50 protein-coding genes, 1 tRNA gene and 2 pseudogenes (1 of these 53 cut by a window edge) are annotated in these 55,517 nt (G+C 72.6%); 14 read left to right on the top strand and 39 right to left on the bottom strand.

The features are described 5' to 3' along the window. Nucleotides 1–25: 25 nt before the first annotated feature. Nucleotides 26–1,159 carry a zinc-dependent metalloprotease gene (locus tag AC4OXY_RS28050; RefSeq protein WP_356029240.1) on the bottom strand — a complete coding sequence of 378 codons (1,134 nt, stop codon included), beginning with the start codon at nt 1,157–1,159 and terminating at the stop codon, nt 26–28. Nucleotides 1,160–1,226: 67 nt separating this feature from the next. Further along, nucleotides 1,227–2,783, bottom strand: a complete 1,557-nt coding sequence (gene dacB / locus AC4OXY_RS28045) for a D-alanyl-D-alanine carboxypeptidase/D-alanyl-D-alanine endopeptidase (protein WP_362821671.1) — start codon at nt 2,781–2,783, stop codon at nt 1,227–1,229. Nucleotides 2,784–2,907: 124 nt separating this feature from the next. Here dacB and AC4OXY_RS28040 point away from each other — a divergent pair, with 124 nt between their 5' ends. Further along, nucleotides 2,908–3,399 carry an inorganic diphosphatase gene (locus tag AC4OXY_RS28040; RefSeq protein WP_018547987.1) on the top strand — a complete coding sequence of 164 codons (492 nt, stop codon included), beginning with the start codon at nt 2,908–2,910 and terminating at the stop codon, nt 3,397–3,399. A gap of 121 nt (nt 3,400–3,520) precedes the next feature. Next, on the top strand, nt 3,521–5,170 hold the full coding sequence (locus AC4OXY_RS28035; RefSeq protein ID WP_362821672.1) for a threonine/serine exporter family protein: 1,650 nt from the start codon (nt 3,521–3,523) through the stop codon (nt 5,168–5,170). A gap of 5 nt (nt 5,171–5,175) precedes the next feature. On the opposite strand, the gene AC4OXY_RS28030 is transcribed toward AC4OXY_RS28035, so the two are convergent. Then, nucleotides 5,176–6,156 (bottom strand): DedA family protein, encoded by a 981-nt coding sequence (locus AC4OXY_RS28030; RefSeq protein WP_491994652.1) that lies wholly within the window; start codon nt 6,154–6,156, stop codon nt 5,176–5,178. 160 nt (nt 6,157–6,316) lie between these two features. On the opposite strand from AC4OXY_RS28030, the gene AC4OXY_RS28025 reads away from it, so the two are divergent. Beyond that, nucleotides 6,317–6,682: a YbjQ family protein gene (locus AC4OXY_RS28025; RefSeq protein WP_356029250.1), complete on the top strand. Its 366-nt coding sequence runs from the start codon at nt 6,317–6,319 to the stop codon at nt 6,680–6,682. Between the two features lie 69 nt (nt 6,683–6,751). On the opposite strand, the gene AC4OXY_RS28020 is transcribed toward AC4OXY_RS28025, so the two are convergent. Continuing rightward, nucleotides 6,752–7,513, bottom strand: coding sequence for a MerR family transcriptional regulator (locus tag AC4OXY_RS28020; RefSeq protein ID WP_356029251.1), 762 nt, complete (start codon nt 7,511–7,513; stop codon nt 6,752–6,754). A 150-nt stretch (nt 7,514–7,663) separates the two neighbouring features. Between AC4OXY_RS28020 and AC4OXY_RS28015 the strand changes: the two genes are divergently transcribed. Both AC4OXY_RS28015 and gad read left to right on the top strand, forming a co-directional pair. Further along, complete coding sequence (locus tag AC4OXY_RS28015; RefSeq protein WP_491991283.1) at nt 7,664–8,950, top strand: ion channel protein; 1,287 nt, start codon at nt 7,664–7,666, stop codon at nt 8,948–8,950. Nucleotides 8,951–8,989: 39 nt separating this feature from the next. Further along, on the top strand, nt 8,990–10,396 hold the full coding sequence (gene gad, locus AC4OXY_RS28010) for a glutamate decarboxylase (RefSeq protein WP_376293741.1): 1,407 nt from the start codon (nt 8,990–8,992) through the stop codon (nt 10,394–10,396). 131 nt (nt 10,397–10,527) lie between these two features. On the opposite strand, the gene AC4OXY_RS28005 is transcribed toward gad, so the two are convergent. The 5 genes from AC4OXY_RS28005 to AC4OXY_RS27985 all read right to left on the bottom strand — a co-directional run bounded on the left by AC4OXY_RS28005 (nt 10,528) and on the right by AC4OXY_RS27985 (nt 14,469). Further along, nucleotides 10,528–10,710, bottom strand: a complete 183-nt coding sequence (locus AC4OXY_RS28005) for a DUF397 domain-containing protein (protein ID WP_362821675.1) — start codon at nt 10,708–10,710, stop codon at nt 10,528–10,530. Nucleotides 10,711–10,748: 38 nt separating this feature from the next. Then, nucleotides 10,749–11,390 (bottom strand): PadR family transcriptional regulator, encoded by a 642-nt coding sequence (locus AC4OXY_RS28000; RefSeq protein WP_491991282.1) that lies wholly within the window; start codon nt 11,388–11,390, stop codon nt 10,749–10,751. Between the two features lie 39 nt (nt 11,391–11,429). Beyond that, a complete protein-coding gene (locus tag AC4OXY_RS27995) occupies nt 11,430–11,978 on the bottom strand; it encodes a DinB family protein (RefSeq protein WP_362821676.1) in 549 nt (182 codons plus the stop codon). 119 nt (nt 11,979–12,097) lie between these two features. After that, nucleotides 12,098–13,558, bottom strand: coding sequence for an aldehyde dehydrogenase family protein (locus tag AC4OXY_RS27990; RefSeq protein ID WP_356029266.1), 1,461 nt, complete (start codon nt 13,556–13,558; stop codon nt 12,098–12,100). 68 nt (nt 13,559–13,626) lie between these two features. Further along, entirely contained in the window at nt 13,627–14,469 is an 843-nt protein-coding gene (locus AC4OXY_RS27985; RefSeq protein WP_491994651.1) for a Sco1979 family transcriptional regulator, read from the bottom strand. Between the two features lie 353 nt (nt 14,470–14,822). Here AC4OXY_RS27985 and AC4OXY_RS27980 point away from each other — a divergent pair, with 353 nt between their 5' ends. Next, a complete protein-coding gene (locus AC4OXY_RS27980) occupies nt 14,823–15,299 on the top strand; it encodes an ATP-binding protein (RefSeq protein WP_356029269.1) in 477 nt (158 codons plus the stop codon). A 103-nt stretch (nt 15,300–15,402) separates the two neighbouring features. Here AC4OXY_RS27980 and AC4OXY_RS27975 read toward each other — a convergent pair whose 3' ends face one another. The 8 genes from AC4OXY_RS27975 to rpmG all read right to left on the bottom strand — a co-directional run bounded on the left by AC4OXY_RS27975 (nt 15,403) and on the right by rpmG (nt 19,063). After that, nucleotides 15,403–15,681 carry a DUF397 domain-containing protein gene (locus AC4OXY_RS27975; protein ID WP_071373266.1) on the bottom strand — a complete coding sequence of 93 codons (279 nt, stop codon included), beginning with the start codon at nt 15,679–15,681 and terminating at the stop codon, nt 15,403–15,405. Between the two features lie 170 nt (nt 15,682–15,851). Then, entirely contained in the window at nt 15,852–16,316 is a 465-nt protein-coding gene (locus tag AC4OXY_RS27970; RefSeq protein ID WP_491991281.1) for an SRPBCC family protein, read from the bottom strand. Beyond that, a complete protein-coding gene (locus tag AC4OXY_RS27965) occupies nt 16,313–16,660 on the bottom strand; it encodes an ArsR/SmtB family transcription factor (protein WP_356029273.1) in 348 nt (115 codons plus the stop codon). Before AC4OXY_RS27965 ends, AC4OXY_RS27970 begins: the two co-directional genes overlap by 4 nt. Nucleotides 16,661–16,667: 7 nt before the next feature. Beyond that, nucleotides 16,668–17,042 carry a VOC family protein gene (locus AC4OXY_RS27960; RefSeq protein ID WP_356029276.1) on the bottom strand — a complete coding sequence of 125 codons (375 nt, stop codon included), beginning with the start codon at nt 17,040–17,042 and terminating at the stop codon, nt 16,668–16,670. 76 nt (nt 17,043–17,118) lie between these two features. After that, a complete protein-coding gene (gene rpsR / locus AC4OXY_RS27955; protein ID WP_356029279.1) occupies nt 17,119–17,349 on the bottom strand; it encodes a 30S ribosomal protein S18 in 231 nt (76 codons plus the stop codon). Beyond that, complete coding sequence (locus AC4OXY_RS27950) at nt 17,349–18,629, bottom strand: GTP-binding protein (RefSeq protein WP_491991280.1); 1,281 nt, start codon at nt 18,627–18,629, stop codon at nt 17,349–17,351. The genes rpsR and AC4OXY_RS27950 overlap by 1 nt, the downstream gene beginning before the upstream one ends. Further along, the gene (locus AC4OXY_RS27945) at nt 18,626–18,889 is read right to left on the bottom strand and encodes a type B 50S ribosomal protein L31 (RefSeq protein ID WP_356029284.1); all 264 of its coding nucleotides are present in this window, start codon (nt 18,887–18,889) and stop codon (nt 18,626–18,628) included. The genes AC4OXY_RS27950 and AC4OXY_RS27945 overlap by 4 nt, the downstream gene beginning before the upstream one ends. A 9-nt stretch (nt 18,890–18,898) precedes the next feature. Continuing rightward, nucleotides 18,899–19,063, bottom strand: coding sequence for a 50S ribosomal protein L33 (gene rpmG / locus AC4OXY_RS27940; RefSeq protein WP_020141033.1), 165 nt, complete (start codon nt 19,061–19,063; stop codon nt 18,899–18,901). Nucleotides 19,064–19,124: 61 nt separating this feature from the next. Here rpmG and rpmB point away from each other — a divergent pair, with 61 nt between their 5' ends. The 4 genes from rpmB to AC4OXY_RS27920 all read left to right on the top strand — a co-directional run bounded on the left by rpmB (nt 19,125) and on the right by AC4OXY_RS27920 (nt 20,973). Then, a complete protein-coding gene (rpmB, locus tag AC4OXY_RS27935; protein ID WP_362821680.1) occupies nt 19,125–19,361 on the top strand; it encodes a 50S ribosomal protein L28 in 237 nt (78 codons plus the stop codon). Beyond that, entirely contained in the window at nt 19,361–19,666 is a 306-nt protein-coding gene (gene rpsN / locus AC4OXY_RS27930; RefSeq protein ID WP_491991279.1) for a 30S ribosomal protein S14, read from the top strand. The genes rpmB and rpsN overlap by 1 nt, the downstream gene beginning before the upstream one ends. Nucleotides 19,667–19,812: 146 nt before the next feature. Then, nucleotides 19,813–20,280 carry a hypothetical protein gene (locus tag AC4OXY_RS27925; protein WP_491991278.1) on the top strand — a complete coding sequence of 156 codons (468 nt, stop codon included), beginning with the start codon at nt 19,813–19,815 and terminating at the stop codon, nt 20,278–20,280. Nucleotides 20,281–20,445: 165 nt separating this feature from the next. Further along, nucleotides 20,446–20,973, top strand: coding sequence for a DUF4232 domain-containing protein (locus AC4OXY_RS27920; protein ID WP_362821683.1), 528 nt, complete (start codon nt 20,446–20,448; stop codon nt 20,971–20,973). 42 nt (nt 20,974–21,015) lie between these two features. On the opposite strand, the gene AC4OXY_RS27915 is transcribed toward AC4OXY_RS27920, so the two are convergent. Continuing rightward, nucleotides 21,016–22,167, bottom strand: a complete 1,152-nt coding sequence (locus AC4OXY_RS27915) for a DUF2786 domain-containing protein (protein WP_491991277.1) — start codon at nt 22,165–22,167, stop codon at nt 21,016–21,018. Between the two features lie 270 nt (nt 22,168–22,437). On the opposite strand from AC4OXY_RS27915, the gene AC4OXY_RS27910 reads away from it, so the two are divergent. Both AC4OXY_RS27910 and AC4OXY_RS27905 read left to right on the top strand, forming a co-directional pair. Continuing rightward, nucleotides 22,438–23,208 carry a Clp protease N-terminal domain-containing protein gene (locus AC4OXY_RS27910; protein ID WP_356029299.1) on the top strand — a complete coding sequence of 257 codons (771 nt, stop codon included), beginning with the start codon at nt 22,438–22,440 and terminating at the stop codon, nt 23,206–23,208. Between the two features lie 133 nt (nt 23,209–23,341). Further along, nucleotides 23,342–25,042, top strand: a complete 1,701-nt coding sequence (locus AC4OXY_RS27905; protein WP_362821684.1) for a bifunctional 3'-5' exonuclease/DNA polymerase — start codon at nt 23,342–23,344, stop codon at nt 25,040–25,042. Between the two features lie 49 nt (nt 25,043–25,091). Here AC4OXY_RS27905 and AC4OXY_RS27900 read toward each other — a convergent pair whose 3' ends face one another. The 3 genes from AC4OXY_RS27900 to AC4OXY_RS27890 all read right to left on the bottom strand — a co-directional run bounded on the left by AC4OXY_RS27900 (nt 25,092) and on the right by AC4OXY_RS27890 (nt 30,616). Beyond that, nucleotides 25,092–28,373 carry an AfsR/SARP family transcriptional regulator gene (locus tag AC4OXY_RS27900; protein WP_491994650.1) on the bottom strand — a complete coding sequence of 1,094 codons (3,282 nt, stop codon included), beginning with the start codon at nt 28,371–28,373 and terminating at the stop codon, nt 25,092–25,094. A 442-nt stretch (nt 28,374–28,815) separates the two neighbouring features. Then, a complete protein-coding gene (locus AC4OXY_RS27895) occupies nt 28,816–29,709 on the bottom strand; it encodes a glycosyltransferase family 2 protein (protein WP_491991276.1) in 894 nt (297 codons plus the stop codon). Nucleotides 29,710–30,016: 307 nt separating this feature from the next. Continuing rightward, nucleotides 30,017–30,616, bottom strand: coding sequence for a hypothetical protein (locus tag AC4OXY_RS27890; protein WP_491991275.1), 600 nt, complete (start codon nt 30,614–30,616; stop codon nt 30,017–30,019). 696 nt (nt 30,617–31,312) lie between these two features. Here AC4OXY_RS27890 and AC4OXY_RS27885 point away from each other — a divergent pair. Then, nucleotides 31,313–31,447 (top strand): annotated as a pseudogene (locus tag AC4OXY_RS27885) (tyrosine-type recombinase/integrase); the annotation flags it as partial. Between the two features lie 143 nt (nt 31,448–31,590). On the opposite strand, the gene AC4OXY_RS27880 reads toward AC4OXY_RS27885, so the two are convergent. The 11 genes from AC4OXY_RS27880 to bldG all read right to left on the bottom strand — a co-directional run bounded on the left by AC4OXY_RS27880 (nt 31,591) and on the right by bldG (nt 47,927). After that, nucleotides 31,591–31,664, bottom strand: a tRNA-Thr gene (locus AC4OXY_RS27880). A 130-nt stretch (nt 31,665–31,794) separates the two neighbouring features. Continuing rightward, a complete protein-coding gene (locus tag AC4OXY_RS27875) occupies nt 31,795–33,399 on the bottom strand; it encodes an alpha/beta hydrolase (RefSeq protein WP_356029311.1) in 1,605 nt (534 codons plus the stop codon). A 163-nt stretch (nt 33,400–33,562) separates the two neighbouring features. Further along, entirely contained in the window at nt 33,563–34,768 is a 1,206-nt protein-coding gene (locus AC4OXY_RS27870) for a DNA polymerase III subunit delta' (RefSeq protein WP_356029314.1), read from the bottom strand. Nucleotides 34,769–34,942: 174 nt separating this feature from the next. Next, nucleotides 34,943–38,122: a dTMP kinase gene (gene tmk / locus AC4OXY_RS27865; RefSeq protein ID WP_491991274.1), complete on the bottom strand. Its 3,180-nt coding sequence runs from the start codon at nt 38,120–38,122 to the stop codon at nt 34,943–34,945. Between the two features lie 155 nt (nt 38,123–38,277). Then, a complete protein-coding gene (topA, locus tag AC4OXY_RS27860; protein WP_376293777.1) occupies nt 38,278–41,136 on the bottom strand; it encodes a type I DNA topoisomerase in 2,859 nt (952 codons plus the stop codon). Between the two features lie 267 nt (nt 41,137–41,403). Continuing rightward, nucleotides 41,404–41,601, bottom strand: coding sequence for a hypothetical protein (locus AC4OXY_RS27855; protein ID WP_491991273.1), 198 nt, complete (start codon nt 41,599–41,601; stop codon nt 41,404–41,406). Nucleotides 41,602–41,876: 275 nt separating this feature from the next. Further along, a complete protein-coding gene (locus AC4OXY_RS27850) occupies nt 41,877–43,406 on the bottom strand; it encodes a DUF7059 domain-containing protein (protein ID WP_491991272.1) in 1,530 nt (509 codons plus the stop codon). A gap of 20 nt (nt 43,407–43,426) precedes the next feature. Then, nucleotides 43,427–44,056, bottom strand: a complete 630-nt coding sequence (locus AC4OXY_RS27845) for a small secreted protein (RefSeq protein ID WP_362821692.1) — start codon at nt 44,054–44,056, stop codon at nt 43,427–43,429. A 268-nt stretch (nt 44,057–44,324) separates the two neighbouring features. After that, nucleotides 44,325–46,727, bottom strand: a complete 2,403-nt coding sequence (locus AC4OXY_RS27840; protein WP_376293779.1) for a sodium-translocating pyrophosphatase — start codon at nt 46,725–46,727, stop codon at nt 44,325–44,327. Between the two features lie 271 nt (nt 46,728–46,998). Continuing rightward, complete coding sequence (locus AC4OXY_RS27835) at nt 46,999–47,427, bottom strand: ATP-binding protein (RefSeq protein ID WP_356029330.1); 429 nt, start codon at nt 47,425–47,427, stop codon at nt 46,999–47,001. A 158-nt stretch (nt 47,428–47,585) separates the two neighbouring features. Further along, nucleotides 47,586–47,927, bottom strand: a complete 342-nt coding sequence (gene bldG, locus AC4OXY_RS27830; protein WP_023547751.1) for an anti-sigma factor antagonist BldG — start codon at nt 47,925–47,927, stop codon at nt 47,586–47,588. Nucleotides 47,928–48,009: 82 nt separating this feature from the next. Between bldG and AC4OXY_RS27825 the strand changes: the two genes are divergently transcribed. Then, nucleotides 48,010–50,577, top strand: a complete 2,568-nt coding sequence (locus AC4OXY_RS27825) for a DEAD/DEAH box helicase (protein WP_491991271.1) — start codon at nt 48,010–48,012, stop codon at nt 50,575–50,577. Between the two features lie 40 nt (nt 50,578–50,617). Here AC4OXY_RS27825 and AC4OXY_RS27820 read toward each other — a convergent pair. The 7 genes and pseudogenes from AC4OXY_RS27820 to ssd form a co-directional block, all read right to left on the bottom strand. Beyond that, nucleotides 50,618–50,815 (bottom strand): annotated as a pseudogene (locus AC4OXY_RS27820) (Rv3654c family TadE-like protein); the annotation flags it as partial. 137 nt (nt 50,816–50,952) lie between these two features. Continuing rightward, nucleotides 50,953–51,291: a TadE family type IV pilus minor pilin gene (locus AC4OXY_RS27815; protein ID WP_376293787.1), complete on the bottom strand. Its 339-nt coding sequence runs from the start codon at nt 51,289–51,291 to the stop codon at nt 50,953–50,955. Nucleotides 51,292–51,313: 22 nt separating this feature from the next. Further along, nucleotides 51,314–51,514, bottom strand: a complete 201-nt coding sequence (locus AC4OXY_RS27810) for a DUF4244 domain-containing protein (protein ID WP_356029337.1) — start codon at nt 51,512–51,514, stop codon at nt 51,314–51,316. A gap of 72 nt (nt 51,515–51,586) precedes the next feature. After that, complete coding sequence (locus tag AC4OXY_RS27805; RefSeq protein WP_491991270.1) at nt 51,587–52,366, bottom strand: type II secretion system F family protein; 780 nt, start codon at nt 52,364–52,366, stop codon at nt 51,587–51,589. A gap of 61 nt (nt 52,367–52,427) precedes the next feature. Further along, nucleotides 52,428–53,273, bottom strand: a complete 846-nt coding sequence (locus tag AC4OXY_RS27800; protein ID WP_376293828.1) for a type II secretion system F family protein — start codon at nt 53,271–53,273, stop codon at nt 52,428–52,430. A 77-nt stretch (nt 53,274–53,350) separates the two neighbouring features. After that, on the bottom strand, nt 53,351–54,568 hold the full coding sequence (locus AC4OXY_RS27795) for a TadA family conjugal transfer-associated ATPase (RefSeq protein WP_362821697.1): 1,218 nt from the start codon (nt 54,566–54,568) through the stop codon (nt 53,351–53,353). After that, on the bottom strand, nt 54,565–55,517 hold the 3' portion of the coding sequence (gene ssd, locus AC4OXY_RS27790; protein ID WP_376293792.1) for a septum site-determining protein Ssd. Its footprint extends 154 nt past the window's final position; the window shows 953 of its 1,107 coding nt (coding positions 155–1,107); its start codon lies off the right edge, out of view — the gene reads right to left on this strand; its stop codon occupies nt 54,565–54,567. The genes AC4OXY_RS27795 and ssd overlap by 4 nt, the downstream gene beginning before the upstream one ends.

The raw sequence follows: 55,517 nt of genomic DNA, 5'->3' as shown, positions 1-55,517 counted from the left end.
TCGATTCACGACGCGGCCGTCGCGTTCACGACTCGGCCTTGCGGTGCACCCGCGCGACCCAGTCCGCCGGTTTCGCGATCTCGGCCTTGGTGGGAAGGGTGTTGGGCGAGGTCCACACCCGGTTGAAGCCGTCGGTGCCGACCTGCTCGACGACGGCCCGTACGAACCGTTCGCCGTCCCGGTACTGCCTCAGTTTGGCATCCAGACCGAGCAGCTTGCGCAGGGCGAGATCCAGCCGGGAGGCGCCCTTGGCGCGGCGCTGCTGGAACTTCTCGCGGATCTCGGCCACGGACGGTACGACGCTCGGTCCGACGCCGTCCATGACGTAGTCGGCGTGGCCCTCCAGCAGGGACATCACGGCGGTGAGGCGGCCGAGGATCTCCCGCTGGGCGGGGGTCTGCACCAGTTCGACGAAGGAGCGGCCGCCGTCGTCCTCCTCGCCCTCGGGGCGGCCCCCCGCCAGGGACTGGGCGGCCTCGCGGATGCGCTCCAGGAACGTCATCGGGTCGACGTCGGTCTCCGCCAAGAACGACTGGATTTCGCCCTCAAGGTGGTCGCGCAGCCAGGGCACGGCGGTGAACTGCGTCCGGTGGGTCTCCTCGTGCAGGCACACCCACAGGCGGAAGTCGTGTGGTTCGACGTCGAGTTCGCGCTCGACGTGGACGATGTTGGGCGCGACGAGCAGGAGGCGGCCACCGCCGTTCTCGCCGGCCGGCAGCTCGCGGGTGGCCGGGGCGAAGGTCTCGTACTGGCCGAGGACCCGGGAGGACAGGAACGACAGCAGCATGCCCAGTTCGACCCCGGTGACCTTGCCGCCGACGGCGCCGAGGACCGCGTTGCCGGGGGTTCCGGAGCGGCGCTCCTGCATTTTCTCCAGGAGCGGTTTGAGGATCTCGCGGAAGCCGGCGACGTTGGCCCGGACCCAGCCGGGGCGGTCGACGACGAGGACCGGCGTGTCGTGGATCTCGCCGGTGCCCATCCGGGTGAAGCCCCGGACGTGCTCCTCCGAGGCCTTCGCGTGCCGTCGCAGCTCCGCGACGACGGTGCGTGCCTCGTCGCGGCTGACGTCGGGGCCCGGTCGCACGAGCCGTGTCGCGGTCGCCACCGCGAGGTTCCAGTCGACCATCCCGGGAGATGTGGTGCCACCGAAGCCAGTCATGTCGTCAACCGTACGTGAGCGTTCCCACTTCGGGCAGGCCGTGTGAACGTGCGGCACGCGCGTGTGCCTAGCCGCATCCGCACCCCGCCAGCGCGGTGGCCGTCCGGTCGAGGGCCGACTGGGCCTCCTCGGGGTTCGTCGTGCCGGCGGCCATGAAGGCGAAGGCCAGGAGGCGGCCGTCGGCGTCGACGACCGTGCCGGCCAGGGTGTTGACGCCGGTCAGGGTGCCCGTCTTGGCGCGTACGACGCCGGCCGCGCCATTGGCGTAACGGCTGGTCAGGGTGCCGGTGAAGCCGGCGATGGGCAGGCCGGTGAGGACGGGGCGCAGGCCGGGGCGGGCCGGGTCACCGGCCGTGACCAGCAGGCCGGTGAGGAGGTCGGGGGTGAGCCGGTCGTCGCGGTTGAGGCCGCTGCCGTCATGGAAAGAGGCACCGGCCATCGGCAGGCCCAGCTTCGTCAGCCGTGCGGAGATCGCCTTGGCGCCGCCCTCGAAGCTGCCCGGCTGACCGCTCGTGAGCGCCGTCTGGCGGGCCAGGGTCTCGGCGATGTCGTTGTCGCTGTTGGTCAGCATCCGCTCGACGATGTCGGCCAGCGGGGGCGAGGAGACCGTGGCGAGGGTCTGCGCGCGCGTGGAGGCCTTCGAGGGGCCCGGGGACGAGGTCGTGACGCCCGCGGAGTTCAGGTAGTCCGCGAACTTGGCCGCCGTGTCCTTCGCCGGGTCGCTCACCCGGGGTGCCGGGCCGCCGGCGGAGTCGTCGGTACGGCCCTCGTCGACGGTCAGGGCGCTGACCGGGGCGAGGTTGTCGTTGACGCCGATGGGGTGCAGGGCGGGACCGGTGAACAGGGTCGTGTCGTAGGAGAGCGTGACCTTGCGGATGCCGCGCCTGTGCAGCGCCTGGGCGGTGTCGGCGGCGAGCCGGCGCAGGCTCGCCCAGATGTCGGCCTCCTTGTGGGCGGTCAGCGTGGGGTCGCCGCCGCCGACCAGGACGAGCTCGCCGGTGTCGGGTTCGAAGGCCGCGCGGGTGGTGAAGCGGTGGTCGGGGCCGAGGGCGGACAGGGCGGCGACCGCGGTGGCGATCTTGGTGGTGGAGGCGGGCGTGAGGGCCTCGGTGTCGGCGCTGCCGTACAGGCGCTTGCCGGTGGTGACGTCGACGACGGCCGCCGCGTGGCTGTCGCCCAGCGCGGGAGCGTCCAGAAGGGGCCCGAGGACGTCCGAGAGGGGCTTTCCGCCCGGGGCGGCCTTCTTGGTGCCCACGGCCTGCGTCGCGGCGTCCAGGCCCACCAGGACGGGCGCGGCGCTCGGCGCGGGCCGCGGCGCCCCGGCGGCCGCTCCGGAACCGCCGTGATCTGCGCCACCTGAGCGGTCCAGAGCGATCGCTCTGTCCCGCTCGGCCGTACGCTGACCGTTGGCGTCCCAGGGGCCGGACACGGTCACCACGCCGGCGGCGAGTGCGAGGCCGGCGGTGGCGGCGCCCGCGGTGTACTGCCAGGTCCTGACGGCTCGCGGACGGGGGAGGTGCGGGGACCGGGCGACAAGGGCCCGGGTCAGCCGCGCGGCCCGCGGCCGTACGGCTGCGAAGGCCCGCGCCAGACGCGGTCGTACGGCGTTCGCAATCCGCTCCACCTGCGGTCCTGCGGCCCGCCACGGCCTCGGCTCCGGCACGACCACCAGCCCCTTTCGCGATCACACACGTGCGTGAGGGACACTTAACCACCAGAACTATGTGCTGATCATGGAGGAGCCACCGGTGGAGTTCGACGTCACGATCGAGATCCCGAAGGGTTCGCGCAACAAGTACGAGGTGGACCACGAGACCGGTCGGATCCGCCTGGACCGTCGCCTCTTCACCTCGACCGCCTACCCGACCGACTACGGCTTCGTCGAGAACACCCTCGGCGAGGACGGCGACCCGCTGGACGCGCTGGTCATCCTGGACGAGCCGACCTTCCCGGGCTGCCTGATCAAGTGCCGCGCGATCGGCATGTTCCGCATGACGGACGAGGCGGGCGGCGACGACAAGCTGCTGTGCGTCCCGGCCACCGACCCGCGTGTGGAGCACCTGCGCGACATCCACCACGTGTCGGAGTTCGACCGCCTGGAGATCCAGCACTTCTTCGAGGTCTACAAGGACCTGGAGCCCGGCAAGTCCGTCGAGGGCGCCAACTGGGTGGGCCGCACCGACGCCGAGGCCGAGATCGAGCGGTCCTACAAGCGCTTCAAGGAGACGGGCGGCCACTGAGCCGGTCCTGTCCCGCTGAAACGGGCCGCACGCGCACGCGTGCGGCCCGTTTGTGTGTCCGCCGCGCAGGCATGCGCATACTGAGGGTTGCAGAAGGGTGTCGTTCAGGGAGCGGTGCGAGGTGACGGAGGCGGAGGACCGCAAGCCCCGGTCGGACGAGGCGCGGTACGACCCGGAGATCACGTCCGAGTTCGCCATTCCCCAGGGCATCGAGGTCCCCGAGGGCAGTGTCGAACCGGAGACGACGTCCGAGTTCGCCGTGCCGGACGGGCTGGCGGTGCCGCAGGCGCCGGGCGCGGAGCCGGCGGGGTCGGCGTTCAGCCTGCCGAGCGCCTACAGCGCCGGTGCGTCGGCCGCGTTCACCCCGGCGTCCGGGATACCGGTCAGCCTGATCAAGGACGCGCCCTGGCAGGACCGGATGCGCACGATGCTGCGCATGCCGGTGACCGAGCGGCCGGCGCCCGAGCCCGTGCAGCGCCACGAGGAGGAGGGCCCGGCGGTTCCGCGCGTGCTCGACCTGACGCTGCGTATCGGGGAGTTGCTGCTCGCGGGCGGGGAGGGCGCGGAGGACGTGGAGGCCGCGATGTTCGCGGTGTGCCGCTCCTACGGCCTGGACCGCTGCGAGCCGAACGTCACCTTCACGCTGCTGTCGATCTCGCACCAGCCGTCGCTGGTGGAGGACCCGGTGACGGCGTCGCGGACGGTGCGCCGGCGGGGCACCGACTACACGCGGCTCGCGGCCGTGTTCCGGCTGGTGGACGACCTGACCGACCCGGAGACGCACGTCTCGCTGGAGGAGGCCTACCGGCGCCTCGCGGAGATCCGCCGCAACCGGCACCCCTACTCCGGCTGGGTGCTGACCCTCGCCGGCGGGCTGCTGGCCGGTGCCGCCTCCGTCCTGGTCGGCGGTGACCTGATCGTGTTCGTCGCGGCGGCCCTCGGCGCGATGCTCGGCGACCGGCTGGCCTGGCTGTGCGCGGGGCGCGGACTGCCGGAGTTCTACCAGTTCACCGTCGCCGCGATGCCGCCCGCCGCGATCGGTGTGGCGTTCGCGCTGGCCGATGTCGACGTGAAGGCGTCCGCCGTGGTCACCGGTGGGCTGTTCGCGCTGCTGCCCGGGCGGGCGCTGGTGGCGGGCGTGCAGGACGGCCTGACCGGCTTCTACATCACCGCCTCCGCGCGCCTGCTGGAGGTCATGTACTTCTTCGTCGGCATCGTCACCGGCGTGCTGCTCGTCCTGTACTTCGGCGTGAAGGTCGGCGGCACGCTGAACCCGGACGCGGCGCTGATGATCAACGAACGGCCGCTGATCCAGATCGCGGCGTCCATGGTGCTGTCGCTGACCTTCGCGGTCCTGCTCCAGCAGGAACGTTCGACCGTGCTGTGGGTGACCCTCAACGGGGGCGTCGCGTGGTCGGTGTACGGCGCGATGCACTACGTCGGCGGCATCTCGCCGGTGGCCTCCACGGCCGTGGCGGCGGGGCTGGTGGGTCTGTTCGGGCAGTTGCTGTCGCGCTACCGGTTCGCGTCGGCGCTGCCGTACACGACGGCGGCGATCGGGCCGCTGCTGCCCGGTTCGGCGACGTACTTCGGGCTGCTCAGCATCGCCCAGAACCAGGTGGACAAGGGGCTGGTGTCGCTGGCCAAGGCGGCGTCACTCGCCATGGCCATCGCCATCGGGGTCAACCTGGGGTCGGAGATCTCCCGGCTGTTCCTGCGGATCCCCTCCGCCGGGAAGCGCAGGGCCGCCAAGCGGACCAGGGGGTTCTGAGCGGCCTACTGGTTGCGGTAGCCGTCCGGGTAGGAGCTCTGGTCGTACGGGTTCGGCGCGTACTGGTTCTGGTCGTACTGCTGCTGGTCGTACTGCTGGTGCCCGTAGTGCTGCTGCTGCCCGTACTGCTGCTGTCCGTGCTGCTGGTACTGCCCCTGGTCGTAGTACTGCTGCTGGTTCCACTCCTGCTGCGGCTGCTGCTGGTACTGCGGCTGCTGAGGCTGCTGGTAGGCGTACGGCTCCGGCTCGGTCGGCTCGATGCGGCGGAGCTGGGCCGTCGCGTCGTCCGTCACCGGCTGCCGGTGCTGGTACGCGGGCCGGGGCTGCTGCGGGAGGGGCTGCGGCTCGGGGCGGGCGGCGGCCTCCTTCCTGGCCTTGCTCCGTGCGCGCAGGAACTCGATCGCGATCGGGACCACGGAGACGAGGACGATCAGGATCAGGATCGCCTCGATGTTGTTCTTGACGAAGTCGATGTTGCCGAGCCAGGAGCCGAGCAGGGTGACGCCCGCGCCCCACAGGGTGCCGCCGATGACGTTGAACGTCACGAACGAGCGGTACTTCATGCCGCTGACGCCCGCGATGATCGGCGTGAACGTGCGCACCACGGGCACGAAGCGGGCCAGGACCAGGGACTTCGGGCCGTACTTCTCGAAGAACTCGTGCGCCTTGGTGACGTTCTCCTGCTTGAACAGGCGGGAGTCGGGGCGGTTGAAGAGGGACGGACCGACCTTCTTGCCGAACATGTAGCCCGCCTGGTCGCCGAGTACCGCGGCGAGGCAGATCAGGCCGACGGCGCCCCACAGGGGGAAGTTCAACTGGTGCGAGGTGATCAGCAGGCCGCAGGTGAACAGCAGCGAGTCACCGGGCAGGAAGAACCCGATGAGCAGGCCGGACTCGGCGAAGACGACGAGCAGCAGGCCCCATATGCCGAAGTTGTCCAGCAGGTTGTTGGGATCGAGCCAGCTCGGGCCGAGGGCGAGTGTCATCACGGGTCCGGGCTCCTGAGGGGGTGAAGGCGGTTGCGGCGGCTGAACGGCGTACTTCCCTGCGAGTGCCGCCCAAAGCTATCAACGTGAAGTGACCGCCCCAGGTTCCACCGATGCCTCCAGGATGCACTGTGGGACAACCGAGAGAAAGCTGTGACTCATGGGACTCGAAGACTACGGCGGCGGCCAGGAGCCGCAGCCGGACGTGCTGGTCGTGACGACGAACGACGTGCCCGGACGCCGGGTGGAGCAGGTGATCGGCGAGGTCTTCGGACTCACCGTGCGCTCGCGCCACCTCGGCAGCCAGATCGGCGCCGGACTGAAGTCGATGATCGGCGGCGAGCTGAAGGGCCTCACCAAGACGCTCGTGCAGACCCGCAACCAGGCCATGGAGCGACTGGTGGAGCAGGCACGCGCGCGGGGTGCCAACGCCGTGCTCGCGTTCCGGTTCGACGTGACCGAGGCCGCCGACGTGGGCACCGAGGTGTGCGCCTACGGCACCGCGGTGGTCCTCGCCAAGGAGTGACCGCTCCAAGGAGTGACCGCCGCGGTCCCGGCCCGGGAGTGAGCTCGTGCGCCCCCGGGCCGGGACCGGTCAGGAGGTGTGCCGGTCGGCGTTGGCGTCGATCGCGCCCCGCAGATGCTCGGCGAGGCCCGGCCGCACCGCGTCGTAGAAGGCCTTGAAGCGCTCGTCGGAGACGTACATCCCGGCGAAGCACCGGTGCATCTCGTACGGCACCTCGAAGTACCACCGGCCGATGTGCCGCCGGTGCTCCTCGGCAAGGTCCATGGCGGCCTCGCCGGACGGCTCCTCGCCGGCGTCCACCAGGGCGGCGTAGCGCTCCTGCCAGTCGTCGACCTCGGCCTGGATGCGCTTCCAGTCCTCCTTGGTGTACGTGGCGGCCCGGCGCTGGGACTCGGCGTACGCCTCGGTGTTGCCCCAGCGCTGCTCCGCCTCCTCGCGGTACTGCTCGGGGTCCTTGTCCCCGAAGACCTCGAACCGCTCCTCGGGGGTGAGTTGAATGCCCATCGTGCGTGCCTCCATGGCGTGCTCCACGGCCTCGGCCATCTTCTGCAGCTTCTCGATCCGGGCGGTCAGCAGGTCGTGCTGCCGGCGCAGGTGTTCCCGCGGGTCCACCGCCGGATCGTCGAGCAGGGCCGCGACCTCGTCGAGCGGGAAGCCGAGCTCCCGGTAGAACAGGATCTGCTGGAGCCGGTCGAGATCGGCGTCGGTGTAGCGCCGGTGCCCGGCGTGCGTGCGCCCGCCGGGCGCGAGCAGGCCGATCTCGTCGTAATGGTGCAGGGTGCGCACCGTGACCCCGGCGAACCCCGCGACCTGTCCCACGGAGTAGCTCACTCTTCCGCTCCTTGACGTCCTTGTCGTCGGTACGTCCCCACGCTGAGGCCTCACGTGGCGTGAGGTGCAAGCCCGTTCGCGTTCCGGATCACTCCGGACGCTCCATACACTTTGACCGTTTTGTTTGTTCTGTCCGCTTATGGTGAGCCCGTGGCCCAGGAAACCGCGCGGCAGCCGCCCCCGACCGCTTCCACGGCTCCGGCACGGTCCCTGCTGCCGTTCATCCTGCCCGCCGTCGTCGTGGGCGTGGCCGCGGCCCTGGTCTTCATCGGGGTGAGCGCAGCGGCGGAGAGGCTCCAGCACGTGCTGTGGGGGCCGCTGCCGGACGCGCTCGGGGTGGGCCGCTACTCGGTGCAGTGGATGTTCGTGATGCTCGTGGCGACCGGGATCGCGGTCGGGCTGGTGGTCTGGAAGGTGCCGGGCCACGCCGGCCCCGATCCGGCGACGCTCGGCCTCGACGCCCCGGCCCTGCCGCCGGTCGTGCTGCCGGGCCTGCTGCTGGCGGCCGCGCTGATGCTGGCCGGCGGTCCGAGCCTCGGCCCGGAGAACCCGGTCATCGCCGTGAACGTGGGCCTCGCGGCCTGGCTCGGCACCCGGCTGCTGCCCCGGACGCCGGACTCGCTGTGGCCGGTGCTGGCCGAGTCGGCGACGATCGGCGCGCTGTTCGGCACCCCGGTGGCGGCGGCGCTGGTCATCTCCGAGGCGCTGGCCGGGAAGCCGATGCGGGGGCGGCTGTGGGACAACCTGTTCGCGCCGCTCACGGCCGGCGCGTGCGGGGCCCTGACGACCTCCCTCGTCTTCCGTCCGACCTTCGACCTGGGACTGCCGCCGCTGCGCCACCTCGACGCGAAGGACGTGCTGGCCGCCGTGGTGATCGCCTCGGCCGCCGCGCTGCTCGGCATGGGCGCCGTGTACGCCTTCCCGTACGTCCACGCGGGCTTCCGGCGGCTGCGGCACCCGATGCTGATGCTGCCGGCGGGCGGGCTCGTGCTGGGCGCGCTGGGGGCGCTGGGCGGTCGTCTGACGCTGTTCAAGGGGCTGGCGGAGGTCGGGGAGCTGGCCCGGAACCCGGCGGGCTGGTCGGCGGGGCAGTTCGCCGTGATGGCGGTGGTGAAGCTGGCGGCGCTGCTGGTGGCCGCGGCCTGCGGCTTCCGTGGCGGCCGTATCTTCCCGGCGGTCTTCATCGGCGCGTCGCTGGGTCTGTGTGCCCATGCGCTCGTTCCGGCCGTGCATCCCTCGGTGGGCGTGGCGACGGGCGTCCTGGGCATGCTCCTGGCTGTCACGCGACAGGGCTGGGTGAGCCTGTTCACCGCCGCCGTCCTGGCGGCCTCGCCCGCGGTCCTCACCCTGCTGTGCGTCGCCTCGCTGCCCGCCTGGCTGCTGGTGACGGGGCGTCCGCAGCTGCAGTTGCGGCCGGACGGCACGCCGGTCCGCTGAATCCCCCGATTCCTTCCCGAACTCCCGGAGGCACGTCTCATGGCCCTGCACAAAGGTCCCGAGCAGCATCAGAAGCGCGTGATGTCGGTCAACCCGTTCTTCGGCGAGGCCAATCCGGTCGCGGGGATGACCGAGGCCCCGCCCACGCACCGGCTCCCGGACGGCCCGCTGCCCCCGAACACGGCGTACCAGCTGGTGCACGACGAGCTGATGCTGGACGGCAACTCCCGGCTGAACCTGGCCACGTTCGTCACCACCTGGATGGAGCCGCAGGCCGGGGTGCTGATGGGCGAGTGCCGCGACAAGAACATGATCGACAAGGACGAGTACCCGCGCACGGCCGAGCTGGAACGGCGCTGTGTGGCGATGCTCGCCGACCTGTGGAACGCGCCGGATCCGTCGGCGGCGGTGGGCTGTTCGACGACCGGGTCGAGCGAGGCGTGCATGCTCGCCGGGATGGCGCTGAAGCGGCGCTGGTCACGGCGGAACGCCGACCGCTATCCGGGCGCGCGCCCGAACCTCGTCATGGGCATCAACGTCCAGGTGTGCTGGGAGAAGTTCTGCAACTTCTGGGAGGTGGAGGCCCGGCAGGTCCCGATGGAGGGCGACCGCTTCCATCTGGACCCGCAGGCGGCGGCCGAGCTGTGCGACGAGAACACCATCGGGGTCGTCGGCATCCTCGGCTCGACCTTCGACGGCTCCTACGAGCCGATCGCCGACCTGTGCGCGGCCCTGGACGCCCTCCAGGAGCGCACCGGACTCGACATCCCGGTCCACGTGGACGGCGCCTCCGGCGGCATGGTGGCACCCTTCCTGGACGAGGACCTGGAGTGGGACTTCCGCCTGCCCCGGGTGGCCTCGATCAACGCCTCCGGGCACAAGTACGGGCTCGTGTACCCCGGAGTCGGCTGGGCGCTGTGGCGGGACGCGGAGGCGCTGCCGGAGGAGCTGGTGTTCCGGGTGAACTACCTGGGCGGCGACATGCCGACCTTCGCGCTCAACTTCTCCCGGCCCGGCGCGCAGGTGGTCGCGCAGTACTACACGTTCCTGCGCCTCGGCCGCGACGGCTACCGGGCGGTGCAGCAGTCGACCCGGGACGTGGCGACCTCGCTGGCCGAACGCATCGGAGAACTGAGCGACTTCAGGCTCCTCACCCACGGGGACGAGCTGCCGGTGTTCGCGCTGACCACGGCCGACGACGTCACGGCGTACGACGTCTTCGACGTCTCCCGGCGGCTGCGCGAGAGCGGCTGGCTGGTGCCCGCGTACACCTTCCCGGCGAACCGCGAGGACCTGTCCGTGCTGCGGGTGGTGTGCCGCAACGGCTTCTCGCACGACCTGGCCGACCTGTTCCTGGACGACCTGACCCGCCTGCTGCCCCAACTGAACCGCCAGCCACACCCGTTGACCCGGGACAAGGCTGCGGCGACCGGCTTCCACCACTAGGCGCTCCGCTGGCGGTGCCGCGATGTGCCGTCGGTCGGCTGCGGGTCCGTCGTGGCCGGTCGCGCAGTTCCCCGCGCCCCTTCGGGCGCAGCCGAACCGCGCGTACTTCGCCGACCCGGCTGAGACCCCGGTCAGCGGCGCAGGGCTCCGCCCTTGACCGCCGTGACGAACGACGCCCACACCGGCCCCGCGACGATGAGCGCGGGGCCCTCCGGCTGCTTGGAGTCGCGGACGGGGACGCCGGCGGAGGGGTGGTGGTCGAGGACTTCGAGGCAGCTACCGCCGTTGTCGTCGCTGTACGACGACGCCGGCATCGGAGCCGAGGGCGAGGGACTGTGACGTGGCCGCTCGCTCAGCGGTCGTCCTGGGGATGCCGCTCCCCCGTCGCGTACGGGTTCTCCTCGCCCTCGGCGAGCACGCCGACGAACGGCTCGCCCTCGCCCGCGAAGGTGTACGCGCCGTTCTCCAGGCGCTCCACGAGGCCCCGGGTCCACGCGGCCTCGGAGTCGGCCGTGTGGACCCACATGTTCATGATCTCGCCGATGTGCCCGAGCCCGGCGGGCCCGCCCTCGGGCACGTAGTGCTCGGTCACCGAGACCCGCCACGCCTCGATCCGCCGCGAGCGCTCCTTGAGCAGGGCCACCGCCTCGGCCCGGGGCAGGTCGACCATGAAGCCGAGGGCCGCCGTCTTCATGTCCCCGCGCTGGTCGTAGGCGACCAGCGCCTCGCGCAGCAGGGCGAAGTACTCCTCGGTGCCCCTCGGCGTCACCTCGTACTCGGTGCGCGGCGGGCCGCCGGCCGTGGACGGCGCGATCTCGTGCGCGTGCAGCAGCCCCTGCTTGGCCATCTGCTTCAGGGCGTGGTAGATCGAGCCCGGCTTGGCGTGGGACCACTCGTGCGCGCCCCAGTACTCCAGGTCGCCGCGCACCTGGTAGCCGTGGGCCCGCCCGTGCTGGCGGACCGCGCCCAGCACGAGAAGACGGATCGCTGACATGCGGTCCAGGTTATTGCCGTACGGCCGCGCGCCCGGCGCTCACCCCCAGGAGGTGCCCTGCTCCAGCGCCACCAGCTCGAAGGCGGTCTTGCCGTCCAGGCTCTCCCGGATGATGTCGGCGTGGCCCGCGTGCCGGGCGGTCTCGCGGATCAGGTGCAGGCACACCCAGCGCAGCGAGACCCGGCCCTCCGGCGGGAACCAGGGGTCCGGCGGCAGCGGGAAGGAGTCGTCCAGGCTCGGCGCGGACCGGATGAACTTCTCCGTCTCGGCGGCGACCTCCTCCCAGTACGCCAGCCGTCCCGCGACCGTCTCGTCGTCGGCCAGCTGGAAGCACTCGTGCCAGTTCGACTGGTCGCGGTGCACCGCCGGCGGCTCGTGCTTCGCCCGCGCGATCCAGGACTGCTCGACCTCGGCGACATGCTTGAGCAGGCCGCCGAGCGACAGCTCGCTGGCGCTCGGGCGGGTGCGGGCCTGCTCCTCCGTCAGCCCGAGCAGGGCCCGGCGGACGCCGCCCCGCTGCTCCTCGATGAACGCGAGCAGCGCCCCGCGCTCGTCGCCCTGTGCCTCCGCCGCTACGTGCATGACCATGACCGGCCGCCCTTCGTGGTTGCCGTCGGGACTCCCTGCCCTGACACCGACGAACGTACGGGCCATTGAGGTCAGATCCTGACCTCAATGGCCCGCCGCCGCCGAAAACGTCCGAGAGGTCAGAACGGGAAGCCGCTGCGCCCGTGCTGGACCGAGATCCACTTGACGGTCGTGAACGCCTCCAGCGTCGTCTCGCCGTTCAGGCGGCCGATGCCGGAGTGCTTCTCGCCGCCGAACGGCACGAGCGGCTCGTCGTGGACCGTGCCGTCGTTCACGTGGAACATGCCCGTGTCGATCCGCTTGGCGAAGGCGACGCCCCGCTCGATGTCACCGGTGTGGACGGCACCGCTGAGGCCGTACGGCGTGTCGTTGACGATGCGGACCGCCTCCTCCTCGCCGTCGAACCGGATGAGGAAGACGACCGGGCCGAAGACCTCCTGCTGGAGCAGCGCGGAGCCGGCCGGGACGTCCGTGAGCACGCTGGGCTCGACCAGGTTGCCCTCCGTGGCACCTCGCACCAGGGCCGTGGCGCCCTCGGCGAGTGCCTGCTCGACGGTGCCGGAAAGGGCGGCCGCCTGCTGGGAGTTGATCACCGGGCCGATGACCGTCTGCGGGTCGCGCGGGTCACCGGTCTTCAGGGTGCGGACCTTGGCGACGAACTTCTCGGTGAACTCGTCGGCGACGGAGGCGTCCACGAGGACCCGGTTGGCGGCCATGCAGACCTGGCCCTGGTGCACGAAGCGGCTGAAGACCGCCGCGTCCACCGCGTAGTCGATGTCGGCGTCGTCCAGGACCACCAGCGCGCTGTTGCCGCCCAGTTCGAGCACCGAGCGCTTGAAGTTCTTGGCGCACACGGTGGCGACGTGCCGGCCGACCGCGTCGGAGCCGGTGAAGGAGATGACCTTCGGGACCGGGTGTTCGAGGAAGGCGTCGCCGATCTCGGCGATGTCGGTGACGACGACGTTGAGCAGCCCGCCGGGCAGCCCGGCGTCCTCGAAGATCTTCGCGATCAGGGTGCCGCCCGCGATCGGGGTGTTCTGGTGCGGCTTGAGGACCACGCCGTTGCCGAGCGCGAGGGCCGGGGCGACCGACTTCAGCGACAGCAGGAAGGGGAAGTTGAACGGGCTGATCACGCCCACGACCCCGACCGGCACCCGGTAGACGCGGTTCTCCTTGCCGTCGGCCGGGGAGGGCAGGATCCTGCCCTCGGGACGCAGCGCGAGGTGGATCGACTCGCGCAGGAACTCCTTCGCGAGGTGCAGCTCGAAACCGGCCTTCACGCGCGTGCCGCCCAGTTCCGCGATGATCAGGTCGGCTATCTCCTGCTCGCGGTCCTCGATCAGCCGCAGGGCGCGCTCGAACACCGCACGCCGCGTGTAGGGGTTGGTCTCGGCCCACTGCTTCTGGGCGCGCGCGGCGGCACGGTAGGCCTGGTCCACCTCGTCGACGGTGGCCACGGTGATCGAGGCCAGCTTCTCGTCGTCGTACGGGTTGAAGTCGATGACGTCCCAGGAGCCGGTGCCCGGACGCCACTCGCCGTCGATGTACTGCTGGGCCAGGTCGCTGAAGTAGGACGACATGTGATCCCTCAATCACTCGCGGACACAGATCCGGTCAAGGTCTGATCGCACGTCATCGTACTTATGTTTCAAGATAGTTGGAGGAGACCTCGCAGAAGATCCCGGCTCTCGTCGGGGCCGGGGCTGTCCTGCTGGAGTTCCTTCAGCGCCTGCTCGTACTGGGCGACGTCCTCGCGCTTGTCCAGGTAGAGGGCGCTGGTCAGCTGCTCCACGTAGACGACGTCGGACAGGTCGGCGTCCGGGAAGCTGAGGATGGTGAAGGCGCCGCTCTCGCCGGAGTGCCCGCCGAAGCGGAACGGCATCACCTGGAGGCGGACGTTGGGCCGCTCGGAGACGTCGATGAGGTGCTGGAGCTGACCGCGCATCACCTCGCGGTCGCCGTACGGGCGGCGCAGCGCGGCCTCGTCGAGGACGATGTGGAACTCGGGGGCGCCGGCGCCGTCGGCGAGCAGGTGCTTCTGCCGCTCCAGGCGCAGGGCGACCCGGCGCTCGACGTCGTCCGGGCTCGCGCCCGTCATGCCGCGCCGCACCACCGCGCGCGCGTACCGCTCGGTCTGGAGCAGGCCGTGGACGAACTGGACCTCGTAGACACGGAGCAGCGAGGCGGCGCCCTCCAGGCCCACATAGGTGGGGAACCAGCTGGGCAGGACGTCGGTGTAACTGTGCCACCAGCCCGCCACGTTGGCCTCGCGGGCGAGGGAGAGCAGCGACTGGCGCTCGACCTCGTCGGTGATGCCGTACAGCGTCAGCAGGTCTTCCACGTCCCTGACCTTGAAGCTCACCCGGCCCAGTTCCATCCGGCTGATCTTCGACTCGGATGCGCGGATCGAGTAACCCGCCGCCTCGCGCGTGATCCCCCGTGCTTCACGCAGCCGCCTGAGTTGCGAGCCGAGCAGCATCCGCCGCACCACCGATCCGGGCTCTCCCGCGCTCACGTTCGCCAGCCTCCCCAACCGTCTTAGGGCCCGCAGTCTGCCACTAAAACGCTTCGCGCAGTACTCGTCCGGTTACGGAAACGGAAAGAGCTCGGCCGTTTCTGCCTGCGTCTGGCGGGAAGAGGTCAGGACCACTGGCGGCAATCGCCCTGAAGATGGCAGAAAAAATGGCCAAGAAGCGGTACGGGCAGTGCCATTTCGGTCGCGTGCACGTGCATCTGCCCTTGCATCTGCTCTGCGCATCCGAAACCATGGTGCCGCGCCACCGCTGCATCGCAACGACCGCGAACTCTCCGGGAGTGCCTCGCATGGGAACGAATGGATCGACCATGCTCAAGCCGTTACGGCAGGGCCTTCCGCCGTTGGATCCCGCAGCCGTGTCGGACGCCGCCTCCTGTGCCCTGCCCGCCCGCTACGAAGCGGTGCGCGAAGCGCGGCGCTTCACCCGCGCCACCCTCGGCCAGTGGGACGTCGGCGACCGCTTCGACGACATATGTCTCGTCGTCTCCGAACTCGTCACCAACGCCCTGCGGCACGCGGTGCCGACCGACACGGCGTGCTCCGCGCACGCCGCCCCGTCCGCCCGGCTGCACCTGATGCGCTGGACCGAGCGGCTGGTGTGCGCGGTGCGCGATCCGAGCCACGAGACGCCGACCCCGCGCGACTCGGACGACTTCTCGGCCGAGTCCGGGCGCGGACTGTTCCTGGTCGACTCCTTCGCCGACAGCTGGGGCTGGCACCCGCTCGCGGGCACGCTCGAAGGCAAGGTCGTCTGGGCGCTGTTCCGGCTCCGGCCGACGGCCTGACTCGGTGCAGCACCCTGCGACGCGCAGTTTCTACGCGCGTCGCCCCGGGTGCTCCGCCCGCCCCGACATCGTTGCCACCGCGCGCCGCACCGGCCCCGGCGCGTCAGCCCGCGATCAGATGGTCGAACTCGCCGTCCTTGATGCCGAGGAGCATGGCCTCGATCTCCGCGCGTGTGTAGACGAGGGCGGGCCCGTCCGGGAAGCGCGAGTTGCGCACGGCGACCTCGCCGCCCGGCAGCCGCGCGAACTCCACGCAGGAACCCTGCGAGTTGCTGTGCCTGCTCTTCTGCCAGGCCACTCCGTCCAGCTGCGTGGCAGCCATGCCGTTGTACACGTTGCACACGTCGTACCCCCCGTACACGCCGTCAACGTCGCGGTCCACAGGTCGCTCCCCGCTGATGCACTGGCTGGTGTGGCCATGGATGCTGTAGTCAACTGACCCGGATCATAACCCCGTTCACGTGCAGATGCATGAGCAAATGCACGTGCACGCGCGGTGTTCCCATGGTTACAGCTTTGACGTTCGCTTTACCCGCCGGGAAGACGCCTGTGTCACCGAAGCCGTTCGAGCGTCTGCCCCAGAGCAGGCAGGACATGCCCCCGCCATCCCCCGTCCATGATCTTCCGCGCCGTCATCTGAGCCGGGTCGTCCGGATCGAACCCTTCGTGCACTAGGAACAGACGCGTTCCGCGCCCTTCCTGTTCCAGGGTCCATGTGATCGTCCAGTCGGCCCGGTTGGCCGGATCGGCGTCCGCCCAGCGGACGGACAGCATCCGCTCGATGTCGTAGGCCAGGACCCGCACCTCCACGACGCCCGAGAAGTTGGAGTTGGGACGCGGGACGGAGGTCATCCGGTACACGTGCCCGACCTCCAGCCGGAAGCGCTCGGCTCCAGGCATCTGCCACTGCACGAGCAGATCGGGGTCGGTCAGGGCACGCCAGACCTTGGCGGGCGGGTGCGGGAAGAACTGGTCGACGCGGACGGTCGTCAGGTCGTCATCGGGTTCGGTGCTCATGACCGGTCATCGTCGGGCATGCGGTCGAGCAGATCGCCGAGGCCCTTCAACCTCTCGCGCCAGAACCGCTCGTACGGATGGAGCCAGTCCTGCACCTCGGCGAGCGGGGCGGCTTCGAGGCGGTAGATGCGCCGGCGCCCGGAGCGCTGCTCGGAGACGAGGCCGGCCTCCCGGAGCACCCTGAGGTGCTCCGAGAGGCTCGGGCGGCGCATGTCGAAGTGGTCCGCGAGGTCCTGGACCGGCTGGGGCCCGCGCTCGCGCAGCAGCCGCAGCACCTCGCGGCGGGTGGCGTTGGCGAGCGCGGCGAAGACGCGGTCCTCGGCGGCCGCGGCGGTCCCGTTCATCGACTGGTCAGAAGCCTTCCTTCTCCGTCAGCAGCATCAGACCGTTGCCGTCGGGGTCCGCGAAGGAGGCCATGCGCCCCCAGGGCAGCTCGTCCGGCCCCTGCACGGGGATCCCGGCCGCGGCGAGCCGGGCGCAGTCCGCGTCGACGTCGGTCGTGACCAACATGATCCCCCGCGCCGAGCCGGGCTCGAAATCACCCATGCCCGGGCCGGAGAGCGTGAAGACGGTCTGCGCGCCTTCGGGGGCGACCTGGAGCCAGCGGCCCTGGGGCATGTCCCGGTCGACGGTGACGGCCAGACCGAGGACGTCCCGGTAGAAGCGCAGGGCGCGGTCCTGGTCGGCGACGGGGAGCGTGACGAATGAGGCGTGCGTGATGGTCATGCCCGAAGAATAGGTAGGCAATTCCCTACGCGTCAACCGTAGGGAATTGCCTACCCATAGGAGTCCATCTGCGGATTCACCTGCTGGAGTACGGCAGCAGCGCCATCTCCCGCGCGTTCTTGATCGCCTGCGCCAGCTGTCGCTGCTGCTGCGCCGTGACCCGGGTGACCCGGCGGCCGCGGATCTTGCCGCGGTCGGAGAGGAACGTGCGCAGCAGCTCGGTGTCCTTGTAGTCGATGTACGTGATCCCGGCCTGCTCCAGGGGGTTCGGGCGGGTGCGGGGCGTGCGGTCGGGCTTGCGGGACATCAGATCTCCAGCAGGGTGTCGAAGGCGGGCGGGAGCCGCTTCCAGGCATCGCGCCCGGCGGCGTACTCCGCGTCGGTGAGCAGGCAGGTCTCCAGCAGGTGCGCGAGCCCGTCGCGATCCAGGGCGGGCGAGGTGAAGACCAGGTGGTTGCAGCGGTCGCCGTGCTCCGGGTGCCAGTCCAGCGCGGCGGCGGCCCGGCGCACCGGCGGCACCAGCTCCCAGGCGGCGTCCGGCAGCGCCGCCAGCCACGGCCCCGCGCTCTCCACGCACAGCGCACCGCCCGCCGCGTCCCAGTGCAGGAGCGCGTCGGGCTTGTCGGCGAGCCAGAACCGGCCCCGGCTGCGGGCCGCGGCGCAGGTCAGGTCCTCCAGCGCCGCGTACAGCCGCTCCGGGTGGAAGGGCCGGCGCCGGTGCCAGACCAGCGTCGAGACACCGTGACCGTGGGCCTCGGCGGGCAGACGAGCACAGGCCGGATGCTGGGCCGCCGCGGCCGCCTCGACATCGAACCCGGCGAGGGCGGCGCGGACGAGGGGGGCCTGAGCGGGAGGCGCGGGGGTGAGTGGGTCCCGCGGCTGCTGTCCTTCCGGGGCTTGGGGCTCCGGTGCACGTGCAGCTGCTGGTTCCGTTGCAGGTGCGGCGCCGTCGGGCGGCAGGAGCGGAGGTGGGGGTGGGGTGCCCGCCAGGGCACCGTGGCCGATCGGGACCTGGCGGGCGGTCGGGTGGAGCTGTGCGAGCAGCTCGCGGTCCTCGTCGTCGGCCTCCGGGGAGTCGGCGACGGCGAGGACGGGGGCGTACTCCAGCTGCCGGGCGAAGGTGTCGGCGACCGTGCGCCGGTCGGTGGCCGCCGCGGCGAGCCCGGCCTCGGCGAGGTCGTCGCCGTTGCCGAGGTACGGCAGGACCAGCGCCGGGTCGACCGCGGTGATCACGGACGTGACGGTCAGCCCGCCGGACACGATCACCTCGGCCATCGCCTTGGGCTCGACCGAGTCCCACAGCTCCACGACGGCGAGCCGGGTCGTGCCGTCGGCGGCGAGCCGGCGCAGCTCGGGCACCAGGTCCTCGCGCAGCGCACAGCACGCGCAGTCGTCGACCAGCGGCGTCTCGCCCGAGGACAGGGCCCCGTCGCGGTCGCGGACCGTGCGGACGACCGTGCCGGCGGCGGCCGTCGCCAGGTCGTGGTGGAGTACGACACTGCCGGGCACGTCCGCAAGCAGCCGGTCGACGGCCGCCCTGCGCGCGTCGGCGTGCAGCCCGCCGACGACGGCCACCGCCAGGCTCACGCGCCGCCCCGCTTCCCGTACCGGCGCTCGAAGCGCTCCACGCGCCCGGCGGTGTCCAGCACGCGCGCGGTGCCGGTGTAGAAGGGGTGGCTGACGTTCGAGATCTCGACGTCGACCACCGGGTAGGTGTGGCCGTCCGTCCACTCGATCGTCTTCCCGCTCGCCCCGCCCACGAGCGTCGAGCGGGTGAGGAAGGCGTGGCCGGCGGCCCGGTCACGGAACACGACGGGCCCGTAGTCCGGGTGGATTCCCTTGCGCATGGCGGCGGCTCAGCGCTCCTCTCGGAAGTCGACGTGCCGGCCGGCGACCGGGTCGTACTTGCGCAGCGTCATACGGTCCGGGTCGTTACGGCGGTTCTTGCGGGTGACGTAGGTGAAGCCGGTCCCGGCGGTGGACCGGAGCCTGATGACCGGGCGGAGTTCGTTGCGTGCCATGCTGCTATCTTACTGAAAATGAAATCCATTACGAACTATGCCTGAGGAGAGCTGCGTCACCATGTCCGCGCACTGCATGCTCACCGGAGCCCGGCCGGGCTTCGGCAACCGCGTCTCCCACTCCCACCGGCGCACCTCCCGCCGCTTCGACCCCAACATCCAGAGCAAGCGCTACTGGCTTCCCGGCGAAGGGCGGTACGTCCGGCTGCGCCTGAGCGCGCGGGCCGTGAAGACCGTCGACGCGATCGGCGTGGAGGCGGCCGTGGCCCGGATCCGCGCCCGGGGGGTGCGGGTCTGATGGCGAAGAAGAGCAAGATCGCGAAGAACGAGCGCCGCAAGGAGATCGTGGCCCGGTACGCCGCCCGGCGCGCCGAGCTGAAAGAGGTCGTCCGGCGGCCGTCGTCCCCGGACGCCGAACGGCTCGCCGCGCAGCGCGAGCTGCGCCGGCAGCCGCGGGACGCGAGCGCCACGCGCGTGCGCAATCGCGACCAGGTGGACGGCCGTCCGCGCGGATACCTGCGCGCCTTCGGCCTGTCGCGGGTGAGTGTGCGCGAGCAGGCTCACAACGGATTCCTGCCCGGAGTCCGGAAATCCTCCTGGTAACGGCTGGTAGCTTGCTGCGGGCCACCCGGCCGAGGGCGGCCGGCCGCTACAGCTTGGGAGCTTTTCCGGTGACTTCTGCGACTGCAAGGGCTGCGAGGACCGCGAGGGCCACGAGGGTTGCGCCCGCAAGGGTGCGGACCGCCGTCGTGGCCGCAGGGCTGGTGGGTGCGCTCGCCGCGCTGACCGCGTGCAGCGGGGGCGGCAGCGACAAGAGTGCCGCCAAGACGACGCCGAGCGCCACCGCGACCCCCTCCTCGTCGTCGCCGTCGAGCTCCGCGGCCGTGACGGGCGCGTCCGGCAAGCTCCAGGGCAGCTGGGTGACCACGAACGGCGGCAAGATCGTGGCGCTGGTGATCAGCGGGAAGAAGGCCGGGCTCTTCGTGACCGGCCAGAAGGCGTGGTGCGCGGGCGTCGCGGGCGAGGAGTCGGGGATGCAGATGATCCATCTGACCTGCCCCGACGGCAGCAAGGACCGGGGCACCGGCATGGTCGACTCGGTCGACGCCAAGTCCCTGAAGGTGACGTGGTCGGGCAAGGCCGGCCAGGAGACGTACTCCAAGGCGGACGGCGGCACGCTGCCGACCGTGCCGACGCCCCACCCGAAGAAGAGGTGACCCCGACGGCGGGGCCGGTCCGGTGTGAATGCGGCGCGGGTCCGGTGCGTTGACTTCGGGCGCTCGACCCACCTGAAGTGGTGATTCCGGAGGGGTGGGCGAACAGGGCCGGGCCGCAGGCGCCATGATGCAGGGGCACCGTCACGACCTCGATGGGACCTGCTCATGCGCGCCATTCCGCTCACCGTCACCGCCCTCGCCGCCGCCCTGCTGCTGACCGCCTGCAACGGCGGCGGCAGCAAGAGCAGCGCCACCAGCGGCACAAGCGGCAAGAACAGCTCGGCCTGCGAGATCGGCAGGGTATCGGTGCAGATCGGGTCGGCGAGCGTGGCCCCGGGCGTCGGCGACACGGGCGAGATCCCCGTCAGCCTCACCAACCAGAGCGCCCCCTGCACCCTGGACGACTTCGCCGGTGTGGTGCTCGGCGCCGGCGGCACCGAGGCCAAGGTGCCCGCGCTCAAGGGCGCCAAGGCCCAGAAGCTGAAGCTCAACAAGGGCGACTCGGCGACCTTCACGATCACCTACGTGCGCGGCAAGGCGGGCGACAAGACCGGCCTGGACGCGAAGACCGTGAAGATCACCCTGCCCGGCACCAGCGCCTCCCACGGCTTCCCCTGGTCGTACGGCCCCGTCGCCGAGCAGGGCGGCGCCCCGAACGCCTCGGTGAGCGCCTTCCAGCAGGTCGGCGACTGACGGCTGCCCGCGCGCCCCGCCGGGAGGCTCACCCGCGCAGGTTCATTCGAGCCGGGGGCGGGAGCGGACCTGCGCCCGGTCGGCCGCTCGGGCGCCCTCCGTCCAACCGGCGGCGTCGCTCACCCCGCGCAGCCGGGTCGTGGTGGTCTGCGGGAACATCCGCTCCATCCGGTCCGTGACGGCTATCTCCCGGGTGGCCAGGACCGGCAGCAGGTCCTGGCCGACCTGGCTCTCGGCGACGGCCGCGAGCCGGTCACCCACGCGGTGGGCGTAGGCCGCGAGGAACGACTGCCGGAAGGTCTTCGTCCGCTTGCGCCCGCCCGCCCGCTGCGCGGCCTCCGCCCTGGCCATCGCGTGCGTGGCCTGCACCAGCAGCGAGGTGTAGAGCAGCTCGACCGCCTCCAGGTCCGCCTCGAAGCCGACGACCGTGGAGAAGCCCAGCGGTTCGTTCCACACCGAGCGGCAGTGGTTCGCGCCCGCCACCGCGTCCAGCAGCACCGCCTTGGCCTGCTCGTACGGCGGCTCGACCCCGATCCGGCAGGCCCCGGGCGCGTCCGGCGCGGGCGCCTCGGCGGCGAGCAGCGCCTCGTCGACACTGTGCCGGGCCATCAGCTCCTGCGCCTTGGCGCTCAGCGCCTCCGCCTCCTCCGGATACCCGGTCGCCTCGGCCTTGGCGAGCAGCGCGCGGATCCGGGCGAGCATGCGGGAGGCCTGCGGACCGGCCGCGCGGCGGGGCTCGTCCTGCAGCGGCTCCAGGGCGGGCAGCCGCAGCAGCAGGCGGTACAGCTCCAGTGCGGTCGTGGCCTGCGAGAAGCGGTCGGTGTCGCGCGCGGGCGCCTCGGGCAGCTCCGCCAGCTGGGCCGTCCACCGGCGCCCGCGCGCACGGTCCCGTCCGGCCTGCGCCCGGATCAGCGCGGCGGCCAGGCACACGTGTGCCTCCGCCAGCTCGCGCCGCACCAGCCGTACGACATCGGCGGGCTGCCAGCCGCGCTGCCAGGCCGTCGCGACGAACTCCTCGCCGCGCCGCGCCAGTTCGGCATCGGCGGAGGAGTCGGCGGCGAGCAGGGAGGCGCCCGTGTCGAGCCCGGTGTCGGTGTCGTCGTACAGCGCGGCCCGAAAGGCCCGTTCGACGGTACTGGCAGTGCTGGTCACGTCATCGATCGTGCCATGCCCCACCGACAGCGGACCGAGCATCGTCCACAGCCTGTGGATAAATGCCGGGGCGATGCCCGCACAGCCGGAGGTCACCGGAGGCCCGGAGTCGGAAGTCGGGCGGCTGGGCGGCTGGGCGGCTGGGCGGCTGGGCGGCTGGGCGGCTGGGCGGGACCACGGTAGTGGCCGAGGGGTGCCGGGGCCTGGAGGGCGCCACCCCCGTGCGCCCATCCGCCCGCCCGCCCGTCCATGGGAAAACCGGACTGTCAACCATCGGTTGACAGTGGGGGAGGCGCAACCTACGGTTGACACATGGCGACCAACCCGAACATCACGGCATTCGTGCGCCTCGACGACCTCATCGAGGCCATCAAGAAGGTTCACCCCGAACCCCTCGACCAGCTCCAGGACGCGGTGATCGCCGCCGATCACCTCGGTGACGTGGCCGACCACCTGATCGGCCACTTCGTCGACCAGGCCCGCCGCTCCGGCGCCTCCTGGACCGAGATCGGCAAGAGCATGGGCGTGACCCGGCAGGCGGCCCAGAAGCGCTTCGTGCCGAAGGAGTCCAACGACCTCGACCCCAACCAGGGCTTCAGCCGCTACACCCCGCGCGCGCGGAACGTGGTCGTGGCCGCGCACAACGAGGCGGCGGCGGCCCACAACCCGGAGGGCCGGCCCGAGCACCTGGTCCTCGGACTCCTGGCCGAGCCGGAGGGCCTGGCGGCGAAGGCGATCATCGAGCAGGACGTCCTGCTGGACTCCGTACGGCAGGCCGCGACCGCCGCACTCCCGCCCGCCTCGGACGACATGCCCGACCTGATCCCCTACGGCCCCGAGGCCAAGAAGGCCCTGGAGCTCACCTTCCGCGAGGCGCTGCGCCTCGGCCACAACTACATCGGCACCGAGCACATCCTGTTGGCGCTCCTGGAGCAGGAGAACGGCGAGGGCGTACTCAGCGGGCTCGGCATCACCAAGGGCGGGACCGAGAAGTACATCGCCAAGGTGCTGTCGCTGATGGCGGACCAGAAGATCCCGGGGACCGGCGGGGCGGCGGACGAGTCGCCCGCCACCGAGGACTGAGACCGCCGGCCTGTTCGAGGAGCGTCGGCCCGTCCGAGGACCGCTGCCGTCGACAGACCTCTGCCGTCGGCTCCTCGAAAGGATGAAACTGCAGGTCGGAGGGATTGTCAGACCCGCCTGTCAGACTCGCACCATGACCGACCGGTGGGCACTCGCTCCGGCCGAGGACGGTGGCGTGGACGTCGCCCCCCTCGGCCCGGACGGGCTGCCCTCCGGGCCGGTGCGGCGGGAGAGCGATCCCGCCGGGGCGGTGCGGAGCCGCCCGGAGGTGACACGCTGGGTGTGGCGGTCCACCCCCGAGGTCTACCCGCGTCTGCTCGCCACGGGGGTGCGAGTGGAGCGGTGCTACGACATCGAGGACGCCGAGACACTCCTGCTGGGTCACGAGGGCCGGCACGGCGAGCCACGCTCGGCCGCCGCCGCCCTGGCCCGCCTCCGGGGCGGCCCCGTACCGCCCGACCCACCACTGCGCGCGGCCGAACCGGGCGCCCAGTCCCCGCTGTTCGAGCCGACGGGCACCCCCTTGCCCCTGCCCGACCTCCTCGCGGTCTACGCCGAGCAGCTGCGGCGGCACGCGCGCACGGCCCACCCCGACCGGATGCGGCTGCTGACGGCCGCCGAGTCGGCCGGGATGCTGGTGGCCGCCGAGATGAACCACGCGGGCGTGCCCTGGAGCGCCGAGGTCCACCGCGAGCTGCTGCACGGCCTGCTGGGCGAGCGGTACGCGGGCGGGGGTGAGCCGCGCCGCCTCGCCGAGCTGGCCGACGAGGTGTCCGCGGCCTTCGGCCGCCGGGTGCGCCCCGATCTGCCGGCCGACGTGGTCAAGGCCTTCGCCCAGGCCGGGATCAAGGTGCGCTCGACGCGCCGCTGGGAGATCCAGGACGTCGACCACCCGGCCGTCGCCCCCCTGCTGGAGTACAAGAAGCTGTACCGCATCTGGGTGGCCCACGGCTGGTCCTGGCTCCAGGACTGGGTGCGTAACGGCCGTTTCCGCCCCGAGTTCCTCGCCGGCGGCACGGTCACCGGGCGCTGGGTGACCAATGGCGGGGGCGGGTTGCAGATCCCCAAGGTGATCCGCCGGGCCGTGGTCGCCGACCCCGGATGGCGGCTGGTGGTGGCCGACGCCGACCAGATGGAGCCGCGCGTGCTCGCCGCGATCTCCCGCGACCCCGGTCTGATGGAGGTCGCGGGCCGCGAGAGCGACCTCTACCAGTCGGTCTCCGAGCACGCCTTCTCCGGTGACCGCGACCAGGCCAAGCTCGCGGTGCTCGGCGCGGTCTACGGCCAGACCTCCGGCGACGGCCTGAAGAACCTGGCCGCGCTGCGCCGCCGCTTCCCAAAGGCCGTCGCCTACGTCGACGAGGCGGCCCGCGCGGGCGAAGAGGGCCGGCTCGTGCGCACCTGGCTGGGCCGGACCTGCCCGCCCGCCGCCGGCTCCGGCGAGGACGCGGCGGAGGAGGCGGGCATCCCTCTCGGCGAGGACGACGGCGAGCCGGCGCCGGCGGACGGCCAGGCCTGGGTCCCCGGCTACGCCTCGACCAACTCCCGCGCGCGGGGCCGCTTCACGCGGAACTTCGTCGTCCAGGGCAGCGCCGCCGACTGGGCCCTGCTGATGCTCGCCGCGCTCCGCCAGGCCTGCGCGAATCTCAAGGCCGAGCTGGTCTTCTTCCAGCACGACGAGGTGATCGTGCACTGCCCCGCCGAGGAGGCCGACACCGTCGTGGCGGCCATCCGCGCCTCGGCCGACCTCGCCGGACGGCTGACCTTCGGCGAGACACCGGTGCGGTTCCCGTTCAGCACGGCGGTGGTGGAGTGCTATGCCGACGCCAAGTGAGCGCTGGTCAGGACCCGTTGGGCCGGTCCTCCCGATCACCCCGGTCCGTTCAGTCCGTTCCGTCCGTTCGATCCATTCGGTCCGGTCGATCCTCGGCGAGCAGGGCGCGCAGTTCGCCGAGCACGGTCTGATCGTCCGTGCCGTCCAGCGCCGTGAGGGCCGCGCGCCAGGCGTCGTACGCCTCCGGCCACCGCCCCCGCTCGCGCAGCAGCAGCCCGTACTGGTGCCGGGCGAGACCGCCGATGTACCGGTCGGCGCGGGCGTCCGCGCGCCGCAGCAGCTCGGCGCACTCCCCGTCCGCCCGCTCGGTCTCCCCCAGCTGTCGCAGCGAGCGGACCAGCCCGAGCCGGGTCTGGGACTCGCCGTGCCAGTCGTCGGCGCCGCCGAGGATGCGCAGGCTCTCCTCGAAGTGCCCTGCCGAGGCCGCCGGTTCGCCCAGGGCGAGATGCGCATAGCCGATGTTGCAGTGCGCCGTGTGCCGCACGATGACCGCGCCGATCGCGTCCCCGATCGCCAGCGAGTGCCGGTGCTGCTCGATGGCGGCACGCGGGTCGGTGTGCTCGTAGAGGTTGCCGAGATGCTGGTGGGTGACGGCCTCGCCGTAGGGGTCGTTCAACTGCCGCGAGTACGCGAGACTCTGCCGCAGCGCCTCCTCGGACTCCTCGAACCGCCCGAGCCCCTCCAGCAGCAGCCCCCGGTTGTTCAGGCAGCGCCGGACCCGGGAGGCCGTGCCGAGCCGCCGCCAGATCTCCAGGGAGCGGTCGGTGAGGGCGAGGGCCTCCTTCTTCCGGCCGGTCAGAAAGTGCAGGCCCGAGAGGTCGCCGAGGGCGTACGCCTCGGCCGCCGCGTCCCCGAGCCGCCGCGCCGCCCCGAGCCCGGCCCGTCCCAGCACCTCCATCTCGGCGAAGCGCCCCCTGCGCTGGATACACGGGAAGAGCAGCCGCACGAGCACGGACAGATACGCGGCCCGGAGCGGGTCGGCCGTCTCCGCGTTCCGCGCCACCAGGGTGACCACGTTCTCCAGCTCCACCTCCCCCCACCCGAAGGCCTCCTCGGCGGACCCGAAATACCCCAGCTCCGCCACGTCGGACGCATGTTCCGCCGGCTGCGCGGAGGTCGCCCGCCGCCGATCCTCCAGATCGAGCCCGGGCTCCACGATCGCCTCGATCATCCGCTCGGCGACGGCGGCGTACCAGCGGAGGGCGGCCAGGTCGGGGGCGGCGGCAGCGGCAGCGGGTGAGCCGGTGTCCGCGACGGCGCCCGGTGTCCCGCCGTCGGCACCCCGTTCCAGGTCCGCGAGTTCGCGGGCGAAGTCGCGGACCAGGTCGTGCGGGGTGTAGCGGCCGTAGGCGGTCTCCTCCAGGAGGGCGACGTCGACCAGGCGGTCGAGGGCGGCCTCGGCACGGCGCGCGTCGGTGCCGGTGAGGCGGGCGATCAGCGGGGCGCCGTAGGTCGGCAGGTCGAGCGCGCCGAGGCGGCGCAGCGCGAGGGCCGCGTCCCGGTCGGCCTCCCGCCCGGCGGCGGCGAGCGCGTCGTGGGCGACGGCCAGGGAGCGCCGGACACTCAGGTCGTCGTATTCCAGGTGGTGCAACCGGCGGCCGGTCTCCGCCAGTTGACCCGCCAGCACCTCGGGGGTGAGGGCGCGGCGGGCGGCGAGCCGGGCCGCGACCACGCGCAGCGCCAGCGGGAGGCGCCCGGTCAGCTCGACGAGCGCGTGCCCGGCGTCCAGCCCGTCCCGCCCGCTCACCGCGCGCAGCAGCGCCGCGCTGTCCTCGCCGGTCAGCGGGGTGAGCGGGAACCGCCGGGCGCCGTCGAGCGCGGTCAGCGGAGACCGGCTGGTGACGATCACGGCACAGCCGGGCCCCGCCGGCAGCAGGGGCCGTACCTGGGCCGCGTGCGCCGCGTCGTCCAGCACCAGCAGGATGCGGGCCGGGGCGAGCAGCGAGCGGAGCAACGCGGCTGCCGCGTCCGGGTGTTCGGGGATGCTGCGGGGCTCGACGCCCAGGTCCCGGAGCAGCGCGGCGAGGGCCTGTACGGCGGTGAGCGGGGTCATGCCGGGGGTGGCGCCGTGCAGGTTGACGTAGAGCTGACCGTCGGTGAAACGTTCCCGCAGCTCGTGTGCGACGTGCAGGGCGAGCGCGCTCTTGCCCACGCCCGCCATGCCGCTGATCACGGCGACGGCGAGGGCCGGGGCGGGCGGCTCGGTGAGCGCGCGCCGCAGCTCGCGGAGCGCGTCCGTACGGCCGGTGAAATGGGCCGGCGGAGCGGGGAGCTGGGCCGGGCGCAGAGTCTGCCGAGCGGCGGGCGCAACTCCCGGCTCCCGCCCGTCCCCGAGCGCCCCCGCGCCCCCCTCGCCGCGCCCCTCTCCGTACGCCTCGCCCTGCTCCTCGTCCTGTTCGCCCTTCCCCTCCTCGGCGACGGCCTCGGCGGGCCTGTCGCCGTGCCCGTGCCGACGGACGTCCGTCACCGCGGCGTCCGCCTGCTCCCCCTGCCGGCCGCTCCCCCGCAGCACCTCGACGTGCGCCGCGCGAACCGCCGGGCCGGGCTCGATGCCGAGTTCCTCGATCAGGCGGGCCCGCAGATCGCGATGGACGGCGAGGGCCTCGGCCTGGCGGCCGGTGCGGTGCAGGGCGAGCATGAGCTGACGGTGGTACGCCTCGCGCAGCGGATGTTCGGCGACGAACGCGGCCAGCTCCGGTACGAGCGCCGCCAACCGTGCGCCACCGAGCGCGAGTTCGGCGTCGTAACGCCACTCCAGCAGGAGCAGCCGCGCCTCCTCCAGACGCTGCACCAGCGCGTAACCGCCGAAGTCGGCGGGGAGCCCGCTCAGCGGGGTACCGCGCCAGAGCGACAGCCCGGACGTGCACGCCCGCACGACGCCCGGCCACTCCCGCCGGGCGTGCGCGGCCCGCGCCTCGGCGACGCGGGTGTCGAAGACGTGCACGTCCAACTCGCCGGGTTCGACGCGCAGCACGTACCCGGGCGGTACGGCCCTGAGCCGCTCGGGGTCGTCCAGGAGCCGGCGCAGCCGGGTGACGTGGTTGTGCAGGGACGCCTGCGCGGAGACGGGCGGCGCCCCGCCCCACAGGGCGTCCTTCAGCGACTCGACCGACACGACCCGGCCCCCCTCCAGCAGCAACGCGGCCAGCAGGGCGCGCACTTTGGGGCTGCCGATGGCCCGGACACCACTGTCGGGGACGTCGTCGAAGGCCTCGCCGGAAAGACCGCCGGGAGTCTCGTACGACGACGGCTCGTGCGCCGTCTCGTATGGCGGCCGGTCGTACAGGACCGGCGGTCCCAGCAGCCCGAACCGCAGCCCGCACCGCCGCATCACGCCGCTCCACTGCCTTTCCGCGCGGTCGGGGCCGACCGCACTGCGTGGTGGGCGCACGCCCACCGTTCCCTGACGGAAATCCGCCCTGCCCACAACGGTTTCCCGCCACCTTCCGCCGACCGAACCCGCCCTGGGTCGGCCCGGGATCGGCTCACGGACCGGACGGTCCGACGGCCGGGCTCCCGTACGCTCGGCGAGCTCCGCCCACCCAGTTCGCGACCTTCCGGCGAACCGTTGGCCACATGTTAGCGATCCGTTGGCGAGTCCTGATGTGATCACTTCATCGGATCCGGCTCAACGGCGCGCGCGTGTGTCGCGTAACTCGGGGGAGTGTCGCCGCAGGCTGGATCCGGGGACGCGGGGGCCCCGGTCGGCGGAGGTGAACGACCGGGGCTCCGTCCCGTCATCTCGGAGGCTCCCGGCCGACGCCGCCCACCGCTCAGATCACGGGCGGGCGCCCCAGCCTGCTGAGCCGCCACACCGTCCGCCAGCGCATGGGCCGCCGCTCACCGGCCGGCTCCCGCAGGCCCTCCACGAACCCGGCGAGCCAGGCCTTCAGCCCTGCCGGGGAGCGGGTGCGGGCGAGAGTGAGGAGGGTCCACACCCCGAGGTGCACGGGGACGAGGGGCAACGGCAGCCGGCGGCGGACCAGCCAGACACGGTTGCGGGCGTTGACGCGGAAGTAGATGGCGTGCCGGGCGGGCGAGGTCTTGGGGTGCTGGAGCAGCAGCTGCGGGGCGTAGAGGATCTTCCAGCCGGCGTCCGCGGCGCGCCAGGCGAGGTCGGTCTCCTCGTGCGCGAAGAAGAACTCGGCGGGCCAGTCCCCGGTTTCGGCCAGCATCGCCATGCTGAGGGCGTGCCCGCCGCCGAGGAACCCGGTGACGTACCCCCCGCGCAGCGGGTCCGACTTCCCGACCCGGGGCACATGCCGCTGCTGCGTCTCGCCGTGCTCGTCGGCGATGCGGAACCCGACGATGCCGAGACGCGGATCGGCGGCGTACAGGTCCCGCACGCGGCGCAGCACATCGGCGTCGACGAGCAGTCCGTCGTCGTCCAGCTCGACGACGATGTCGACGTCCCCGAACGCGCGCAGCCGGGCGAGGGCCACGTTCCGGCCGCCCGGACAGCCGAGGTTCTCCTCGACGTCGATGGTGGTGACCGCACCGGGCAGCGAGAGCCGGCCGGCGAACTCGGGCAGCCGGCAGCCGTTGCCGACGACCACGATGCGGGCGGGGACGAGATCCTGCTTGGCCACGGACTCCAGCAGGGCGTCGACCTCGGCGGGCCGGTTGCCCATCGTCACCACGGCGACGGCGATCCTCGGCTCCACCACGTCCTTCACCCCATCCGGCCGACGGCGGCGCCGCACCCTGACCGCGCGGCGCTCCCCGTTCACCAAGATGTTGCCTCAGCTCCGCGGGTTCACCCGATCCGGATTCACTTTGCGGCCCCTTTGCCCCGAGGGCTGGCCAAGGCTTGCCGGCTGGTTCCGGACGGCGCTTCGGTGTCCGGAACCACCCGGTCCGGGCATGATCGCCGTGATGTGCGGTGCGGCTCGGTTGACACAGCGGCGAGCTGACGGGGAGTGACGCGGTTCGTCACCGGGACGCTCACACTGCCCACCAGGGCCTTCGTGGTTCTTACGTGACCTCGTCCAAACGCAGCCTCGTCAGATCCGGCATGCCACCGAGTGAAGTCAGCACAGATTGGTCTGGATTCGTCAGGTATACAAGGGTCGAATAGTCAGGAAAATCGGGCTCCGACTGGTTCCCTTCTTCGTCCGTCCAGTTCTCTTCCACGGTTGCCTTTTCGAACTGCGCGCTCCGCAGCAGAAAGTAGATGCCACCCGCGTACGAACTCTCGTGCTCCTCCAATTCGGCAGCAAGCGTTCGGGCCAGGTTCTCGCTGACTTCGGCGAGGTCTGCACCGGTCGAGCCGAAGAGGTAAAAGCGGTCGGGCACACCGTCCTCCGTCTGTCCGTCCGAAAATCCGAGTTCATTCTGGCCATCGTGCAACTTCGTCAGGAACTGCTCGTCCTGGGCGGTGTCCGAAAAGCCGCGCGGAATGTAAGGACTGGCTCCGCTGAGTGCCGGGTCATCGCCATGGGCCGCACCAGGGCCGAACCTTCGCGGTTGGGTCGTGGGAGATTCGACAGCGTCCTTTTCCCAGCCGGTCAGTCCGCCGAGGCCGGTGAGGAGGATCTGCTGGGTGAGTTGGTCGCAGCCCTGCCGGCGCAGCATTTCGGCCGCGCGGTAGAGGCGGCAGGCGGGGCGGACGGGGAAGTACTTGTCGATGAAGGCGCCAGCGCCGCCATTGCGGCCGGAGACGCCGTCACCGAGGTCGCCGATGAAGGTGAAGGGGAGTTCGGCGCCTTCCTTCAGGCCGCTGCCGATGGCTTTGAGGCGGCTGGTGATCGGATCCCACCAGCTCTGGCCCGAGAGGTCGACGGCGCAGGTCGGCCGGTCACCGGTGTACCTGGACGCCGAGGTGCAGGGCTCGGCCTGCTGCGGCTGGATGGGGTCGGTGGTGGTGAAGCGGCCGGCGGCGGGGGTCGTAGTTGCGGGCGCGAAGCTTGTAGCCGGCGGCCTTGGTGGTGGGTTCGGCGTACTGGCCGGTGGCCGCAGGCGGTGTAGGTCCAGGTGGACTGGAGGTCGCCGGTGGCGTCGGTGAGGTCGGTGGCGGAACCGAGTTGGTCGTGGTGCTGGAAGGACGCGTCTCCGCTGGGCAGGGTCTGGGACTGGATCTGCTCCAGCGGGTTGTACTGGTAGCTGCCGGTGTAGTCGGCGGCTGCCTGCGGAAGGGCGTTGTTGGGGTCCCAGACGGTGGTGCGCAGCAGGCCCGTGCCGGTCTTCGAAGCGGTGGGTGCTGGTGGTGGCGGTGGTCAGCTGGTCGGCCGCGTCGTAGGTGTAGTTGGTGGTGATGCCAGCGGTGACGGAGGTGCAGTCGTCGATCTCTTCGAGCGGCTCGTCGCGGCCTTCGGTCTCCCGCCGATCCGACTGCACGACCTCCGCCACGGCGCCGCGACGCTCGCTGCCGACATCGACATCGAGATTGCGTCGCAAGAAGCAGGCCCGGAGGAAGAAGCCCAAGGAGTGGGGCCGAGCCCCTCCGCTCACGCAAGCCACCCACTACACAGCGCCCTGGCCGTGTGACGCGCCATGCCCCGAGCAACAAAAACCCCAGGTCATCTACTATCTGACCTGGGGTTTCTCGGAGCCGCCTTCGGGATTCGAACCCGAGACCTACGCATTACGAGTGCGTTGCTCTGGCCATCTGAGCTAAGGCGGCGCGCCGTCCGCACTATGGTGCGATCGGCAACATCGGTAAGTCTACACAGTTTCCGAGGGTGCTCCGACCACGCCCCGGATGCGCAGGGTCCGGGGCCGGTGGCAGGGGGTGTGAGCAGGGGTTTCCCGGGTTACGAGCAGCGTTTTCCCGGGGTCGGCGGGGTGCCGTTCAGCAGGTAGGTGTTGATCGAGGTGTCGATGCAGGTGCTGCCGCGGCCGTAGGCGGTGTGGCCGTCGCCGACGTAGGTCAGCAGGTGTCCCGAGGAGAGCTGGCGGGACAGCGACTGGGCCCAGCGGTAGGGGGTCGCCGGGTCGCGGGTGGTGCCGACCACCACGATCGGCGCCGCGCCCTTCGCCTCGATGCGGTGCGGCTTGCCCGTGGCCTTCACCGGCCAGTACGCGCAGTTCAGCGCGGCCCAGGCCAGGGTGTCGCCGAAGACCGGGGACGCCTTCTCGAACGTGGGGAGAGCCTGGCGCACCTGGTCGGGGCCGGTGAAGGCGGGCGGCAGGTCCAGGCAGTTCACGGCGGAGTTGGCCATCATGAGGTTGCTGTAGTGGCCGCCCGCGTCCCGTTCGTAGTAGCTGTCGGAGAGCGCGAGCAGGCTCGCGCCGTCATGCTCCTTCATCGCCGACGTCAGCGCCTCGCGCAGTTGCTCCCACTCCCCCTGGTCGTACATCGCCGCGATCACGCCGGTCGTGGCCAGCGGTTCGCTGAGCTTGCGGCCGTCCGCGTCGCCCGTCGGGATCGGGTGCGCGTCCAGCGTGCGGAAGAACGCCTTGAGGTGGTCGCCGACCTGCGCCGGCGTCGTGCCCTTGCCACCGAGGGGGCAACCGGAGTGCCGTACGCAGTCCTTCGAGAACGCCTGGAACGCCGTCTCGAAGCCCGCCGTCTGATCGAGGTTCAGCGTGCGGGCGTCGATGGAGGGGTCCATCGCGCCGTCCAGGACCAGCCGCCCGACCCGGTCGGGGAACAGGCCCGCGTACGTCGCGCCGAGGAACGTGCCGTACGACGCCCCCACGTAGTTCAGTTTCCGGTCGCCCAGGACCGCCCGCAGGATGTCCATGTCCCGCGCCGCCTCGACGGTGGAGACGTGCCGCAGCAGTCGCGCCGAGTGCGCCCCGCAGCTCTCGTCGAACTTCTTGTCCGCCGCGACCAGCGCGTTCCGCTCCCGCTGGTCGTCGGGCGTCATGTCCGCCTGCGTGTACGCGTCCATCTGACGGCCGTCGAGACACTTCACCGGCTCACTGCGGGCCACGCCCCGCGGGTCCATCGCGACCATGTCGTAGCGGGCGCGGACGCCCGCCGGGTAGCCGACGCCCGCGTAGCTCTGGAGGTAGTCGATCGCCGAGCCGCCCGGACCGCCCGGGTTGACCAGCAGTGAACCGATCGGCCGACCCTTGCCGGTGGCGTTCTTGCGGGCGACGGCGAGCTGCACGTCACCGGCCCCGGGGTTGTCGTAGTCCAGCGGGGCCTTCATCGTCGCGCACTGGAAGCCCGGGGCACCGCAGCTCTTCCAGCGCAGCCGCTGGCCGTAGTACGACGACAGCGCCGGCGGCGTCGCCCGGGGCAGCGCGGCCAGCGCCGCGTCCGCCGTGTCGCCGGCCGGGGTGGTCGAACTGCCGGGGGAACAGGCGGACACGAGCAGGGCGGCGGCCGCCAGCAGGCTGGCGGCGAGGCGCGCCGTTGTCCGGCTGCGGGAGCCCCGGGTCCGGCGGGGGGATGGCCTGGTGTGCATTCGGCGAGCGTAACGCTGTGCTACGGATCGGGCGCGGCCCGTGCGGGTGATGTGCTCGTACGGGGGACATGCGGGACTGCGAGTGGTGTCACGGGCGTCCCGCGCCCACCCCGGCGGCACCCACCCGCCGCTCATCCCGTCTCCCGCGGCGCCCGCACGGCCGTCACCCCGCCCGCAGCGCCATCGTCATCGCCTCCACCGCCAGCAGCGGGGCCACATTGCGGTCGAGGGCCTCACGGCATGCTCCGATCGCCTCGATGCGGCGGAGGGTGGATTCCGGGCTGCTGCCCCGGGCCAGCCGGTCCAGGGCGTCCTCGGCGTCGGCGTTGGCGATCGCCACACGGGAGCCGAGCTGGAGGGCGAGCACGTCGCGGTAGAAGGCGGTGAGATCGCCGAGGGCGACGTCGAGGCTGTCGCGCTGCGTGCGGGTTCTGCGACGCTTCTGCATGTCCTCCAGGTCCTTCATCACGCCCGCCGTGCCGCGCGGCAGGCGACCGCCCTGGGACGCGCCGAGCGCCGCCTTCAGCTCCTCCGTCTCCTTGCCGTCCATCTCCTCGGCGAGCTGCTTGGCGTCCTCGGCTGCCGCGTCCACCAGCTCCTGGGCGGCACGGAGACAGGCACCGACCTCGTCGAGCCGCAGGGGCAGCTTCAGCACGGCGGCCCGGCGCTCGCGGGCCGCCGGGTCGGTGGCCAGGCGCCGGGCCCGGTCCACGTGCCCCTGCGTGGCGCGGGCGGCGGCGGCCGCGACCTGAGGCTCGATGCCGTCCCGCCGCATGAGCATGTCGGCGACCGCGTCGACGGAGGGCGTGCGCAGGGTCAGGTGGCGGCAGCGGGAGCGGATCGTCGGCAGGACGTCCTCGACGGAGGGGGCGCACAGGAGCCAGACCGTGCGCGGGGCGGGCTCCTCCACGGCCTTGAGGACGGCGTTGGCCGACTTCTCGTTCAGCCGCTCGGCGTCCTCGACCAGGATGATCTGCCAGCGACCGTTCGCCGGCGCGGTGAACGACTTGCGGACCGTGTCCCGCATGTCCTTGACCAGGATCTCGGAGCCGACCGCGGCGACCGTGTTGACGTCGGCGTGCGTGCCGAGCAGGGCGGTGTGGCAGCCGTCGCAGAAGCCGCAGCCGGGGGAGCCGCCGAGGGCGCGGTCGGGGCTCACGCACTGCAGGGCCGCGGCGAAGGCCCGCGCCGCCTGGTTCCGGCCCGCGCCGGGCGGGCCCGTGAACAGCCAGGCGTGCGTCATCCTCGACGCCTCGGGCAGCGGCTCGTCGGCCGCGGCGGCCGTGACGAGGGCGTCGGCGTCCCGCGCGGCGGCGCCGAGCACCGCGCTCACCTTCTCCTGCCCGACGAGGTCGTCCCACACGGTCATGGGTCACGCCGCCCTTCCGTCACACTCCGCGTTCCTGCCCTCCATTGTGCGGGCGGGCACTGACAACGCCGCCCGGCCGCCCCGGCGGCCGTCGGGAAAGCGCGAGGGCGGCGCCGGTCGATCCCTCCGACCCGTGCCGCCCTCCGCCTCGCCGGACCCCGCCGGGGCCTGCCGTCAGCCGCGTCGGCCCCGGCCCCGGCCCCGGCTGCCGCCCTGCTCCTCGTCCCGGTCGCCGTACTCCCGCTCGTCGTACGACCCCAGCAGTTCGTCCGCCAACGACGGCAGGTCGTCCAGCGGGGTCTCCTCGGCCCAGTCGGGGCGCGGGCGGCGGCGCGGTGTGCCGTCGGCGTCGAGCTGGGGCATCTCGCGGGTGCGGTCCTCGGAGCCGTCGGGACCCGCGCCGGGCCGTACGGGCGGCAGGACGGCCGTCTCGTCGACCGCGCCCGGGGTCACCGGCGGCAGGACGGCCGTCTCGTCCGCCGCGCCCGCAGCGGCGGCCGGCGGCTGCGGCAGCTCGGCGGTCACCTCGGACTCGGAGGCGGTGCCGGTCCCGGACTCGCGTGCGGGACGGGCGTCCTCGTCGGCACGACGCTCGTCCTTGCCGAGCGGCACCACCGGCGTCGGGACCGTCTCCTCGGCACCGCGCGGCGCCGGGGACACGACCGGCGTGGGAACCGTCGACGCCTCGGGCATGACACCCGGCGCCGCCGACTGGCGGGTGCTGGACCTGCGGGCCGCCGTGTCGGCCGCCGCCGCTGCCTCGGCCGCCTGACGGCGGGCCTCCTCGGCACGCAGCAGCGCCTCCTCGGCCTTGCGCTGCTTCTCCAGGCGCCGCGCCTCCTCCTCGGCGCGCAGCCGGGCCTCCTCCTCGGCCTGCTTGCGGCGCCGCTCCTCCTCGGCCCTGCGGCGGGCCTCCTCCTCGGCGCGGGCCTTCTCCTCGGCGAGCAGCCGCAGACGCTCCTCCTCCGCGCGCCGGGCGGCCTCCTCGGCCCGCTGCCGGGCCTCCTCCGCCTGCCGCTCGGCCTCGCGGCGCTGCGCCTCCTCCAGCTCGCGGCGCTTGCGCTCCTCCTCCTCGGCGCGCAGCTTGGCGAGCTGCTCCTGGCGCTCCCGCTCCAGGCGCTCCTCCTCGGCCTTGCGGGCGGCCTCTTCCTCGGCCTTGCGGCGGGCCTCCTCCTCGGCCTTCTTCCGCGCCTCCTCCTGGGCCGCGATCTCGGCCTCGGACAGCGGCAGCACGGTGTCGAGCCGGTGCCGGATCACGGTGGTGACGGCCTCGGGCTCCTGACCGGCGTCCACCACCAGGTAGCGGCCGGGGTCGGCGGCGGCCAGCGTGAGGAAACCGGCCCGCACGCGCGCGTGGAACTCCGCAGGCTCCGACTCCAGCCGGTCCGGCGCCTCGGTGAACCGCTCGCGGGCCGTCTCCGGGGAGACGTCCAGCAGGACGGTGAGGTGCGGGACGAGGCCGTCGGTCGCCCAGCGGTTGATGCGGGCGATCTCGGTCGGGGACAGGTCGCGGCCGGCGCCCTGGTAGGCGACGGACGAGTCGATGTAACGGTCGGAGATGACGACGGCGCCGCGCTCCAGGGCGGGGCGTACGACCGTGTCGACGTGCTCGGCGCGGTCGGCGGCGTACAGCAGCGCCTCCGCGCGGTGCGACAGGCCCGCCGAGGACACGTCCAGCAGGATCGAGCGCAGCCGCTTGCCGACCGGCGTGGCACCCGGCTCGCGGGTGAGCACGACCTCGTGGCCCTTGGCGCGGATCCACTCGGCGAGGGCCTCGGCCTGGGTGGACTTGCCGGCGCCGTCGCCGCCCTCCAGGGCGATGAAGAAGCCGCTCGTGGCCGGTGCCTCGACCGGGTCGTCCCCGCCGAGCAGCGCGTCCTTGAGGTCCTGGCGCAGCGGGATGCCGGAGCGGTCGTCGACCTTGGCGAGCACCAGCGCGGCGACCGGCAGCAGCAGCGCGCCGACCAGCATCAGCGTGAAGGAGGCTCCGCCGTGCGCGAAGACGAACCGGCCGTTCTCCAGGCGATGCCGGCCGATGAGTCCGGCGACGACGGGCGCGATCAGGACGGCGAGCGCTATGGAGACGCGCACCACGGCGTGCAGGTGCTCGGTGACGCGCGCCCGGCGGAAGTCCTCGGTCTCCTGGTCGAGCAAGGCGTGCCCGGTGTTCGCCGCCACGCCCGCGGTGACGCCGGCGCCGGCGACGATCAGCAGCACCGTGGTGACGTCCGGGACCAGGCCGGCGGCCAGCAGGGCGATGCCGGTGAAGGCGATCGCGAGGGCGAGGAGCCGGCGGCGCGAGAGCGAGGGCAGCAGCGCGGGGGCCGTACGGATGCCGACGGCGACGCCGCCGGTCAGGCCGAGGACCAGCAGGCCGTACAGGACCGGGCCGCCGCCCAGGTCGGTGGCGTGCAGCACGCACACCGAGACGGCGGCGGCGATGGCGCCGGCGACGGCGGCGCAGGCCGGGACCAGCAGCGGGATCGCGCCCGTACGGCCCTTGTCGACGCCGGTGCCGGTGCGCGGGCGGCGCAGGCCCTCCAGCGGGGACCGCGCGCGCGGGGTGCGCACGTCGGGCAGTTCGAGCGAGGTCAGCACGGACAGGGAGGCGGCGAACAGGCCCGCCGCGACGTACGAGCCGAGGGCCGCGTGGTGCTGGTCGAACCAGGCCACGCCCGTGCCCAGCAGGTTGTTGAGCAGTCCGGCGAGGACCAGGGCGGCGGCGGCCAGCGGGACGGCCAGGAAGCCGGTGCGCAGCGACAGCCGGCGCAGGGCGTCCATGTGGTCCGGCAGCGGCCGTACGGTGGCGCCCTCCGGGGGCGGGCCGGGCAGCAGGGCGGGGGCCGCGCTCTCCCGGCACACCGTCCACAGGCGCTCGGCGACGCCGGTGACGAAGGCGGTGACGAGCAGGACGGCCAGGGCGTTGTCCGGCGTCCAGTCGATCCACAGGGGCGCGACGATCAGCAGCAGGGCGCGCACGGCGTCGGCGCCGACCATGGTCCAGCGCCGGTCGAGCGGGCCCTCCTGGCTGGTGAGCGAGGTCAGGGGGCCGAGCAGGACGGCGCCGAAGAGCAGGGTGGCGAGTACGCGCGCGGCGAAGACGGTCGCCACTGCGAACGCCACGCCTCGGTATCCCCCGCCGAACGCGCCCTGGGCGATCGCCGCCTGGAGGACGAGGACGACCAGGACGAGAAGGGCGAGGGCGTCACCGGTGCCGCCGACCAGATGTGCGCTCCACAGGCGCCGCAGTTCCGGTCGGCGCAGCAGGGAGCGGACGGCGCGCTCGCGGGAGTCCGCGACCAGGGCTTCGTCCGGTTCTGTGGTGGGGGCCGTTGGCTGCTCGGCTCGCGTCATGCGTTCAGCCTATCGGCAGCCACCGACAGGACACGTCTCCTGTCCTGGCATGCGCACGCCCCGACACCAAAGTGATGCCGGGGCGTGGCCAAGTGACACCGGGCGGGCGCTTCGCGAAGCCGAACGGAAACCCGGAGGCGAAACCGTGCGGCGGATCAGTCCTCCGTGCCGGAAGCCGTCGCCTTGGCGGCGGTGGCCTTCTTGGCGGTGGTCTTCTTGGCCGCCGTGGTCTTCTTCGCGGCCGCGGTCGTCTTCTTCGCCGCCGTCTTCTTGGCCGCGGTCTTCTTCGCCGGGGCCGTCTTCTTGGCCGGCGCCTTCTTCGCGGTCTTCTTGGCGGGCCCCTTCGCGCGCTTCTCGGCGAGCAGCTCGAAGCCGCGCTCCGGGGTGATCGTCTCGACGCTGTCGCCGGAGCGCAGGGTCGCGTTGGTCTCGCCGTCGGTGACGTACGGACCGAAGCGGCCGTCCTTGACCACGACCGGCTTCTCGCTGACCGGGTCGGTGCCCAGCTCCTTCAGCGGCGGCTTGGCGGCCGCGCGGCCACGCTGCTTGGGCTGGGCATAGATCGCCAGCGCCTCCTCCAGCGTGATCGTGAAGAGCTGGTCCTCGGACTGGAGCGAGCGCGAGTCCGTGCCCTTCTTCAGGTACGGGCCGTAACGGCCGTTCTGCGCGGTGATCTCCTGGCCCTCGGCGTCGACGCCGACGACGCGCGGCAGCGACATCAGCTGCAGCGCCTCCTCCAGCGTCACCGTGTCGAGCGACATGGACTTGAAGAGCGAGGCCGTGCGCGGCTTGACCGCGTTCTTGCCGGTCTTCGGGGTGCCCTCGGGGAGGATCTCCGTGACGTACGGGCCGTAGCGGCCGGCCTTGGCGACGATCTGGTGGCCGGTGACCGGGTCGGCACCCAGCTCGAAGTCGCCGCTGGGCTTGGCCAGCAGCTCCTCGGCCAGCTCGACGGACAGCTCGTCCGGCGCCAGGTCGTCCGGGATGTCGGCGCGCTGGTGCTGCTCGGTGTCCTTCTCGCCGCGCTCGATGTAGGGGCCGTAGCGGCCGACGCGGAGCACGATGTCGTTGCCCACCGGGAACGACGACACCTCGCGCGCGTCGATCGCGCCCAGGTCGGTCACCAGCTCCTTGAGGCCGCCGAGGTGGTCCCCGTCGCCGTTGCCGGCGTCGGCCGCGGTGCCGTGGCCGCCCGCGGCGGAGCCGCTGTCGGACAGGGTCTCGCCGAAGTAGAAGCGCTTCAGCCACGGCACGGCCTTCGCCTGACCGGCGGCGATGCGGTCGAGGTCGTCCTCCATCTTGGCGGTGAAGTCGTAGTCGACGAGCCGCCCGAAGTGCTTCTCCAGGAGGTTGACCACGGCGAAGGACAGGAAGGACGGCACCAGGGCCGTGCCCTTCTTGAAGACGTAGCCACGGTCGAGGATCGTGCCGATGATCGACGCGTACGTCGACGGGCGGCCGATCTCGCGCTCTTCCAGCTCCTTGACCAGGGAGGCCTCGGTGTAGCGGGCCGGGGGCTTGGTGGCGTGGCCGTCGACCGTGATCTCCTCGGCGGACAGCGCGTCGCCCTCGGCGACCTGGGGCAGCCGGCGCTCGCGGTCGTCCAGCTCGGCGTTCGGGTCGTCGGCACCCTCGACGTAGGCCTTCAGGAAGCCGTGGAAGGTGATCGTCTTGCCGGAGGCGCTGAACTCGACGTCCCGGCCGTCGGCCGCGGTGCCGCCGATCTTCACGGTCACGCTGTTGCCGGTCGCGTCCTTCATCTGGGAGGCGACGGTCCGCTTCCAGATCAGCTCGTAGAGCTTGAACTGGTCGCCGGTCAGGCCGGTCTCGGCCGGGGTGCGGAAACGATCACCCGAGGGGCGGATCGCCTCGTGCGCCTCCTGGGCGTTCTTGACCTTGCCGGCGTACGTACGCGGCTGCGGCGGGAGGTAGTCGGCGCCGTAGAGCTGCGTGACCTGCGCGCGGGCCGCCGCGATCGCCGTGTCGCTCAGCGTCGTGGAGTCCGTACGCATGTACGTGATGTAGCCGTTCTCGTACAGCTTCTGGGCCACCTGCATGGTGGCCTTCGCGCCGAAGCCGAGCTTGCGGGACGCCTCCTGCTGGAGCGTCGTCGTACGGAACGGGGCGTACGGCGAGCGGCGGTACGGCTTGGACTCGACCGAGCGCACGGAGAAGCGGGTGCTCTCCAGGGCGGCGGCGAGGGCGCGGGCGGTCGCCTCGTCGAGGTGGAGGGTGTTCTCGCTCTTGAGCTGTCCCAGGGAGTCGAAGTCGCGGCCCTGCGCGACCCGCCTGCCGTCGACGGTCTGCAGGCGGGCGACCAGCGACGACGGGTCCGACGGGTCTCCCGCGCGGCCGGTCGCGAAGGTGCCCGTCAGGTCCCAGTACTCGGCGGAACGAAAAGCGATGCGCTCGCGTTCCCGCTCGACGACGAGTCGCGTGGCGACGGACTGGACACGTCCGGCCGACAGCCGGGGCATGACCTTCTTCCACAGGACCGGCGAGACCTCGTAGCCGTAGAGGCGGTCGAGGATGCGGCGGGTCTCCTGGGCGTCGACCAGCTTCTGGTTGAGCTGGCGCGGGTTGGCGACGGCCTCGCGGATCGCGTCCTTGGTGATCTCGTGGAAGACCATCCGCTTGACGGGGATCTTCGGCTTGAGGACCTCCTGGAGGTGCCAGGCGATCGCCTCGCCCTCCCGGTCCTCATCGGTGGCGAGGAACAGCTCGTCGGAGTCCTTCAGCAGGTCCTTGAGCTTCTTGACCTGTGCCTTCTTGTCCGCGTTGATGACATAGATCGGCTGGAAGTCGTGTTCTACGTCCACACCGAGGCGGCGGACCTCGCCGGTGTACTTCTCGGGCACCTCGGCGGCGCCGTTGGGAAGGTCACGGATGTGCCCGACGCTCGCCTCGACGACGTAGCCGGGGCCGAGGTAGCCCTTGATCGTCTTCGCCTTGGCAGGCGACTCGACGATGACGAGTCGGCGGCCGCCCTGTGCGGTCTCGCTGGTCGGGGACAACTTCGCTCTTCTCTCCGGTCGACGCTGTGGCCTCCCCAGGCCTTCGTCCCGGGGTCGCGGCGTACTGCTGGCACGTGTGACGCTGCGGAGTGTGACGGTACATCCCGCCCCCGTGTCAAACGGGAAAAGCCCACAACGGCCACTCGAACGGTAACCCGACTACCGGCATTCCTGCCGCCCGGACCGCCCCGCGGCCCCGTGCCCCATGTCCGGAGCGTAACGCTCCCCTTACTCCCGCGACAGGCCGTCGCGGGGCGCCTGCCGACGTCAGAGGCGGGTCAGGCAGTACACGCCGAGGGCGAGCGCGACCGTTCCGGCGACGCCCGCGAGGGTGGCCGATGCGACTCGGTTCACATCGTGGGCCACCGGTTCCCCGTGTCGGACCCGGGTGCCGGTCCAGGCCAGCAGGGCGCCTCCGAACAGGGCGAACACCACTCCCGCGAAGATCGCCGGCCCGCTCTCCATCCCTCGCGCTCCCCTTCCGTGTCTCCGCCTCCGCCCAGCGCGGGGAGGGTGGCACGCGCGGGAGACGGGCGGGCGACATCGGGGTGAACGGCGGACCGACTCGTTATCGAACACACGATCGAGTGCCGCTCGGCCACACATGCCATCCGCATTTTCCGGCCTTTTTGCATCCGCCCGCGCCGAGCGGCGTGCCGGGGCCCCGGCACGCCGCGGTCGCCACCCGGTGGACCCCGGTCTCCGGCTTCCGCCGACGGCCGGGACGCGCCGGGGCGGTGTCAGCGCACCGGCTCCAGGAAGCCCTGCTCCACGAGCAGGCGGATCTGGGCCGGGGTGCGGTCGCGGAGCAGGACCGCGTTCTCGTCCATGAGCTGGGCGATGGCGTCCAGGATCCGGCCCGCGCTGAGCGTGCCGTCGCACACACCCGCGAAGCCCGCGCCGATCGTGTCCACCTTCGTGGCCCGGCGCATGCCGCGGTGCTGGCGCAGCACCACGTGCTCCGGGTCCTCGGCGCCGGGCAGGCCGACCTGCTCCTGGACCACCTCGGCGGTCAGCCTGAAGTGGCCGTCGAGCAGCGCCGCGTCGTCGTGCTCGCGGAGATAGTCGAGGCGCTCGAAGTGCGCCAGGATCGTGTCCCCGAGAGGCTGCTCGACCGGATGCGGCCACTCCTCCACGGTGACGACGGGCTCGGCGGAACCCGTCCGGCGCAGGGTGATCCAGCCGAAGCCGACCGTCTTGGCCTTGCGCGCCTCGAACTCGTCGAGCCAGGCGTCGTAGCGCGCCTGGTACTCCGCCGGATCCCCGCGGTGGTCACCGGCGTCCCTCAGCCACAGCTCGGCGTACTGCGTGACGTCCTGCACCTCGCGCTGCACGATCCAGGCATCGCACCCGCGCGGCACCCACGACCTGAGTCTGTCCTGCCAGTCCTCCCCTGCCACGTGCTGCCAGTTGGCGAGGAACTGCGCGAACCCGCCCTCGTTCAGCCGTTCCCCCGCCTGCTGAACGAGCGAGCGGCACAGATCGTCCCCGCCCATCCCGCCGTCCCGGTACGTCAGCCGGGCGCCGGGAGAGATGACGAAGGGCGGGTTGGAGACGATCAGGTCGTACGTCTCGTCGTCCCGGACCGGCTCGAAGAGCGAGCCCTCGCGCAGCTCGGCCGCCGGCGCGCCGGACAGCGCCAGCGTGAGCGCGGTGATGTGCAGTGCGCGCGGGTTGAGATCCGTCGCAGTCACGCGCGTGGCGTGCTGGGCGGCGTGCAGCGCCTGGATGCCGGAACCGGTACCGAGGTCCAGGGCCGAGGCCACCGGGGTACGGACGGTGATGCCGGCGAGGGTCGTGGAGGCACCGCCGACGCCCAGGACGACTCCCTCGTCGTGCTGCCCGATGCCGCCCGCACCGCCCACCGCGCAGCCCAGGTCGGAGACGATGAACCAGTCCTCGCCGGCGGGGCCGCCGTAGGGCCGTACGTCCACGGTGGCGGCCACCTCGTCGCCGCCCACGCGCGTGAGCCACCCGGTGTCCACGGCCTCCTCGGCCGGCAGAACGGCGGCCACGCGCGCGTACGGCACCGGTTGCTGGAGCAGGAAGAGCCGTACGAGCGTCTCCAGCGGCGTGTCGCCGCGGGTCGCCCGCAGGGCGGGCACGGTCTCGCTGCGGGCCAGCGCCGCGTACGCGGGGGCGCCGAGCAGGTCGAGCAGCCCGTCGGCGGTGAAGGAGGCGGCCAGCAGCGCCTCCCGCAGGCGCGCGGCGGCGTCCGGCCGGTCGGAGGCGGGCAGGGGGGCGAGTCCGGTGTCAGTCACGCCCCCCATTGTGGCCCGCGACGGACGACTCAGCCGTTGGCGGACGACGGCGAGGCCGAGCTCGACGCGGAGCTCGACCCGGAGGTCTTCGTGCAGCCCGCCTGCTTGGCCACCGCCTCGTTGACGTCGCCCTTCTCCAGGTTCTTCAGGGCGGTGATCACACTGTCGTACTGCGTCAGCACCACCTTCATCCGGTCCGAGAGGTCACTCAGGCCGGAGGCGAACTTCGTCTGGTCCTTGGTGTCGAGCCCGTCCACCCGCTTCTTCAGGTCGGCGTACGCGGCCGACAGGGCCGTGAGCTTCTTGACGGCGTCCTGCTGCTTCTGCGCGCCGCCCTCGACGCCCGGAGGCGCCCCGGCGCCGTCCAGGGTGGCCGCGCGCGCCTTGAAGCCGTCGGCCAGGTCCTGGAAGGCCTGGGAGTCGGTCTGCTGGACGTCCTTCGGCGGCCCGTCCTTGGCGACCTTCGACAGCGCGTCGTAGGCACCCGAGATCTTCGCCTGCTGCGCGGGCAGCGGCTGGCACACGGACTTGGCCCAGGCGACCATCTTGGGGTCGGGCCCCTTGGCGCCACTGCTGCCGCTGCCGCTGCCGGTGCATCCCGTCAGCGCCACTACCAGTACCGCACCGCCGGACAGTGCGGCCGCGAGCTTCTTGTTCACCGGATCGGTCCCTTCCATGGCTCTCGGCCCACGGACCCTACACGTCGGGCGCACACCCCTCACATCCCGTACGCCCCCTAAAGCGCCCCTTATGACGCTTTGCACCAAGAGAGCCGAGAGAGAGAAGGCTCACCACGCGGGCGGGCCCGCAGCCGACCCGCGGACGCCCCGCACACGTCCCCGCAGACGCGGGTGGGCGGACGGCACGTCAACACGCGCCGCCCGCCCACCCGTTGAGCAGGGCTTCTGGAACGAACCAGCGGTACGGCTACGAAGCCACCGCTGTACTGGCCGAGTTGGCGACCCGCTCGGCACTCTCGTCGTCGCCCACGGCGATGCCGCGCCGCTTGGAGACGTACACGGCGATGACGATCACGGCGAGTGAGAGGGCCGAGATCAGGATCCGTACGCCGATGTTCTTGTCGGCGCCGTAGGAGAACTTGATCACCGCGGGCGCGATGAGCAGCGAGACCAGGTTCATGACCTTCAACAGCGGGTTGATGGCCGGTCCGGCCGTGTCCTTGAACGGGTCGCCGACGGTGTCGCCGATCACCGTGGCCGCATGGGCGTCGCTGCCCTTGCCGCCGTGGTGGCCGTCCTCCACCAGCTTCTTGGCGTTGTCCCAGGCGCCACCGGAGTTGGCGAGGAACACCGCCATCAGCGTGCCCGCGCCGATCGCGCCGGCGAGATAGGAGCCGAGCGCGCCGACGCCCAATGTGAAGCCGACGAAGATGGGCGCCATCACGGCGAGCAGACCCGGGGTGGCCAGCTCCCGCAGGGCGTCCTTGGTGCAGATGTCGACGACACGCCCGTACTCGGGCTTCTCGGTGTAGTCCATGATCCCGGGGTGCTCGCGGAACTGCCGCCGCACCTCGAACACCACCGAACCCGCCGAACGCGACACGGCGTTGATGGCCAGTCCGGAGAAGAGGAAGACGACCGCGGCGCCCGCGATGAGGCCGACGAGGTTGTTGGGCTGCGAGATGTCCAGCGACAGACTCAGCGGTGAACCGGGCCCGGTGAGCTTCTCCCCCACGTTCTGCACGTTGGTGGTGATGGCGTCCCGGTACGACCCGAACAGCGCCGAGGCCGCGAGGACGGCGGTGGCGATGGCGATGCCCTTGGTGATGGCCTTGGTGGTGTTGCCGACCGCGTCCAGGTTGGTGAGCACCTGGGCACCCGCGCCCGCGACGTCACCGGACATCTCGGCGATGCCCTGGGCGTTGTCGGAGACCGGGCCGAACGTGTCCATGGCGACGATCACGCCGACCGTGGTGAGCAGACCGGTGCCGGCGAGGGCGACCGCGAACAGCGCCAGCATGATCGACGTACCGCCGAGCAGGAACGCGCCGTACACGCTCAGCCCGATGAGCAGCGCGGTGTAGACGGCGGACTCCAGACCGAGCGAGATGCCGGACAGCACGACCGTCGCCGGGCCGGTGAGGGAGGTCTTGCCGACGTCCCGCACGGGGCGCCGGGTGGTCTCGGTGAAGTAGCCGGTGAGCTGCTGGATGACGGCGGCGAGCAGGATGCCGATGGCGACCGCGACGAGGGCGAGCATCCGCGGATCGCCGGCCTTGCCCCGGATCGCCGCGTCCGTCACGCCGTGCAGGGCGGAGTACGACGACGGCAGGTAGACGAAGACCGCGACCGCCACCAGCACGAGGGAGATCACCGCGGAGATGAAGAAGCCGCGGTTGATCGCGCTCATGCCGCTGCGGTCCGCGCGGCGCGGGGCGACCGCGAAGATGCCGATCATCGCGGTGACGACGCCGATGGCCGGCACGAGCAGCGGGAACGCCAGCCCGGAGTCGCCGAAGGCGACCTTGCCGAGGATCAGCGCGGCCACCAGGGTCACGGCGTACGACTCGAAGAGGTCGGCCGCCATGCCCGCGCAGTCGCCGACGTTGTCGCCCACGTTGTCGGCGATGGTCGCGGCATTGCGCGGATCGTCCTCCGGAATGCCCTGCTCGACCTTGCCGACCAGGTCGGCGCCGACGTCGGCGGCCTTGGTGAAGATGCCGCCGCCCACCCTCATGAACATGGCGATCAGGGCGGCGCCGAGGCCGAAGCCCTCCAGCACCTTCGGCGCGTCGGCCGCGTAGACGAGCACCACGCAGGAGGCGCCCAGCAGGCCGAGGCCCACCGTGAACATGCCGACGACGCCGCCCGTGCGAAATGCGATCTTCATCGCCGTGTGCGAGACGGTGGTGAGATCCTTTTCCGTCTCGCCCGGCGCCGGTGTGGCTTCCCGGGCGGCCGCGGCGACCCGCACATTGCTGCGCACGGCCAGCCACATGCCGATATAGCCGGTGGCCGCGGAGAAGACCGCGCCGATCAAGAAGAACACCGATCGTCCGGCCCGCTGATTCCAGTCGTCCGCGGGCAGCAGCATGAGCAGGAAGAAGACGACGACGGCGAATGCGCCGAGTGTGCGCAACTGCCGGGCGAGATACGCCTTCGCGCCTTCCTGGACCGCCTCGGCGATCCGCTTCATGCTGTCGGTGCCCTCGCCCGCGGCCAGCACCTGGCGCACCAGGATCGCCGCGACCACCAGCGCGGCCAGGGCGACCACGGCGACGACGGCCACGAGGATGCGGTTGTGGTCGGTCAGGACCGCGGCCGCGAGGTTGGTCGAGTGAACCGATGGAGAAGTAGAAAGCCCCGCCATTCGTCCTCCTTGACGCTTGGACTGAGCTCAAGATGTGGACGGATTCTAGGTACCCCGGAGTGATCTCAACAGAGCGCGGTAAACGGAATTAGCCTAACCGGCTCATCGGCAAATGATCGAGACCGCGCCAGACAACCCGAATGGAGTAATGCCCCCGGGGCATTGACGGTGATCGTGAATTCCTTCACGAATTCGGAAGGATCTCTGTTCGTGCCGGAAAAACACCGAGGGCCCTGCTCGGCAGGGCCCTCGTGAAGTGGTGCGACGGCTTTCAGAGCACGACCGCCGCCGGCGGTGTGGTCGGCCAGGTCATGCGGATCAGGCCGCCGTCCTGCCCGGTGGTGACCTCCACGTCGTCGACGAGGCCGCTGATGACCGCGAGGCCCATCTCGTCCTCCTCGACGTCCGCCTCGCCGTCCTGCGCCGCGCCGGGCGCGTCCGGGGTGGCGTGCGGGGCCTCGTCGCCGACCTCGATGGAGAACTGTTTCTCCTCTTCGATCAGCGCCACCTTCACGGGTGCCGAGATGCCGCTGTTCTGGTGCAGCCCGACGGCACGGGAGCAGGCCTCGCCCACGGCGAGCCGGACCTCGTCCAGGACGGCCTCGTCCACTCCGGCCCTGCGTGCCACCGCGGCCGCCACCAACCGGGCGGTCCGGACGTGCTCGGGCAGCGCGCTGAAGCGGAGTTCGACAGTGGCCATGCATCCCCCTCGCGGCTATGGGCGTGCGGTCGGGACGCGGGGACGCCAAGCGCCCGCACCCCAGATGTACGTCGGTGTCCGGGCCACGTCATCGGCCCGGACGGGACCGCCCGGCGCCGGACTCCCGGCAGGAGCCCGACGCCGACGGACGATCCAGGTCAGTCGGTGGCCGCCACCGCTTCCTCGACCGAGGTGTGGATCGGGAACACCTTGGTGAGGCCGGTGATACGGAAGATCTTGAGAATGCGCTCCTGGTTGCAGACCAGGCGCAGCGAGCCCTCGTGGGCACGCACACGCTTCAGGCCGCCGACCAGCACGCCGAGCCCGGTGGAGTCGAGGAAGTCCACGCCCTCCATGTCGACGACGAGGTGGAAATTCCCGTCGTTCACCAGCTCGACCAGCTGCTCGCGCAGCTTGGGCGCGGTATACACGTCGATTTCACCACCGACTCGGACGACCGTACGATCGCCGACGGTCTCGGTCGACAGGGACAGGTCCACGGATCCTCCAGCACCTTGCTATCGAGCGGGTCGCCCCTCGGGCACCTCGGCTTGCGGCCCCCGGGACGCTTCGCCAGCCGCGATGGCATTCAATCACTTACCGGCAGGCGTGCACGACGCCTTGGCTCCATTGTCCGTCACGCCAGTGACACACTCGGTGCCGATGGCCAAGAATCTCCGATCCGATCGATCCCCGGCGAACCCGGCGTCCCGCCCGTCTCCGGGCGTGGTCCTGGACCGGCTCGCCTCCGGGCCGAGCCGGGCTGCGCGCATCACTCATACGGAGCACTTGCCCCCGCGCGCGGGCCGCCATGCCGTCTGGCCTGACCGGATTCGGTCGGAAGTGATCGCGGCCGTGCGGGCGGCCGGGATCGAGCATCCATGGGCACACCAGGCGCTGGCCGCCGAGCACGCCCTGGACGGCGATTCGGTGGTCGTCGCCACCGGCACCGCCTCCGGCAAGTCCCTCGCGTACCTCGTGCCCGTCCTGTCCACCCTGCTGGACGGCTCCGAGGCCCCGAACGGGCGCGGGGCCACCGCGCTGTACCTGTCCCCCACCAAGGCGCTCGCGGCGGACCAGTGCCGGTCGGTGAAGGAACTTTCACAACCCCTTGGCAACGCCGTGCGCCCCGCCGTGTACGACGGCGACACCCCGGTCGAGCAACGGGAGTGGATCCGCCAGTACGCCAACTACGTCCTCACCAACCCCGACATGCTGCACCGCGGGATACTCCCGTCCCACCCGCGCTGGTCCTCCTTCCTGAAGTCGCTCAGGTACGTCGTCGTCGACGAGTGCCACACCTACCGCGGCGTCTTCGGCTCGCACGTCGCCCAGGTGCTGCGCCGCCTGCGCAGGCTCTGCGCCCGCTACGGCGCGTCGCCCGTCTTCCTGCTGGCCTCGGCGACCGCCGCCGAGCCGTCCGTCGCCGCCCGCCGGCTGACCGGTCTGCCGGTGGTCGAGGTCGCCGACGACGCCTCCCCGCGCGGTGAGGTCGTCTTCGCCCTCTGGGAGCCCCCGCTCACCGAGCTGCACGGTGAGAAGGGCGCCCCCGTCCGGCGCACCGCCACCGCGGAGACCGCCGACCTGCTGACCGACCTGACCGTGCAGGGCGTGCGCTCGGTCGCCTTCGTACGGTCCCGGCGCGGCGCCGAGCTGATCTCGGTCATCGCCCAGGAGCGGCTGGCCGAGGTCGACCGCTCCCTGGTCCGGCGGGTCGCCGCCTACCGCGGCGGCTACCTCCCCGAGGAGCGGCGCGCCCTGGAACGCGCCCTGCACTCCGGCGACCTCCTCGGCCTCGCCGCCACGACCGCCCTGGAGCTGGGCGTGGACGTCTCCGGCCTGGACGCGGTGGTGATCGCCGGCTATCCGGGCACGCGTGCGTCCCTGTGGCAGCAGGCGGGCCGAGCGGGCCGCTCCGGGCAGGGTGCGCTCGCCGTGCTGGTCGCCCGCGACGACCCGCTGGACACGTTCCTGGTCCACCATCCGGAGGCCCTGTTCGACCAACCGGTGGAGTCGACGGTCCTCGACCCCGACAACCCCTACGTCCTCGCCCCGCACCTTTGTGCGGCCGCGGCGGAACTCCCGCTGACCGAGCAGGACCTGGACCTCTTCGGCCCCGCCTGCGCGGACGTGCTGCCCCAGCTGGAGGCCGCGAAGCTGCTGCGCAGGCGCACCAGGGCCTGGCACTGGACCCGCCGGGAGCGGGCCGCCGACCTGACCGACATCCGCGGCGCCGGGGGCAGCCCGGTGCAGGTCGTGGAGGAGGGCACCGGCCGCCTGCTGGGCACGGTCGACGCGGGCTCCGCGCACTCCACGGTCCACGAGGGCGCGGTCCATCTCCACCAGGGCCGCACCTATCTGGTGCGCCGGCTGGACCTGGAGGACTCGGTGGCCCTGGTCGAGCAGGCCGACCCGCCGTACTCCACGGTCGCCCGCGACACCACCTCGATCTCCGTCCTGGAGACGGACACCGAGATCCCCTGGGGCGCCGGCCGTCTGTGCTACGGCTCGGTCGAGGTCACCAACCAGGTGGTCTCCTTCCTGCGCCGGCGCCTCATCACCGGCGAAGTGCTCGGCGAGACGAAACTCGACCTCCCTCCTCGCACCCTGCGCACGCGCGCGGTGTGGTGGACGGTCACCGACGACCAGCTGGACGAGGCCCGGATCAACCCGGAGATCCTCGGCGGCGCCCTGCACGCCGCCGAGCACGCCTCCATCGGCCTGCTGCCCCTGTTCGCGACCTGCGACCGCTGGGACATCGGGGGCGTCTCCGTCCCCCTCCACCCCGACACCCTCCTTCCGACGGTCTTCGTCTACGACGGCCACCCCGGCGGCGCGGGCTTCGCCGAGCGCGCCTTCCACACCGCCCGCACCTGGCTCGCCGCCACCCGCGAGGCCATCGCCTCCTGCGAGTGCGAGGCCGGCTGCCCGTCCTGCATCCAGTCCCCCAAGTGCGGCAACGGCAACGACCCGTTGCACAAGCGGGGGGCGGTCCGGCTCCTCACCGTGCTGTTGCGAGGGGCACCGGAGGAGAAGTCCGCGGAGCCAGCGGTGCGGACTGTGCGGGAGACGGGGGCAGAGGCGGGGACGGAGGCAGAGGCGGGGGCGCAGGAGCCGGGAGCGGCCCCGCGGGGCCCGCTCTCGACCTGACCTCCGCCGCGAACGGGCCTCTTCCCGAGGCCGCCGTCACGTCCGAGGTCTCGCCCACGATCGCGCACCGCACCAGCCGTACCCCCTGGGCCGCCGCCACCCGCCCGGCCCGGGCGCAGGCCGCCGCCCCGCCCTCGGCCCAGTGGTCCGCCGCCGCGAGCGCGGCCAGATCCGCGCCGCCGGCCGCGCGGTGCCGGACGACGACGGCGTGCCCGAGCGCGAGCACGGCACCGAACACCACGCACAGCAGGGCGATCACCCCGAGGCTCCACACGGTGGCGGACCCCCGGTCCCGGCCGGCGCAGGGCCGGTCCTCCGGGCAGTCTCTTCCCCGGCATCCGCAGGCAGGGCCGCCGGTTCGCCCGACCTTGCCTGTCACGGCCCCTCCTCCCGCGCTCCCACCGTCTCCTCGGCCAGCGCCATGGCCTGCTCGCGGACCTCGAAGGGCAGCCCGCCGAGCACCGGCGGTCTGGCCGTCACCGTCACCCGGACCTGGTCGCCCACGCGCTCCACGGTCACGCGTGCCCCGCGCGGTGCCGCCTCCCGGGTCACCGTCACCACCGCGTCGGCCGGGTCCTGCCGGGCGGCGGCCCGGGCGCCCGTGCGGGCCGCGTCCACGCACTGGATCTGCGCCGCCACCACGAGCAGCCCCCAGACCAGCGCCATCGTGAACGCCACCAGCACGCAGAGCACCACGGCCGCCTCGGCCGTCACGAACCCCCGGTCCGCCCCTCGCTCACATCCGCGCACTGAGGGCCCTCTTCACGATCGACTGGAGCTCGGCCCGGACCTGGCCGCTGGTGACGACCTCGTAGAGCAGCACCGCGAATCCGACGGCCGCCAGGATCCCCATCGCGTACTCCGACGTGACCATGCCGGCGTCCCTGCGGCCCCTGCCCCGCAGCCGCACCACGACTTCCTTGATCTTCCTGTTCATTCCAACCCCCGTGAGATTTCAGGTCTTTTGTGTTCATGCACGTCTAGTCGCTCTCGTTCGCCCCCGTACGCCTCACCTCCCTCCCCGCACGCCGCCCGCGAGTCCGATCACGACGGGGAGCACGCCGACGGCGATGAAGGCGGGCAGGAAGCACAGGCCCACGGGCGCCGAGATCAGTACGGCGGCGCGCCGGGCCCGGGCGGTGGCCCCGCGAGTCCACTGCGCGCGGGCGTCCGAGGCGAGGCGCGCGGCCGGGGCGGCCGCCGGCAGCCCGGACTCGTCGGCCCGCGCCAGCAGCCGCGCCAGCGCCGCCGCGCCGGGCAGCGCGGCCAACCGGCGCCACGCGTCGGCCGGTTCACCGCCGAGCCGGACCTCCGCCGCGCCCCGCGCCAGCGCCTGGCCGACGGGCCCGCCGAGCGCCTCTCCCACCGCCTGGGCCGCGATCACCGGACCGGCACCGGCCGCGATACAGGCGGCCAGCAGATCGGCGGCGAGCGGGAGTCGGCGTGCGGCCTCGGCCCCGTCCGCCGACTCCACCCCGGCGGCCGCCGCCCGCCGGCTGTGCCACCGCCACAGCCCCGCACCGACGGCCAGCCCCAGGCCGGCCCCGGGCAGGCCACCGACCAGCGCCCACGCGCCGCACCCGGCCCCGGCCGGCGGCAGCCACCGCCGCAGCGCGCCCGCGACCTCGAAGGAGCGCCTCGACACCGGCACGTCCAGCCCCAGCAGCTCGGCCATTCGACGCCGCGACCGGCGTCGCCGCCGCGCCAGCTCCAGCCGTCGGACCGCCCACCCGACGCCCAGCACCACGACCACGGCCATCCCCACCCTGTGGACAACTTCCGCGCTCATACCGCCCGTTCCCCTCGCCTCTCCGCGTCTCTCCGCGTCTCTCGCCTTCCTGGCCTCCCCCTCACACCGCCTCCGCTCCCCGCACGATCCGGGCCGCCCACGCCGTCCCCGCCGCTTCGAAGGCCGCGCCGACCGTCAGGCAGCCCAGGCCCGCGCCGGTGTGGAGCAGGACGTGGAGCGGGTCGGCGCCCATGGCCGTGCCGAGGAGCAGGCCGAGGGCGGGGAGGGCGGCGAGCAGTACGGCGGTCGCCCGAGCGCCCGACAACTGCGCACGCAGGTCGGCGCGTTGGTCCCGCTCGGCGCGCAGAGCCGCGTCCAGCCGGTCCAGGCCGACCGCGAGTCCGGCGCCCTGGTCCACCGCCACCCGCCAGCACGCGGCCAGCCCCAGCAGTCCCTCGGCACCCGGCTGCCGGGCCGCCGTGGCGAGCGCGCCGGGCACGTCCCCGCCGAACCGCGCCGCCGCGACCACGGCCCCCTGCGCGTCGCCGAGCCCTCCGGTGTCCCGGGCCGCCTGTGGCAGCGCCTCCCCCGGCTGTCGTCCGGCACGCACCTCCCCGGCGAGGGAGCCGCACAGGGCGATCACCGCGTCGGCCCGCCGCTCACGGTCGCGTGCGGCCTGCCGCGCCCGCCGGACCCTGCGCAGCACCGGCACCCCGGCCGCCCCCGCGACGACCGGAATCAGCGAGGCACCCAGCACCGCCAGCAGCAGTCCGGCCGCGAGCGCCCACCACTCGGCCCCCAACCTGCCGCCCAGCCGCCGCAGTTCCCCGCTCAGCCGGTCCCACGGAGGCGGCCCGGTCGGCACGACTCCGCCGCCCGCGAGCAGCAGCCGCGCCCGCCGCATCCCGTAGTGCCGCCCGCCCAGCAGCCAGACCAGCGCGACGAGGCAGACCAGCGCCGCACCCATGGACATCCCGGACAGCCCACCGGTCCCGCCGATCCCGCCGATTCCTGCGACCCCACCGACCACGTCCGTCCCCTCCCTCACCGGTCCCCCTCTCGCTCGTCTCCGAGGTCGCCCTCGAATTCGTCTGCCGCGCCGAGCAATTGCCGCAGTCGCCCCCAGCCCCGTTCGCGGACGAACGCCCGCTCTCCCCAGCGCAGCGCGGGTACCGTCCGCACCAGGCCCGCGCCGTCCCGCTCCAGCACGTGCACCTCGGCGATCCGGCGCCGCCCGGACCGGTCCCGTACGAGGTGCAGGACCACGGAGAGCGCGGCCGCCAGCTGGCTGTGCAGCGCGGCCCGGTCGAGCCCGGCGGCCGTGGCCAGCGCCTCCAGCCGGGCCGGGACGTCCGCCGCGGCGTTGGCGTGCGCCGTGCAACAGCCGCCTTCATGCCCGGTGTTGAGGGCCGCGAGCAGGTGCACGACCTCGGGGCCGCGCACCTCCCCGACGACCAGCCGGTCGGGCCGCATCCGCAGCGCCTGCCGGACGAGGTCCTCCAGGGTGACCAGGCCGGCGCCCTCCTGGTTGGCGGGCCGGGTCTCCAGCCGAACGACGTGCGGGTGGTCCGGCCGCAGCTCGGCCGAGTCCTCGGCGAGGACGATGCGTTCGCCGGCTCCGACCAGGCCCAGCAGGGCGCTGAGCAGGGTCGTCTTGCCGCATCCGGTGCCGCCGCTGATCAGGAAGGACAGCCGGGCCGCGAGCAGCGCCCGCAGGATCCGGTCGCCGCCGGGCGGCACCGTGCCGGCCGCGACCAGCTCCTCCAGGGTGAACGCCCGGGGCCGTACGACCCGCAGGGACAGGCAGGTGCAGCCGACGGCGACCGGGGGCAGCACCGCGTGCAGCCGGGTGCCGTCGGGCAGCCGGGCGTCCACCCACGGCCGGGCGTCGTCCAGGCGCCGTCCGGCGACGGCGGCCAGCCGCTGCGCGAGGCGTCGTACCGCCGCGGGATCGGGAAAGGTCACCGAGGTCGGTTCCAGGCCGCGGCCGCGGTCGACCCAGACCCGGTCCGGGGCGCAGACCAGGACGTCGGTGACGTCCGGGTCGGCGAGGAGGGGCTCCAGCGGGCCGCTGCCGACCAGTTCGCTCCTCAGGTGTGCGGCCGCGCCGAGGACTTCGGCGTCGCCGAGCACGCGGCCCTGTTCACGCAGGGCCTGGGCCACGCGCGCGGGAGTGGGTTCGCCGCCGCTCTCGGCGAGCCAGCGCCGGACGCCGTCGAGCAGGGCGGCGCCGTCGGCCCGGGCGAGTCCGGGGAGTGTCATCGGGCGCCTCCCGCCTCGACCAGCGCGCGCTCCCAGAAGGCCGTGCAGAAGCGGGCGAGCGGGCCGCGACCGGTGGCCCCGGGCGGTTTCGCGCCGCCCTGGGGACGCAGCAGCGCCGGCTCGACCGGGACCTCGCCGGCCAGTGGCAGGCCGAGCAGCCGGGCCACCTCACGGCCGTCCAGGCCGGGCGCGTACGGCCCGCGGACCGCCACGCGCACGTCGCGGACGACCATGCCGACGGCGGACGCCACCCGTCCGGCGGCCGCGACCGCCCGCAGGTCGGCGGGGACGACGAGCAGGGCCAGATCGAGCTGGGCGAGGGCTTCGGCGACGCCGTCGTCGAGGCGGCGGGGCAGATCGACCACGACCGTGCCGCCGCGCCGCCGGGCGGCGGCGAGCACCGCGCGCACCGCCTGGTGCGGGACGGCGACACAGTCGCCGCGGTCCCAGCTGAGCACGCGCAGCGCGTGCAGTTCCGGCAGGGACTCCTCCAGCGCGCCGCCGCCGACCCGGCCGCGCGAGGCGGCGAAGGCCGGCCAGCGCAGCCCTTCGGCGCTCTCCCCGCCGAGGAGGACGTCGAGTCCGCCGCCGAGCGGATCGGCGTCCACCAGGAGGGTGCGCAGGCCCTCGCGCGCGGAGGTGACGGCGAGGGCGCACGCGAGCGTGGAGGCGCCGGCCCCGCCCCGGCCGCCGATCACCCCGACGGTGAGGGCCGGGCGGCCGACCCCTTCGGCGACGTCGGCGATGCGGTCGACCAGCCACTGCTCGCCGTCGGGGAGCATCAGGACGTGGTCGGCGCCGATCTGCACGGCGCGTTTCCACACCCCCGAGTCGTCCTGGTCGCGGCCGACCAGGACCACTCCGCGTCGGCGCGCGGCCCCGCCGACCCGCCGGGCCGCGTCGTCGCCGACCAGGACGAGCGGGGCCGTCTCCCAGCCGTCGCCGTGGT

It is taken from the genome of Streptomyces sp. HUAS MG56 (assembly GCF_058673395.1).
Note: the sequence above shows the minus strand (reverse complement) of the source record. Positions and strands in the feature narration are given on the sequence as shown.

What these genes read in the sequence shown, in the direction of transcription:
- rpmG (WP_020141033.1), bottom strand. Translation starts at nt 19,063, where the DNA reads ATGGCACGCAACGAACTCCGCCCGGTCATCAGGCTCCGGTCCACCGCC.
- AC4OXY_RS27810 (WP_356029337.1), bottom strand. Translation starts at nt 51,514, where the DNA reads ATGAACAGGAAGATCAAGGAAGTCGTGGTGCGGCTGCGGGGCAGGGGC.
- tmk (WP_491991274.1), bottom strand. Translation starts at nt 38,122, where the DNA reads ATGACGCGAGCCGAGCAGCCAACGGCCCCCACCACAGAACCGGACGAA.
- AC4OXY_RS28050 (WP_356029240.1), bottom strand. Translation starts at nt 1,159, where the DNA reads ATGACTGGCTTCGGTGGCACCACATCTCCCGGGATGGTCGACTGGAAC.
- AC4OXY_RS27835 (WP_356029330.1), bottom strand. Translation starts at nt 47,427, where the DNA reads ATGGCCACTGTCGAACTCCGCTTCAGCGCGCTGCCCGAGCACGTCCGG.
- rpsN (WP_491991279.1), top strand. Translation starts at nt 19,361, where the DNA reads ATGGCGAAGAAGAGCAAGATCGCGAAGAACGAGCGCCGCAAGGAGATC.
- AC4OXY_RS27855 (WP_491991273.1), bottom strand. Translation starts at nt 41,601, where the DNA reads ATGGAGAGCGGGCCGGCGATCTTCGCGGGAGTGGTGTTCGCCCTGTTC.
- AC4OXY_RS27995 (WP_362821676.1), bottom strand. Translation starts at nt 11,978, where the DNA reads ATGGTCATGCACGTAGCGGCGGAGGCACAGGGCGACGAGCGCGGGGCG.
- AC4OXY_RS27890 (WP_491991275.1), bottom strand. Translation starts at nt 30,616, where the DNA reads ATGCTGCGCCGGCAGGGCTGCGACCAACTCACCCAGCAGATCCTCCTC.
- AC4OXY_RS27905 (WP_362821684.1), top strand. Translation starts at nt 23,342, where the DNA reads ATGACCGACCGGTGGGCACTCGCTCCGGCCGAGGACGGTGGCGTGGAC.
- AC4OXY_RS27960 (WP_356029276.1), bottom strand. Translation starts at nt 17,042, where the DNA reads ATGACCATCACGCACGCCTCATTCGTCACGCTCCCCGTCGCCGACCAG.
- AC4OXY_RS27970 (WP_491991281.1), bottom strand. Translation starts at nt 16,316, where the DNA reads ATGAGCACCGAACCCGATGACGACCTGACGACCGTCCGCGTCGACCAG.
- AC4OXY_RS27840 (WP_376293779.1), bottom strand. Translation starts at nt 46,727, where the DNA reads ATGGCGGGGCTTTCTACTTCTCCATCGGTTCACTCGACCAACCTCGCG.
- AC4OXY_RS27795 (WP_362821697.1), bottom strand. Translation starts at nt 54,568, where the DNA reads ATGACACTCCCCGGACTCGCCCGGGCCGACGGCGCCGCCCTGCTCGAC.
- rpsR (WP_356029279.1), bottom strand. Translation starts at nt 17,349, where the DNA reads ATGTCCCGCAAGCCCGACCGCACGCCCCGCACCCGCCCGAACCCCCTG.
- AC4OXY_RS28030 (WP_491994652.1), bottom strand. Translation starts at nt 6,156, where the DNA reads ATGACACTCGCCCTCGGCCCGAGCTGGCTCGATCCCAACAACCTGCTG.
- rpmB (WP_362821680.1), top strand. Translation starts at nt 19,125, where the DNA reads ATGTCCGCGCACTGCATGCTCACCGGAGCCCGGCCGGGCTTCGGCAAC.
- AC4OXY_RS27945 (WP_356029284.1), bottom strand. Translation starts at nt 18,889, where the DNA reads ATGCGCAAGGGAATCCACCCGGACTACGGGCCCGTCGTGTTCCGTGAC.
- AC4OXY_RS27800 (WP_376293828.1), bottom strand. Translation starts at nt 53,273, where the DNA reads ATGGGTGCGGCGCTGGTCTGCCTCGTCGCGCTGGTCTGGCTGCTGGGC.
- AC4OXY_RS28025 (WP_356029250.1), top strand. Translation starts at nt 6,317, where the DNA reads ATGGGACTCGAAGACTACGGCGGCGGCCAGGAGCCGCAGCCGGACGTG.
- AC4OXY_RS27990 (WP_356029266.1), bottom strand. Translation starts at nt 13,558, where the DNA reads ATGTCGTCCTACTTCAGCGACCTGGCCCAGCAGTACATCGACGGCGAG.
- AC4OXY_RS27875 (WP_356029311.1), bottom strand. Translation starts at nt 33,399, where the DNA reads ATGCACACCAGGCCATCCCCCCGCCGGACCCGGGGCTCCCGCAGCCGG.
- AC4OXY_RS27915 (WP_491991277.1), bottom strand. Translation starts at nt 22,167, where the DNA reads ATGCTCGGTCCGCTGTCGGTGGGGCATGGCACGATCGATGACGTGACC.
- AC4OXY_RS27870 (WP_356029314.1), bottom strand. Translation starts at nt 34,768, where the DNA reads ATGACCGTGTGGGACGACCTCGTCGGGCAGGAGAAGGTGAGCGCGGTG.
- AC4OXY_RS27900 (WP_491994650.1), bottom strand. Translation starts at nt 28,373, where the DNA reads ATGCGGCGGTGCGGGCTGCGGTTCGGGCTGCTGGGACCGCCGGTCCTG.
- AC4OXY_RS28000 (WP_491991282.1), bottom strand. Translation starts at nt 11,390, where the DNA reads ATGTCAGCGATCCGTCTTCTCGTGCTGGGCGCGGTCCGCCAGCACGGG.
- AC4OXY_RS27910 (WP_356029299.1), top strand. Translation starts at nt 22,438, where the DNA reads ATGGCGACCAACCCGAACATCACGGCATTCGTGCGCCTCGACGACCTC.
- AC4OXY_RS27920 (WP_362821683.1), top strand. Translation starts at nt 20,446, where the DNA reads ATGCGCGCCATTCCGCTCACCGTCACCGCCCTCGCCGCCGCCCTGCTG.
- AC4OXY_RS27980 (WP_356029269.1), top strand. Translation starts at nt 14,823, where the DNA reads ATGCTCAAGCCGTTACGGCAGGGCCTTCCGCCGTTGGATCCCGCAGCC.
- AC4OXY_RS27965 (WP_356029273.1), bottom strand. Translation starts at nt 16,660, where the DNA reads ATGAACGGGACCGCCGCGGCCGCCGAGGACCGCGTCTTCGCCGCGCTC.
- AC4OXY_RS28005 (WP_362821675.1), bottom strand. Translation starts at nt 10,710, where the DNA reads ATGCCGGCGTCGTCGTACAGCGACGACAACGGCGGTAGCTGCCTCGAA.
- AC4OXY_RS27850 (WP_491991272.1), bottom strand. Translation starts at nt 43,406, where the DNA reads ATGGGGGGCGTGACTGACACCGGACTCGCCCCCCTGCCCGCCTCCGAC.
- AC4OXY_RS27805 (WP_491991270.1), bottom strand. Translation starts at nt 52,366, where the DNA reads ATGAGCGCGGAAGTTGTCCACAGGGTGGGGATGGCCGTGGTCGTGGTG.
- gad (WP_376293741.1), top strand. Translation starts at nt 8,990, where the DNA reads ATGGCCCTGCACAAAGGTCCCGAGCAGCATCAGAAGCGCGTGATGTCG.
- AC4OXY_RS27825 (WP_491991271.1), top strand. Translation starts at nt 48,010, where the DNA reads ATGGCATTCAATCACTTACCGGCAGGCGTGCACGACGCCTTGGCTCCA.